The organism is Kitasatospora sp. NPDC006697, from assembly GCF_042869935.1.
Taxonomy (GTDB): domain Bacteria; phylum Actinomycetota; class Actinomycetes; order Streptomycetales; family Streptomycetaceae; genus Kitasatospora.
The window spans coordinates 1-54,662 of the sequence record NZ_JBIAGU010000033.1 but is presented as its reverse complement, the minus strand read 5'-3'; the positions used below and the strand labels follow the sequence as shown (position 1 = coordinate 54,662).

The window sequence follows — 54,662 nt, the reverse complement described above, 5'->3', positions numbered from 1 at the left end:
CCGTCCAGCCGGGGCATCCGGATGTCCATCAGCACCAGGTCGGGGCGGAGCTCGCGGGCCAGCCGCACCGCCCGCTCGCCGTCGGCCGCCTCGCCGACCACCTCGATGCCGGGCGCCGCGCCCAGGATCAGCACCAGGCCGGCGCGGACGGCCGCCTGGTCCTCGGCGACCAGGACGCGGATGGTCATGCCGGCTCCTCGGCGGTGGCGGTCGGCCGCTCCAGCGGCAGGACGGCGCTGACCAGCCAGCGGCGGCCGGCGCCGGTGCCGTCCGGCCCGGCCCGGAACTCGCCGTGCAGCAGCGCCGCCCGCTCGGCCATCCCGATCAGCCCGGCGCCCGAGCCGGGGGCCCGGTCCGGCGCCGGGCCGTCCGCCAGCGGGCTGCTGACCCGCACGGTCAGCGCGCCCTCCCGGTGGGCCAGCCGGACCGTGACCGGGCCCGGGGCGGCGTGCTTGAGCGCGTTGGTCAGCGACTCCTGGACGATCCGGTAGGCGGCCAGCTCGACCGGGGCGGGCAGCGGCGGGTCGGCGGCGGGCAGCTGGTCCAGGGTGGCCTCCAGGCCGTTCGCCCGGGCCCGGTCCAGCAGCGCCGGCAGGCCGTCCAGGCTCGGCACGGCGGCCGGGTCGGCGGCGGCGCCGCGCTCCCGGAGCAGGCCGATCATCCGGCGCATCTCGGTCAGGCCCTCCACGCTGTTCTCCCGGATCACCAGCAGCGACCGCCGGGCGCTGCCCGGGTCGTCCAGCGAGAGCGCGGCGGCGGAGTGGATGGCGATCGCGGTCAGCCGGTTGGCGACCATGTCGTGCAGCTCGCGGGCCATCCGGGCGCGCTCGGCGGCGACCGCCTGGGCCCGGTCCTGCTCGGCCAGCCGGGCGCTCTGCTCGGCCAGCCGCAGGTTCTGCGCGGCCTCCCGGCGGGCCGCCTCGGCCGCCTCCTGGTGGTTGCGGACCAGCGCGCCGGTGGCCGCCGGGCCGAACAGCACCACGCCAAGCAGCACGCCGATCAGCAGCGCCTCGGGCTTGCGGTACCAGGCGAGGAAGCCGAGCGTGGCCGCCACCGTGACCAGCCCCGCGCCGACCGGGAGCCGGCGGGCGGCGGCCGGGCCGCCGTAGCGGGCCGCGGCGTAGACCAGGTCGGTGTACATCAGCACGGTGGCGATGCTGCCGGTGGTGAACTGGTCGGCCACCAGGGCCGCGGTGCCGCAGGCCAGGGCGAGCCGGGGACGGGTGCGGCGCAGCAGCTCCAGGCCCGCGGTGGCGGTCAGCGGTAGCAGCACCCAGGCGCCGCCGAGCGGGCGGCCGCCCTGGGCGGTCACGCCGGTCAGCCAGAGCAGCACCCCGCCGAGCAGGCCGGCCGCGGCGATCGCGGCGTCGTGGCGGTGCGGGCGGCGGTCCTTGGCCGCCGTCGGCGGGCGCCGGGGATCGGGCACCTCGCCATCCAACCACGGGGGCCGCCGCTCGGCCCGAACCCGGGGCACCCGGTCTACATCGAAGGATGCAGGGCGGGGTCGTCCGATCTGGCGATGCCCGGTGAGCAGGGCGGATGCCAGGATCGTGGGCGGAGGAAGGTCCCGGAGGACGGTCCGGAGGAGGCCGCGGAGAGGGGTGGCGGAGATGCTGATCGGCCTGGTCGTCGCCTGCGAGGCCGCGTTCTGGGTGCTGCTCGCCGCCGGGCTCGCCGTTCGGTACCTGCTGGGCATGCGGCGGACCAGCGTGGCGCTGCTGCTCGGCGAGCCGGTGCTGGAGCTGGTGCTGCTGGCCGTCACGGCGGTGGACCTGCAGCGCGGGGCCCGGCCGAGCTGGGAGCACGGGCTGGCGGCGGTCTACCTCGGTTACACGGTGGCCTACGGCCGCAGCACCCTCCGCTGGCTGGACGGCCACGCCGCCCACCGCCTGGCCGGCGCACCGCCGCCGCCCAGGCCGCCGCGCTACGGCATGGCCCGGGCCCGCCACGAGGGCCGGCTCTGGCTGCGCAGCCTGCTCGGCGGCGCGGTCGCCTGCGGGCTGCTGCAGCTCGCCGCCTGGTACGTGGGCAGCGGCAGCCCGGCGGCGGAGCCGCTGCACGGCTGGCAGTTGACGGCGCTTCGGGCGGTCGGCATCCACGGGGTGATCGCGCTGACCTACCTGCTCTGGCCGAAGAAGGCGCCCGCCGGAGCGGGATCCGGGCCGGGGTCGGGATCGGCGGGCGGCCTGCCGAGGAGACCGTGAACGGCGAGGTCCCCGGAGCCGGGGGCTCCGGGGACCTCGGGGTCTGCCTCGGGGTCTGCCTCGGTGACCGGCTCAGCCGTTGCGGCGGGCCCGGCGCTTGACGCCGAACAGCACGGCGGCTCCGGCGGCGAGCAGGGCGGCGGCCGCGGCCGCCAGGGTGCCGGTGCCGCTGCCGCCGCCGGTGAAGGCGAGCGAGGCCTGCTGGGGGGCGGGGGTCGGCGGGGTGGCCGGGGCGGTCGGGGTGGCAGCGGTCGGAGCGGCGCCGGCCGGGGCGGCCGCGGGGGCGGAGCTCTGCGGTGCCTGGGCGGCCTGGGTGGGCGCCGGCGACTGGGCGGCTGCCTGGGCCGGGGCCTGCTTGGTGGTGGCCGGCTTGGTCGGGGTGGCCTGCGGGGCGGGCTTCACCGGCGGCAGCTCGAGGAAGCTGCCGCCCGAGACCTTCGCGCCGTCCGCGGCGCCCTGGGTGACGACCATGAGCGACTTGATCTTCTCGGCGACCGAGGCCGCGGTGGTGATCCGCAGGTCGAAGGAGGCCGACTGGCCGTCAGCCAGCGGCGCGTCCAGGGCGGTGGAGGCGATCCAGATGGACGGGTCGCAGCCCGGCGTGGTCGGCAGCTCGGTCGCGGCGCCGTTGCGGACCAGCGCGACCTTGGTGTTGCCCGGGTTCATCACCCCGAGCTGGGTGAAGAGGCTCGGGGCGAGCGACACGTGCCGGTAGGCGGCGCCGGTGTGGTTGGTCTCGGTGATCCGGACCTCGAAGACGGCCGAGTCGCCTTGGAGCCGGCCCTGGTGCACGGTGCTGATGGTCAGCGCGGGCAGACCGCGGTGCTCGGGCGCGCCCGGCACCCCGAACTCGCCGGGCAGCTGCGGCACCTGGCCCTGACCGCAGTTGGTGATGACCGACCCGGTCCAGGTCGAGCCGTCGTCGGCCTGGGCCGTTCCGGCGGCCGCGGCGGTGGCGGCGGCGAGCAGGACGGCGACGGCAGCGGTCTTCTTGATCATGGTGATTCCCCCCAGGGCATCGACGTGGATGGTGTCGCGCCTTCCTGCCGCCCTCCCAGGGCTCTCGTCCGCCGCGCAGGAACAAGTCTTCCGGGGGATCTTCCGCGAGACGTACGCCAACCGTCACGGTGCCGTCACAAGCCCCGTCCGCCTGCTTCACACCCGGGAACGCGAAACGGCCCCGGGAGCGAATCCGCTCCCCGGGGCCGTTCGTCTTTCGGTGGCCAGGGCCGGGGTCGAACCGGCGACCTTCCGCTTTCAGGCCACGCCAGGGCGCAGGAATGCCCCTTTTGAGCGGTTCTGTCGTCCGCGGAAGTGTGGCTGCGGACGTCGTCGTGCACGGCGGTTGGCGTCAGTGTTGGCGTCAACCGGAGTCCCGGGACCGGACTGTGCTCGTCAGTCGAGGGCGCGCAGTTGCCGGTTGATCTCGCGCGGGTCGAAGCGGGCCGGGTCGAAGTCGGCTGCTGTCTTGAGACCGAGCCGGCGAAGCAGGTCCTCGTGCTCCGGGTCGGCGGAGTCCTGGAGGGTCCGCTTGAGGTCCTCGTACCCGCCTGGGCCGCCGCAGTCCTCAGGCGGGCAGGCTCCGGCGCCGTCCACGCAGGCGGGATAGTGGTGGTCCGCCTCGGCCGTCATCCGGCGCTCGACCGTGATGCGGTGCTCCCATGAGTCGCCGAAATCGTAGTCGTAATCGAGGTTTCCGCCTTCCTTGACCAGGATGTCCAGGACAGCGGTGGTCTCGTCCGCGAAGTCCAGTTCGCTGGAGCGGGGTCCGTACTGGACGCCGTTCGCGTTGAACGCGTGCAGGTGGCAGTTCTGCCAGCCCATTGCCGCCTGGATGACCCGGTGCAGGTTGTCGAGGCGGATACCGGCCGGCACCTGGACGCGGCGCCACACCGCGGGCTGATCCACATCGGCGAGTTGGATATGGAGCTCGTAGAGCGGATCGCCAGGGCGTGGCTCCCCGCGTAGCCGGGCCATGGCTTGACGGCCGGCCGAGGTGAGAGCGACGGACTTGCCGGTCTGCTGGGCGGCTCCGAGGCCCTTGAGCGCGGCGAGGAGGCGGTCCACGTCGCGGTCGTTGCTCTGACGCAGGAGGCGAAGGCGGTCCTCGGGAAGGTCGTCGAGGACGAAGAACCCGGACAGTGCTTTCCACACCGCAGTCCGCAGCTTCTGTTCCGGCACCGGGAGGTCCGCGGCGTAGAGGCTCGTCAGCACCGCCCGCATTCCGGCGGGGTACTCCTCCGCGAGCATCGAGCCGAGCCACCCGGCGGGGAGTACCGTCTCGCCGATGCGCGGCAGGGCCTCGAACAGCGAGTCGAGGAGGCGCTCGGGGTCCTCCACTACGCGCGCGTTCTTCTTGACGGGCACCAGGCGGCCGGCGGTGACCCGCAGGAGCCGGGCCGCCTTGGCCCATTCGACCAGCAGGTTCAGGTGGTACAGCTCCTGGCTGGACTTGGTCTTGAAGGTCCTGTCATCGATGGCCGGGTCGATGGTGTCGCCGGTCTCCAGGAGTGTGACCAGGGTCCGCGCGTCCGCGAGGGTGACCTTGCCTGTCTGGGTGAGCTTGCGTCCCGCGCCGATCCAGCTGACGAGACCTCGGACCTGCTCGACGGTGCGTGGCTGCTCGGGTTCCATCGCCGCTTCCTGTCTGCTCAGGCGCTTGAGATTCCATCATCGAGGATCGGCATTCCCGTTAGGCTCGCGACGATGAGCGAGTACCAGTACTACGAGTTCCTGGCGATCGACCGACCGTGACGCCTGCGACCACGTCGGACGCGGCCTCCAGTTTCGGCAGCGGCTGGCCGCGCTCCGCGAGGAGCACCGGCACCTGCCCGGCCTGCTGCGCCGTCTCGACGACCGGGCCTTGCGCGGCTGACGCCTTCCTTCCGCTCACGGGGCTCGCCGAGGGACACCGGTGGCCCCTGGGCCGTGACCAAGCGGCTGGAATCGAGTGCATGCATTTCGCAAGCGTTGCAGCTAAAATGCCTGCATGACTGCGATCACGATTCGTGAAGTCCCGGACCCGATTCTCGAAACCCTCAAGCTCAAGGCGGCCAAGGCGGGGAAGAGCCTCCAGGCGTACCTGCTCGACCTTGTCACCCGCGAGGCGGCCACGCCGACGTTGGCCGAGATGATGGCCCGCCTCGACCGGGAGACCCGTACCGACGTCAGTACCTCTGACATCCTCGCCGCGATCGATGACGGGCGGGAGCGTCGGTGAATTCGAGCGTTGTCATTGACTGCTCTGCGCTGGTGCGGGTGCTCACCGACCACAGCCCCGCTGGCCACGCCGTCCGCGACCGACTCCGCGGGGTGGATGCGCTCGCCGCCCCTGGCCTGCTCGACTACGAACTCGTGTCGGCTCTCTTCGGCATGGTGCGGGGCGGCAAGCTCGCGGAGAAGGAAGCGGTGAAGGCCGTAGCCGACTACCAGGCACTCGCCATCACGCGACACGAGACGCTGATCCTCTGGCAGCGGGTGGGAGAACTGCACCACAACATCAGTGCATATGACGCCCAGTATGTGGCGCTCGCCGAGACCCTCGGCGTGCCGCTCGTCACCAGCGATGCCCGAATCCAGCGCAGCGGTGCGGCCAAGTGCACCATCGAGGTCTTTGCCTAGCCGCTGGTGAAGGCGGGCCGGAGCAGGGCAACGACCGTCCGCTGCGCCGTTGGCGTCAACCGGCACGAAAATGCCCCCGAAGCGAGCTGCTTCGAGGGCATTCATGCTGGTCAAACAAGGTGGCCAGGGCCGGGGTCGAACCGGCGACCTTCCGCTTTTCAGGCGGACGCTCGTACCAACTGAGCTACCTGGCCGCGTCCCCGAGGGGACGAGCGATCCTGACGGGACTTGAACCCGCGACCTCCACCTTGACAGGGTGGCGAGCTAACCAACTGCTCCACAGGACCTCAACAGAGCCTTGCGGCCCCGACTTTACTACGTTTACTGCCTGGTACTGCGTGCCCCCAACGGGATTCGAACCCGTGCTACCGCCTTGAAAGGGCGGCGTCCTGGGCCACTAGACGATGAGGGCTTTCGGCCCGCCAACTGTTCTCCAGCGGTCGGGGACGTTGAGAAGCATATGGGATGCGGGCGGGAACGCCAAAACGGATTCCGCCCGGCGCGCGCGCCGGTGCAGGTCAGGACCACCCCAGCTCGTCCAGTTCGTGGTCGTCGAAGCCGAAGTGGTGGGCGACCTCGTGGATCACCGTGGTGCGGACCTCCGCGACCGCCTGCTCCCGGGTCTCGCACTGCCGCAGGGTCGGGCCGCGGTAGACGATGATCCGGTCCGGCAGCACACCGGCGTACCACTCGCCGCGCTCGGTCAGCGGCGTGCCCTCGTAGAGCCCCAGCAGGTCGGGGTGGGCCGGGTCGGGCTCCTCCTCGACGAAGACCGCCACGTTGTCCATCATCGCCGCCAGCTGCGGCGGGATCTGGTCGAGGGCGTCGCTCACCAGTCCCTCGAAGTCTTCCCGGCTCATCTCCACCACCCCATTGTCGAGCGCCTGGTGAGGGCGTGCCAGATGACGGGGCGCGGAGCGGCCGCGCGCGCTCCGGGCCGGCCGTGTCCCCTGGGCCGTTCGGGCGTTGGGCATCGGAAGGGCCGCCGGTCGGGGCGGTCAGGGTGGGGCGGCCAGGAGAGGCGGCGGCGATGGTTCCGACGAAGCGTGTGACGAGGGTTCCCGGCGCGGCTCCGGTCCGGCCGGCGGTGCGGTCCGGTGGCCGGCGCCCGGTGGCCGTCGCGGCCCTGGTCCGGCGGGCCCGGACGGTGCGCGAGTCCCGCGCCGCGGTGAGCCGCCTGGTGGCGGCCGGCGGACCGCTGGCGGGCGGCCCGGCGACCGGGGCGGAGCGGGCGGCCGTCTTCCGCTCGATGGCGGTGCGCACGGCCGTGCTGGCGCTCGCCGGGCTGAGCGCCACCGGCTGCATGGCGGTCGGCGCCGGCAACGACCAGCAGCCGGTCGCCCACGCCTCGGGCACGGCCAGCCCGAGCGGCCGGGCCTCCGGCACCCCGGGGGCCGCCCGTCCGGCGGGTCGCGCCGAGCGGGCCGGCGCGGGGCGCAGCGAGGGCGCCTCCGCCGGTCCCACCGGCGGGGCGCCGGCGGTGGCCCCGGCCGCCTCGGTCGGCGAGGTGGCGCAGGTCGCCGACCCCAACCCACCGGTCACCGACCAGCCCCCGGTGACGGGTGCGGTGGTGGCCGTCCCGCCGCAGTCCGCGCCGGCCGGCGCCCCGGCCGCCGAGCCGACCGCCACCGGGCGCGCGGCCGGGCCGGGCGCGGGCGGCGCGCCGTCCACGCCCCCGCCGGCGCCCACCCCCGCGGCCCCGACCAGCGCGGCGGCCGGCGGCGGCTCGGCCGCGCCCACCCCGGTCCCCACGCCGACGACCGCCCACCCCGGTCCCTCGGCCACTCCGTCGGCCGCCCCGGTGCCCTCCGCCAGCGGCTCCGCCGGTGGCTCCGGAACCTCGGCCGGCGGGACGGGATCCGGATCACATTAGGGAGTCGTCCAGGAGGTTTGCCTTCGGACCTGGGGCTCCTCTATGGTGGTAGATCGTTAGTTTGATCCTGGCGCCCTGACCCCTAATCGGCGCCCTTGGCGCGTTCCGGCGATCCGTGGCTGACCGCATAGAGGCGGTTGTAACTCAGAACCCCGGACTTTGGCGCGTGCCACTTCCGGAAGGTTTTCTATGTCTCTCGTTGACGACGACCGCTTCGTCATGCCCGCTGACGCCCAGCCCGCCGATGAGGTGATTGCCGCCGACGCTGTCACCGACACCGTCGAGACCGACAGCCTCGAGGCCCACGCCGTCGAGGCCGACACCATCGAGGCCGTCGAGGCCGAGGTCGAGGCCGAGCCCACCCTCACCTTCGGCGACCTCGGTCTGCACGACGACGTGGTCCGGGCCCTCGCCAAGCGCGGTGTGACCACCCCGTTCCCGATCCAGGCCGCCACCATCCCGGACGCGCTGGCCGGCAAGGACGTGCTCGGCCGCGGCCGCACCGGCTCCGGCAAGACCCTGAGCTTCGGCCTGCCGCTGCTGACCCGCCTCGCCGACGGCGAGCGCACCCGCCCCAAGCACCCGCGCGGCCTGATCCTGGTGCCGACCCGCGAGCTGGCCATGCAGGTGGCCGACGCGCTGGAGCCGTTCGGCTCGGTGCTCGGCCTGCGCCTCAAGGTGGTCTGCGGCGGCACCTCGATGTCCAACCAGATCTACGCCCTGGAGCGCGGCGTCGACGTGCTGGTGGCCACCCCCGGCCGGCTGCGCGACCTGATCAACCGGGGCGCCGCCAAGCTGGCCGATGTCCAGGTCGCGGTGCTCGACGAGGCCGACCAGATGGCCGACATGGGCTTCCTGCCCGAGGTCACCGAGATCCTCGACCAGGTGCCGGCGGGCGGCCAGCGGCTGCTCTTCTCCGCCACCCTGGAGAACGAGATCGACAGCCTGGTCAAGCGCTACCTGAACGCGCCGGTCACCCACGAGGTCGACCCCTCGGCCGGTGCGGTCACCACCATGACCCACCACATCCTGGTGGTGAAGCCGAAGGACAAGGCCCCGATCACCAACGCGATCGCCGCGCGCAAGGGCCGGACCATCATCTTCGTCCGCACCCAGATGGGCGCGGACCGGGTCGCCGAGCAGCTGATCGAGGCCGGCGTGAAGGCCGACGCGCTGCACGGCGGAATGACCCAGGGCGCCCGCACCCGGGTGCTCGGCGACTTCAAGGACGGCCTGGTCAACGTCGTCGTCGCGACCGACGTCGCGGCCCGCGGCATCCACGTGGACGGCATCGACCTGGTGCTGAACGTGGACCCGGCCGGCGACCACAAGGACTACCTGCACCGCTCCGGCCGCACCGCCCGGGCCGGCCGCTCCGGCACCGTCGTCACCCTGGTGCTGCCGCACCAGCGCCGCGGCGTCTTCCGGCTGATGGAGGACGCGGGCGTGGACGCCTCGCGCCACATCCTGGACCGCGCCTTCGACGCCGAGGTGGCCCGGATCACCGGTGCCCGCTCGCTGGTCGAGGTGCAGGCGGAGAGCGCCTCCGGCATCGCCGGTGCCGCCGAGCGCGAGGTGGCCGACCTCACCCGCGAGCTGGAGCGCCTGACCCGTCGGGCCACCGAGCTGCGCGACGAGGCCGACCGGCTCGCCGCCCGGGCCGCCCGCGAGCGTGCGGAGCTGGGCATCGAGGAGGAGCCGGCCGAGGCCGCCGCGACCGGGGAGTCGGCCGAGCCGACTTCCGAGGCCGCTGTGGCGGAGCCGGCGGCCGAGGTCCGCGAGGAGCGGGCGCCGGCCTACCGCGAGCTGCGCTCCGAGCGTCCGGCCTTCGGCGGCGGCCGTGACCGCGATGACCGTGGTGGCCGTTCGTTCGGCGACCGTGGTGACCGCGGCGACCGCGGCGGCTTCCGGGACCGCGACGACCGTGGCGGCAACCGCGGTGGTTTCCGTGACCGTGATGACCGTGGTGGCCGTTCGTTCGGTGACCGTCCGGCCCGTCCGGCCTTCGGTGACCGCGACCGTGACCGTGACAACCGCGGTGGTTTCCGTGACCGTGATGACCGTGGTGGCCGTTCGTTCGGTGACCGTCCGGCCCGTCCGGCCTTCGGTGACCGCGACGACCGTGGCGGCAACCGCGGTGGTTTCCGTGACCGCGATGACCGTGGTGGCCGTTCGTTCGGTGACCGTCCGGCCCGTCCGGCCTTCGGTGACCGCGACCGCGGCGGCAGCAGCAGCCGTCCGTTCGCCCGCCGCGACGACCACCGCTCCGGCGGCCGCCCGCAGGGCGGTTCCTACGGCGAGCGCGGCGGCCGTGCCTACGGCGACCGCGACAACGGCGGCGACCGCAAGCCGCGTTGGAAGAGCTGACGCTCCGTCCGACCGTGTACTGATCGAGGGCCCGTTCCACTCCGGTGGGGCGGGCCCTCGCCCGTTTGTCCGCTCCCCCTCGGCGGCCAGCCGCACCCGGTCGGCTTCCCCACCGCCGCCGGCCCCGCCTTCGACCGGCTGGTCTTCGCGGTGCCGGACCGGGACACCGGCACGCCTACCGCTTCCCCGGCGCCGGCCGGACCGGCCGTCAGCGGCTCGGCAGGGTCGCGGCCAGGGTGACCGCCACCCCGCAGCAGAGCACCGCGGCGAGCAGTTCGACCGCCGTCGGCGGGCGCAGCGGTCCGCCCGGCCGCGGCCGCCGCTGCAGGCTGTCCACCCGGAACACCGCCGGATCCTGCGGCAGGTGCCGGACCGCCACCGGCAGCCCGTCCGCGGCCGGGTAACCGTGCCGGTTGTGGGTGCAGAGGTCGACGCCGGTCACCCGCTCGCCGCCGACCGAGGTGAAGGCCACCACCGGGTGGTAGCGGTGGGCGCCCTCGGCCCCGCCGTCCACCACGAAGGTGCCGATCAGCTCGCCGGGCACCAGCACGCCCTTCTCCCGCAGCCGGGCCCGCCGCTCGTGCCGGCCCGCCCGGTGGTTCAGCAGCCCGGCGGTGCCGAGCGCCAGGCCCGAGGCGGCCAGCACCGCGCTGGTGGCGATCGCGCCCGGGTCGGTCCACCGGGTGAGCACCAGCGCCACCGAGCCCAGGGTCATCACCAGCAGGCTGACCAGCGCGGCGTCGGCGGAGCTGGTCTGCGGGCCGATCTGGAACCGCTCAGGGGCGCCGGGCAGGTAGCGGACCGAGACCGGCTGGCCCGGCCAGCCCGCCAACGGCACCCGCCCGCAGGACGGGGTGCCGATCACCTCGCGCTCGGTCGCCGGATCGGTGAACCGGACCACCAGCCCGACCGAGTCCGCCCCGTGCCGCCGCGCCACCCGGACCTCGGCCACCGTGCCCCGCACCTCGGCGCCGCGCCGGGCGAACCTGGTCAGCCAGAGCGCTGTGGCCGGGATCCCGGCCACCACGACCACCAGACCCGTCCACCAGACGAACAACGGTAATCCGTGGCTGACTTGGTCCATCGCCGTCCCCCCGACCGCGTCCCCTCGGTGACTCCCCGTCACCCGTGCGGCCACCTCGGTAGCCGTCTCGGATCCTGCCCCGTTCCCCGGCTCCTGTCACCCCGCGGCCGCCGGTCACCGTCCGAACTGTCGCTCCGTCAGCTCGGAGGCCGCGGCCACCACACCCGTCACGGCCAGCACCGACGGCCAGGCCCCGATCTTCTTCGCCAGCGGGTGCGAGCCCCCGAAGGCCGCCAGGTACAGCCCGGTGAGCGCCGCGGCCGCCCCCGGCCCGGCCGCCCGCCGCCACTGGTACGCCGCCCCGGCCCCCGCCGCCGCCAGCACCGCCCCGCCGAGCGGCCGCCGCCCGGTGAACCGCGCCGCGCCGTAGCCGCCGACCAGCCCGGCGGCGGCGATCGCGGCCGTGGGGATCCTCGCCATGGTGCTCTCCTTCGCTCTCACTGCACGGGACCTGCTTCGTTCCCGACCCTAACCCCGTCCCCGGCGCCCGCCGCACCCCTTATCCATTGGCCAACCCCCGCGCCGCACCCGGTAGGATCGTCCCGGCCGACGCGTACCATCCCGGTGCCGCCCGGCCGCCGGGCCACTAGCTCAATCGGCAGAGCTGCGGACTTTTAATCCGTAGGTTCAGGGTTCGAGCCCCTGGTGGCCCACCGAACTGAGGCCAGGTCAGCCACGTGCTGACCTGGCCTCTTCTGTTGCGCCCCCGGGGCGGCGGTCAGTCGGCCAGTAGCTGCCGCTTCAGCTCGCGCAGGTCCTGGCGGTCCAGGCCGAGGCCGTCCTTCAGGTAGCCGTCGAAGCTGCCGAAGTCCTTGGCGACCTCGTCGAAGCCCGCGTTCAGGTACTCGGGCCGGACGTCCAGCAGCGGCTTGTAGACCGCCTGGTAGGCCGGCGGCAGCTGGGCCAGGGTGGCCGCGTTGAGCTGGGCGCGGTAGGTGTTGCTGGCCAGGTAGTCGGCCATCACGGTGTCCCGCGGCACGCCGAGGGCGGTGAGCAGGGTGGCGCTGGCCCAGCCGGTGCGGTCCTTGCCGGCGGTGCAGTGGTAGAGCGCGACGCCGTCGCCGTCGCGGTCGGCCAGGCCGGTGAGGACGGCGTGGTAGGCGGCCTTGGCGGAGGGGGCGGCGACCATGGTGCGCTCGCCGTCCACCATCGCCTGCACGGCGGCGGCCGGGGTGGTGACGTTGAAGGCGCCGGTGTCGGCGGCGCCGAGCACGTTCTCGCTGTACTCGGTGGCGCCGGCCGGCAGCCGGTCCGGGGCGGCCTGCCGCTCGGCGGGGGTGCGCAGGTCGTGGACCTGGTCGATGCCGAGGCGCTGCAGCTCGGCCAGGTCGGCGGCGGAGAGCTTGCTGAGGTCGCCGGAGCGGTAGACCGAGCCCATCCGCACCCAGTGGCCGTCACCGGTGCGGTAGCCGCCGGCGTCGCGGAAGTTGGGGGCGGAGGCCAGGTGCAGGTCGCGGTCGGCGATGGTCAGCGGGTCGCCGTGGTCGGGGACCAGCTCGAAGTACCAGCGGTCGGCGGCGGGCACCGTGACGGTGACGGTGGTCGAGCCGGCGGCCCGGGCGACCGGCTTACGCCGGGCGATCCGGTCGCGGTCCTGCCCGGCGTAGACGGTGACGTGCCGGACGCCGGGGGCGGTCCAGCTGAGCGTGAAGGAGCCGTCGGCCTGCTGGGTCGCGGTCGCGGCGGTGAACGGGATGGCGCCGTGGCGGTGGCCGTCGGCGAGCGCGGGGGCGGCGGTGCCGAGCGCGAGGGCGCCGGTCAGCAGGGCGGTGGCGAGCAGGCGGGGGGTCGTGGGCATGGCTCGAAGGCTAAGTGTGCCAAGGTGGCACGTTGTGGCATGAGAGTGTCCGGCCGACAACGGCTCGTTGAAGTCGGGGCGCCGTCAGCGGCCGTGCGGCATGGTGAAGTAGCTGACCACCGAGGCCAGCGCCAGCGCCGGGGCGGCCACGCAGAGCACGGTGTGCCAGAACCGCCCGGCGTGCGCCAGCACCCAGGCGCCGATCAGCAGCGGCACCGAGGTCAGCAGGCAGGCGAGGCCCACCGCGACGTGGCCGTGGCTCGGCGGGCAGGCGGTGTCGCAGGTGCTGTAGACGAGCCCGGCCTCGAGGGTGACGAGCAGGGCCAGCACGGCGGGCGGCAGGGTCAGCAGGGAGCTGATGGCGGGTCCGACCCACCAGCGGGAGCGCGGGGCTGTGGTCATGCCCCAAGCCTCCCGCCGGCGGGCCGGCCGGAGTCAGCGCCCGGCTACTCGACCGGAGTGAGTACGGCTACTCAGTCCGCCAGCACGGCCAGGCCCAGCTCCTGACCGGCCGGCACCGGGGCGAAGTGCCGTGCCACCTCGGCCTCGGAGACCCCGGCCAGGGTGTCGGGCGCCCAGCGCGGATTGCGGTCCTTGTCCACCACCTGGGCCCGGATGCCCTCGATGAAGTCGTGGTCGGCCAGCCCGGCCCAGGAGACCCGGAACTCCTGCTCCAGCGCGGCCGCCAGCGAGGGCAGCCGGCGGGCCCGGCGCAGTGCGGCCAGGGTGGTCTTCAGCGCGGTCGGCGACTTGGCCCGGATCTGCTCGGCGGCCTCCTTGGCGGCCGGCAGGCCGACGGCGTCCAGCCGCTCCAGCACCTCCTCCACGGTGTCCGGCGCGTAGCAGTGGTCGATCCACTCCCGCTCGGCGGCCAGCGGGGACGGTCCGGCCGGTACCGCGAAGCGGCGCACCGCCTCGGCCGGCTCCAGCTCGGCCAGCGCCGCCGTGAAGGCGGCCACCCGCTCGGTCGGCAGCAGGTGGTCGGCGAAGCCGCAGTGGATCGCGTCGGCCGCGGTCATCCGCCCGGCGGTCAGCGCCAGGTGGGTGCCGAGCTCGCCGGGGGCCAGCGCCAGCAGCCGGCTGCCGCCGACGTCCGGCACGAAGCCGATCGCGGTCTCCGGCATCCCGACCTGGGCCCGCTCGGTGACCAGCCGGACCGCGCCGTGCGCCGAGACGCCGACCCCGCCGCCCAGCACCAGGCCGTCCATCACCGCCACGAAGGGCTTGGGGTAGCGGGCGATCCGGTGGTTGAGCAGGTACTCGTCGCGGAAGAAGGCCCGGGCGGCGGTGCCGTCCTGCTTGGCGCTGTCGTGGAAGAAGCGGATGTCGCCGCCCGCGCACAGGCCCCGGTCGCCGGCGCCGGTGAGCACCACGGCGGCCACCGTCGGGTCCCCGGCCCAGTCGTCCAACGCCCGGTGCAGGGCGCGGACCATCGCGTGGTCCAGCGCGTTGATCGCCCGCGGCCGGTCCAGCAGCAGCCGGCCGACCCGGCCGTCCCGCTCGGCCCGGACGTGTTCGGCGGGGGTGGTGGGGGACGAGGTCATCGGAGTGCTCCTAGCTGGTGCGTGCCCCGGCCACCGTACGCGCCGCCGGGCCGCGGGCCGCTCCCAGGGCCGCCCGGCGCTCACCGCCGCCTTTTGCACTCCGGCGCACAACCGCGCGCGCTCTCGGCCCCCGCACGCTCTGCCCGTGCCACATCCGCACAACTAGGCTTTACCAGGAGCAGAGTTGACCATGCGTCAGGCGAGGCTAGACTCGTCAAGGAAATGGCGTCCCGTCACTTGTATTTCACCCGTTCGACGCAGTCCAAACCTGGTCGGGCCGCGCGACGACGCGCCGGACCGGAATGGCTGTGCCGAACCGATTCCTGGGACAGACTTCAATCATGCTGGGGCTACCCGACCACATCCGCGCCTGCCTCTTCGACCTCGACGGCGTGCTGACGCAGACCGCCAAGGTCCACGCCGCCGCGTGGAAGGCGATGTTCGACGACTTCCTGAAGGCCGAGGCCGGGCGCACCGGCACCGCGTTCGTCCCGTTCGACCAGGCCGCCGAGTACGACCGCTACGTGGACGGCCGCCCGCGGCTGGACGGCACCCGCACCTTCCTGCGCTCCCGCGGCATCGAACTGCCCGAGGGCTCGCCGGACGACGCGCCGGGCACCCGCAGCATCAACGGCCTGAGCACCGCCAAGAACGAGCTGGTGCTCCGCCTGATCCACGAGCAGGGCGTGCAGCCGTACCAGGGCTCGGTGGCCTACCTGGACCGGCTCGCCGCGGCCGGCGTGCCGCGCGCCGTGGTCTCCTCCAGCGCCAACTGCCGCGACGTGCTCAAGGCCGCCGGCATCGACGGCTACTTCGACACCGTGATCGACGGCGTGGTGGGCAAGCGCGAGGGTCTGCCCGGCAAGCCGGCCCCCGACACCTACCTGGCCGCCGCCCGGGAGCTCGGCATCGAGCCCGGCGCCGCGGCGGTCTTCGAGGACGCGCTGGCCGGGGTCGCCTCCGGCCGGGCCGGCGGCTTCGGCTTCGTGGTCGGGGTGAACCGGACCGGGCAGGCCGACGCGCTCCGGGAGAACGGCGCGGACCTCGTGGTGGACGACCTGTACGAACTGATCGAGGGGGCGGCGAAATGACCGCGCAGGAGGGCTTCGCGGTCGATCCGTGGGGCATCACAGAACACCGGCTCGACCTGGCGGGCCTGGCCCGCAGCGAATCCGTCTTCGCGCTCTCCAACGGCCACATCGGCCTGCGCGCCAACCTGGACGAGGGCGAGCCGCACGGCCTGCCCGGCACCTACCTGAACGGCGTCTTCGAGCTGCGCCCGCTGCCCTACCCGGAGGGCGGCTACGGCTACCCCGAGTCGGGCCAGAGCGTCATCAACGTCACCAACGGCAAGCTGGTCCGGCTGCTGGTCGACGACGAGCCGTTCGACCTGCGCTACGGCGAGCTGCGCGGCCACCGCCGCTCGCTGGACTTCCGCGAGGGCGTGCTGCGCCGGGAGGCCGAGTGGACCTCGCCGGCCGGCCGCACCGTGAAGATCCGCTCGGCCCGGCTGGTCTCGCTCACCCAGCGGGCGATCGCCGCGGTGGACTACGAGGTCGAGGCGGTGGACGGCCCGGTCCGGATCGTCATCCAGTCCGAGCTGGTCGCCAACGAGCAGCTGCCCGAGAGCTCCGAGGGCGATCCGCGGGCCGCCGCCGTGCTGGAGGCCCCGCTGGTGGCCGAGGCGCACCACGCGCACGGCACCAAGGCGACCCTGGTGCACCACACCCGGTACAGCAACCTGCGGCTGGCCGCCGGCATGGACCACGTGATCGAGGGCCCGGACGGGGTCAGCGTGACCAGCGAGGCCCGGCACGACCAGGCCCGGATCAGCGCCACCACCGTGCTGCAGCCGGGCGAGCGGGTCCGGCTGACCAAGTTCGTCGGCTACGGCTGGTCCGCTGCCCGCTCGCTGCCCGCGGTCCGGGACCAGGTGGAGGCGGCGATCACGGCCGCCCGCTACTCCGGCTGGGAGGGGCTGCTGGCCGAGCAGAAGCAGTACCTGGAGGAGTTCTGGGCGGCCAGCGACATCGAGATCGACGGTGACGTCGAGCTGCAGCAGGCCGTCCGGTTCGCGCTCTTCCACGTGGTGCAGGCGGCCGCGCGCAGCGAGGAGCGGGCGATCCCGGCCAAGGGCCTGACCGGTCCGGGCTACGACGGCCACAGCTTCTGGGACACCGAGACCTTCGTGCTGCCGGTGCTCACCTACACCCTGCCGGGCGCGGTGGCCCAGGCGCTGCGCTGGCGGCACTCCACGCTGCCGCTGGCCCGTGAGCGGGCCGCCCAGCTGGGCCTGGACGGCGCGGTCTTCCCGTGGCGGACCATCCGCGGCGAGGAGTGCTCCGGCTACTGGCCGGCCGGCACCGCCGCCTTCCACATCGGCGCCGACATCGCGGTGGCCGTCGCCCGCTACGTCCGGGCCACCGGCGACATCGAGTTCGAGCGCGGCTACGGCCTGGAGCTGCTGGTCGAGACCGCCCGGATGTGGCGCTCGCTGGGCCACCACGACTCGCACGGGCAGTTCCGGATCGAGGGCGTCACCGGTCCGGACGAGTACAGCTCGATCGCCGACAACAACGTCTTCACCAATCTGATGGCGCAGACCAACCTGCGCGCCGCGGCCGACGCGGTGGCCCGCCACCATCTGGAGGCCGACGCGCTGGGGGTGGACACCGAGGAGACCGCCGCCTGGCGGGACGCCGCCGCCGCGATGTACATCCCGTACGACGAGAAGCTCGGCGTGCACCCGCAGGCGGACAACTTCACCCACCACCAGGTCTGGGACTTCGAGGGCACCCCGGCGGAGAAGTACCCGCTGCTGCTGCACTTCCCGTACTTCGACCTGTACCGCAAGCAGGTGGTCAAGCAGGCCGACCTGGTGCTGGCGATGCAGATCCGCGGCGACGCCTTCACGCCCGAGCAGAAGGCCCGCAACTTCGCCTACTACGAGCGCCTGACGGTGCGCGACTCCTCGCTCTCCGCCTGCACCCAGGCGGTGATGGCGGCCGAGGTGGGCCAGCTGGACCTGGCCTACGACTACACCGCCGAGGCCGCCCTGATGGACCTGCACGACCTGGGCGGCAACACCAGGGACGGCCTGCACATGGCCTCGCTGGCCGGCGCCTGCATCGCCCTGGTGGCCGGCTTCGGCGGCATGCGGGACCACGGCGAGGCGATCGGCTTCCGCCCGCGACTGCCCGCGGGGCTGAGCAGGCTGGCCTTCTCGATGCGGATCCGGCAGCACCTGCTGGCGGTGGAGATCACCCACGAGGAGACCACCTACACGCTGCGCGAGGGCGACAAGATCCTGGTCGAGCACGAGACCGAGGAGCTCTGGGTGGAGGTCGGCACCCCGGTCTCCCGGCCCACCGTGATCCCGCCCGCCGGCGAGCGCCCGGCGCAGCCGGTCGGCCGCGAGCCGGCCCGCCGCTCGCCGCAGCCGGTCGCGATCGGCGGCTCGGGGGTGACGGGGGAGCACCTGGCGGCCGAGTAGCGCACCGCCGCCGCGCCAGTCAGGCTGACGGTACGGCAGACACGGCAGGAGGCACGGGCGTGGCGGCGAACAGCGTGGCCGAGCAGATGGTGCAGGTGCTCCGGCAGGCCGGGGTGGAGCGGGTCTACGGCGTGGTCGGGGACAGCCTCAACCCGGTGGTGGACGCGATCCGCCGCACCGAGGAGATCTCCTGGGTGCACGTCAGGAACGAGGAGGCGGGTGCCTTCGCGGCCGCCGCCGAGGCCGAGCTGACCGGCCGGCTGGCGGTCTGCGCGGGCTCCTGCGGCCCGGGCAACACCCACCTGATCCAGGGCCTGTACGACGCCCAGCGCAGCGGCCTGCCGGTGCTCGCGCTGGCCTCGCACATCCCGTCGGCGCAGATCGGCTCCGGGTTCTTCCAGGAGACCCACCCGGAGCGGGTCTTCACCGACTGCAGCGGGTTCTGCGAGATGGTCTCCACCCCCGCGCAACTGCCCCGGCTGCTGCGCACGGCGGTGCAGCACGCGCTGGGCGCCCGGGGCGTCTCGGTGCTGGTCTTCCCGGGCGACGTGGCGGCGCTGCCGGCGGCCCGGCCGACCGGCGGCGGCGACTTCCTGACCGAGCACGGCACCGTGCTGCCGCCGGCCGCGCAGCTGGAGGCGCTGGCCGAGAAGCTGAACACCGCCGAGAAGGTGGCGCTGTTCTGCGGTGCCGGGGTGCGCGGCGCGCACGCCGAGGTGATGGAGCTGGCCGGCCGGCTGTACACCCCGGTCGGCCACTCGCTGCGCGGCAAGGAGTGGATCCAGTACGACAACCCGTACGACGTCGGGATGAGCGGCCTGCTCGGCTACGGCGCCTGCCACGAGGCGCTGCACGAGGCCGACCTGGTGCTGCTGCTCGGCACCGACTTCCCGTACGACTCCTTCCTGCCGCAGGCCAGGACGGTGCAGATCGACCACGACCCCACCCGGCTGGGCCGGCGCACCCCGCTGGAGCTGGCGGTGCACGGGGACGTCCGGGCCACCCTGCGGGCGGTGCTGCCGGAGCTGGTGCAGCGCGCCGACCGGTCCTTCCTGGACGCGCTGCTGACCAAGCACTGCAAGGCGCTGGAGTCGGTGGTCGGCGCCTACACCAGGGACATCGAGCACCACCTGCCGATCCACCCCGAGTTCGTGGCCTCGGTGCTGGACGAGGTGGCGGCCGAGGACGCGGTCTTCACCGTGGACACCGGCATGAACAACGTCTGGGCGGCCCGCTACCTGACCCCGAACGGCCGCCGCCGGGTGATCGGCTCCTTCCTGCACGGCTCGATGGCGAACGCACTGCCGCACGCGATCGGCGCCCAGCTGGCCGAGCCGGGCCGGCAGGTGGTCTCGATGTCCGGCGACGGCGGGATCGGGATGCTGCTGGGCGAGCTGCTGACGGTGGCCAAGTACCGGCTGCCGGTGAAGACGGTGGTCTTCAACAACGGCGCGCTCGGCATGATCAAGCTGGAGATGCTGGTCAGCGGCTACCCGGAGTCGGAGATCGACAACGGCGCGGTGGACTACGCGGCGATCGCCGAGGCGGCCGGGGTGCCGGGGGTGCGGGTGACCGACCCCAAGCGGGTGCGCGAGGTGCTCGCCGAGGCGCTGGGCCGGCCGGGCCCGGTGCTGGTGGACGTGGTGACCGACCCGAACGCGCTCTCCATCCCGCCGCACATCACGGCGGCGCAGCTGAAGGGCTTCGCGCTGGCGGCGAGCCGCACGGTGCTCTCCGGCGGGGTCGGGCGGATGGTCGACCTGGCCCGCAGCAACCTGCGCAACATCCCCCGCCGCCCCTGAGGGTTTGCCTCTGGGGCACATTTCTTGCCTGGTGGGCACGGCAGGTGTGGACTGGTGGCATGACCACCGAAGAGGAGCTGCCGGGGCTCGGCGCCCGGCTGCGGGAGAACCGGCAGGCCGGCCGGCTCACCCTCGAGGCGGCCGCCGCCCGCGCGGGGCTGTCGCCAGCCTATCTCTCCCGGCTGGAGACCGGCCGCCGGCAGCCCTCGCTGCCGGTGCTGCTCTCGCTGGCCCGGCTCTACGGCGCGAGCGTGGCCGAGCTGCTGGGCGAGCAGCCCGGCGCCCCCGACCCGGTGGTCCGCGGCGGGGCGATCGAGCCCAGCCGCACCGGCGGCTGGGGCTACCGCCGGGCCGGCGCGTCCGGCATGGCGATGCAGGCGCTGCGGGTGCAGATCCCGCCGGGCCTGCAGGACGCGGTGGTCCGGGTGCACGCCGGCGAGGAGTGGCTGCACGTCACCAAGGGGCGGCTGCGGCTGACCCTGGGCGACCAGAACCACTACCTGGAGGCCGGGGACAGCGCCCAGTTCGACTCGCTGATCCCGCACCGGTTCGCCGCCGAATCGGGCGACGGGGTGGAACTGCTCTTCGTCCACACCCTGCTGCAGAGCCCGGCCAGCGACCTGTGCCTGCCGGTCCCGGCGGCGCACCGCAATCCGCTCTGACCCGCGACCGGTCAGACCGCGACACCTGAAGGAGCCCGTGATGGCCGTTCAGCACCCCCCGTACGTCCCGACCACCGACGGTGGCAAGCGGACCGACCACCGGGTCGCCTTCCGCCTGGCGATCTACCTGGCCGCCGCCCACCTCTTCGGCGCCTTCCTCTTCCTGCTCTTCTGGGTCGGCGGTCACCACTGACCCTCGCCCGACCCCGGTGGCAGGTCCGCAACAACGATCCGGTCACAAGCGTGCTGAAAGAGTGTCAAGAGTCCTCCTGATGTGATCGAGTGCCGCCCGGCACCACTGGTCACGGAGGACTGGGAGATTCCGTTGTCGGCACGACTGAGTACCGGGCGTTGGCTCACGATCTGCGCCATCGCCGCCACCATGGCCCTGACCGCCGGCTCACCCGCCGGTGCCGTTCCGCTCCCGCAGGGCGGCACCGGCGGCAGCACCGCCCGGCCGCTGGACAAGGGCGACGGGGGTGACGACGAGTCGGACTCCATCCAGGAGGGCGCCGACCAGCGCGCCGAGGCCCGCACCTCCCCGGGCGTGGTCGCCCCCGGCGCCTTCTCCGCCGCCTGGGACCAGCTGCGCAACCTGCCCGCCACCGGCGGTCAGTGGCAGCACACCACCGGGCTGGTCTACAACTCGGACGACCCCCGCTACCGCGACACCGCCTCCAACTCCTCGGCCGGCATGGGCAACGTGACCGGCCGGATGTCGGCGGTCGCCGCCGACGGCAGCGGCCACGTCTACGCCGGCAGCGCGGGCGGCGGCGTCTGGCGCTCCGCCACCGGCGGCGGCCACTGGCAGCCGATCAGCGACCAGCTGCCCACCCAGGCCACCGGCGCGCTGGCGCTGGACTCCCGCGGCCGGCTCTGGCTCGGCACCGGCGAGGCCAGCACCAACTCGGACGCCTACCTGGGCTCCGGCGTCTACCTGCTGGACCACCCGGAGAGCGGGAAGTTCTCCAGCCGCTCCCGGGTCGGCGGCGACGAGCTGGACAGCACCACCATCCACGAGCTGCGGTTCGGCGGGGACAAGGTCTGGGCGGCCACCTCCAAGGGCGTCTGGAGCCACTCCACCACCGACCTGAGCGGCCCGTGGACCCTGGAGTTCGCGCCCAACCCGGACTACCTGCCCGGCGGCAAGCTGGCCACCGACCCCAACGCGCCCTACAAGAACCTCACCAACGACATCGCGATCGACCCGCACGACCCGTCCAAGGTGGTGCTGGCGGTCGGCTGGCGCAGCGGCGACCCGACCAACGGCTTCTACGCCAAGGCGGCGGACGGCAGCTGGCAGCGGCTCAGCTCGCTCGGCGACCTGCCGGCTGACGCGGCCGATGTCGGCGAGGTCACCTTCGCCCGCTCCGCCGACGGCTCCCGCTACTACGCCATCGACCAGTCCCCGGCGCTGCAGGCGAGCAACCCGGCGAGCGCGCTGGCCGGCATATTCGTCTCCAAGTCCGGCTCGCCGACCGGCCCGTGGACGAAGATCGCGGACGCCCCGACGCTCGGCGCGGCCGGCTCGGCGCTGAACTCCGCCAGCCAGCTGCCCGGCCAGCAGTCCTGGTACGACCAGTCGCTGCAGGTGGACCCGAACGACCCGAACCACGTCTGGGCCGGCCTGGAGGAGGTCTTCGAGACCAAGGACGGCGGCGCCAGCTGGACCACCCCCGGCCCGTACTGGAACTTCAACTTCTCCTGCTGGAGCATCGACCCGACCAAGCAGAGCGGCAGCTGCCCGCAGACCACCCACCCCGACCAGCACGCGCTGGCGGTGGGCAGCCTGAACGGCAAGTCCTACGTGCTGGCGGGCAACGACGGCGGCCTCTACTCCCGCCCGGTCAACGGGCAGCTGGACGCGCTCGGCCACGCCACCGACTGGACCTCGCTGAACGACGGCACCATCGACACCCTCGAGTACTACTCGGTCGGCGTCGGCAAGGACCTGACCTACGGCGGCGTCGCGGTCACCGGCGGCCTGCAGGACAACGGGCAGTCCCAGCTGCGCGGCGGCCGCGACAAGGTGATGGGCTCCAACTTCGGCGGCGACGGCGGCGACACCCTGACCGACCCGCGCAACGGCTGCAACATCGCCCAGGAGTACGTCTACCTGGCCGTCAACGTGACCCAGAACTGCGCGGTCAACGACGGCAGCTACCTGACCGACCCGAGCAAGGCCACCACCTACTCGGTCGCCCCGCCGGACAACGCGGCGGGCGGAAACGGCGCCCGGTTCATCGCCCCGCTCGCCGCCGACCAGCGCAACGCCAACCTCTGGGTGGCCGGCGGCCGGCACGTCTGGGTGCAGAGCCAGGGCTACGCGATCCGCAGCTCCAGCGCCTGGACCAGTGCCTTCGACCTCGGCGCCGGCCACGTGGCCACCGCCGTCGCGGCCTCCGGCGGCAAGGTCTACGCGGCCTGGTGCGGCCCGTGCAACAACCAGGGCTTCACCCGCGGCATCGCGGTCGGCAACGCGGACGGCACCGGCTGGCAGCAGCTGGCCCTGCCGGCCGACGCCACCGTGCCCAACCGCTACCTGGCGGGCCTGGCGATCGACCCGAAGAACTCCGGCCACGTCTACCTGGCCGTCAACGGCTTCTCCCGGCACTGGACCTCGGGCCCGGGCGCCGGCACCGGCCACGTCTTCGAGTCCACCGACGCGGGCGCGCACTGGACCGACATCTCCACCGACCTGCCGGACGTGCCGGCCGACTCGCTGGTGGTCACCAAGGACGGCGCCCTGGCGCTGGCCACCGACCTCGGCGTGCTCTACCGGGGCGCGGGGCAGACCTGCTGGCAGCGGGTCGGCAACCTGCCGGCGGTGGCCGTGGACCAGCTGAAGATCGGCGTGGACGGCCGGCTCTACGCGGCCACCCACGGCCGCGGCATCTGGTCGGTCGCGCTGGCGGACCTGGGCGACCAGGGCGACCAGAACGGTCAGTGAGCCCGAGCGTCACCCAGCTGACAGCCGGCGGCGGCGCGGGAGCAACCTCCCGCGCCGCCGTCGGCGTTAGCGTGACGCCGTGGCACATCTGAGCACCCTGGACTTCCTGACCCGGCTCGCGGTCGGCGTCGGCTGCGGCGCGCTGATCGGCGTCGAGCGGCAGTGGCGCGCCCGGATGGCGGGCCTGCGGACCAACGCCCTGGTGGCCGCGGGCGCGACGCTCTTCGTGCTGTACAGCGAGGCGGTCATGGACACCGGCTCGGCCACCCGGGTCGCCTCCTACGTGGTCTCCGGGATCGGCTTCCTCGGCGGCGGGGTGATCCTGCGCGACGGGGCCAGCGTGCGCGGGCTGAACACCGCGGCCACGCTCTGGTGCTCGGCCGCGATCGGGGTGCTGGCCGCCTCGGGCAACCTGGAGTTCGCGCTGCTCGGCACGGTCGCGGTGCTGGCGGTGCACCTGGTGCTGCGGCCGGCCGGGCGGCTGATCGACCGGGTGCCGCAGGACGACCCGGACATCGAGGGCGTCCGCGCCTCGATCCACCTGCGCTGCGACCGCAAGGCCGAACCGCAGGTCAGGGCGGTGCTGCTGCAGGCCTTCGGGACCAGCGGGCTGACCCCGACCGGCCTGCGGGCGCGCCGCGAGGAGGACGGCACCACCCGGCTGCGCGCCACCATCGCCACCAGCGGGGATCCGGCCCGGGCGCTGGAGCAGGTGATCACCCGGCTCTCGCTGGAGCCCGGCATCCGCGACCTGTACTGGCACCTGATCGCGGAGCCGCAGGAGCCGGGCGACGAGGAGGACTGACTGCCCGTCAGTCCTCCGGGCCCACGGCCCGGTGGATCAGCAGCAGCGCGACGTCGTCCGGGCGGGAGTGGCGCTCCGTCACGTTCAGGGTGAGCAGGTCGGCCAGCCGGTCCAGGCCGTCGGCCGCCCCGGCCTTCCGGTACCAGAGGTCGATGCCGCCGATCATCCGCTGGACCGACTCGTCGTAGTCCTCGTCGCGGTCCTCCACCAGGCCGTCGGTGTAGGCGAGCAGGGTCTCGCCGGGCGCCAGCCGGGCCCGGGTGAGCGGGTACTCGGCCGCCGGGTCGACGCCCAGCGGCGGTCCGCCCGGCAGCGGCAGCTCGGCGGCGCCGGTGCGGCCGATCCGCACCGGCGGCGGGTGCCCGGCCCGGGCGGCGGCCAGCTCGCCGGTGTCCAGGTCCAGGGTGAGGTAGAGGCAGGTGGCGAACAGGTCGGTGTCCAGCTCGGCGAGCAGCCGGCTGGTCCGGGCCAGCGTGGCGGCCGGGTCGTGCCCGTCGGTGGCGTAGGCCCGCAGGCCGCTGCGGAGCTGGCCCATCACGGCGGTGGCCTCGGCGTTGTGGCCCTGCACGTCGCCGATCACCAGCCCGACCCGGCCGCTGGGCAGCGGGATCAGGTCGTACCAGTCGCCGCCGATCTGCATGCCCTCGGTGCTGGGCAGGTAGCGGGCGGCCGAGTGCAGTCCGGGCAGCGCCGGCAGGCTGCGCGGCAGTATCGCCCGCTGCAGCTCGCTGGCCCGGTGGTGCTGGGTGTCGTAGAGCCGGGCCCGTTCCAGCGACTGGGCCAGGATGCCGGCGAAGGCCGAGTAGAGGGTGCGGTCCTCGCGGGTGAACTCGCGCTCGGCGGCGAAGGTGACCAGGCAGGAGCCGACCTGCCGGCCGGAGGCGACCAGCGGCAGCACCGCCCAGGCGGCCGGCCCGCCCGTGCCGGCCGGGGCCGCCGTCCCGCCGGGCTCGCTGAACAGCGGCACCGCCCGGGCCGGCGACTGCTCCCGCACCTCGCTGGAGAGCTCGTGCAGCCGGTTCAGCTCGCCGCGGTGGGCGCCGCCGTAGACCGAGGGGGAGACCGGCAGCAGCCGCCCCTCGTCGACCAGGTCGAGCACCGCCGAGGCGGCGCCGAGCGCGGGCCGGGCCACGTCGGTCAGCACGGTGGTCACCTCATGGACCGTCACCGCCCGGGAGAGCGCCCGGGTCAGCGCCAGCAGCAGGGCGGACCGGGCGCCGACCTGGCTGTCGCGCCGCTCCGGCGCCCGGTCGGGCTCCGGCGGCCGGGCCAGCAGCAGCCCGGCGATCCCCACCGGCCGCCCGTGCACGTCCAGCAGCACCTCGCCCAGCTCGTCCACCCGCCGCGGCGGGCCGTCCGGGCCCGGCACCCGGAAGGAGAGCCGGTACGGGCCGCCGCGGGCCAGCGCCTCGGCCAGCGCGGCCTGGGCGTCCGGCAGGTCCTCGGGGTGCATCAGCTCGGCGGCCTCCGGCGCCGGGTGGGGGCCGGGGCCGGCCGGCGGGGTGCGGCCGACGGCCTGGTAGGCGCCCGTGTCCCAGGCGCTCTCGCCGGTGACCAGGTCGCGCTCGAAGGCGCCGGCCCCGGCGGCCCGCACGGCGCCGACCAGCGAGGGGCGGCCGCCCGGGTGCTCGCCGGCCGGCGGCCGGGGCGCGGGCCGGACGCCCGCGGCGGAGACGTGGTGCAGCAGGTGGGCCAGCCGGTGCGCGCAGACCTCGGCGATGGTCTCCAGCGCCTCCAGGTCGCGGCGCGGCACGGTGCCCCGGTGGGCCAGCGGGAGGGTGAGCACCCCGAGCTCCTGCTCGTCCACGATCAGCGGCAGGGTGACCACGGCGACCAGGCCGGTGCCCAGGCCGGCCAGCCTGTTGGGGTAGTCCGCGCCGGTCCGCTCGGGGCTGAGCAGGAACGGGGCGCGGTGGCGCAGCGCCTGGGCGGCGGGCAGGTCGGAGCCGGGGTCGATGGTGCCGAAGCGCTCGGCCGCCCACTCGGGCAGTCCGCTGGAGACGGTCAGCCGGAGCATCCCGCCGCCGTCCAGCAGGTAGAGCGCGGAGCCCTCGTTGGTGATCCACTGCGGGCCCTCGGCGAGCACGGCGGCCAGCAGCTCGGCGGCGCTGGTGGCGCGCAGCAGCCGGCGCACGCAGCCGAGCACGGAGCGGGACCGGGCGGAGGAGGCCGGCGTGCCGAGGTCCATCGGGGGCCCTTCCGGATCCGGGGCGGGCGCCCCACGTGCCACAGGTGACGCGGAATATCCTATTTCGTCCGGTCGGCCGGACCCGGCCGCCGCACCCGGTCGGGTGCGCTCGAACCGCCCGGGGGCGCTACTGGCCGTCCACCTCGCCGTAGCCGGGCTGCGGGCCGGCCGGCACGGTGCCGAGCGAGCGCAGGCCGCGCAGGGCGGCGAAGCCGCGGCGGAGGGCGGCCCAGCCGCTCTGCCGGGCGGGCTCCGCGGCGCGCACGGTGGCGGCGGGCGCGGCCGGGCGCGCCGCGGCGGTGCGCTGGGCCGGGATCACCGCGTCGGCGGTGCTGGGCTGCGTCATGGCCCCTCCAGTGGTCCACAGGGTGAATTGGGACCTTAGTCCCATCCGATTGCCGCACCATCAGACCAGGGGATGATTCGCGTCCGTCATCCGCCCCGCCCTGGTGCTACCCCGTGACCGGGCCTTCACTCCGCGTCGGGCCAGTCCCGCAGCCCGGTGGTCAGCAGCCCGATCATCCGCTCCTGGGTCACCGCCAGGTCCGCCGCGATCCGGAAGGCGCCGGCGATGCTCAGCGAGGCGAAGCCGTGCGCCATGCTGCGCACCGCGCGGGCGGCGTGCACCGCCTCGGCGTCGGTGATGCCGTAGCCGGCCAGCACCGCGAAGATCGCTCCGGCCAGCCGCTCGCCGTGGGCGGTCAGCTGCTCGTCCTCCGGCACCGGGACCTGCGGCATCGAGGCGTAGCGGCGGGGGTGGTCCAGCGCGTAGGAGTGGTAGGCGCGCAGCAGGGCCCGCACCGCCTCCTCGCCGCGCAGCTCGCCGACGGCCTCCTGCAGCGCGTCGGCCAGCTCGCCGGTGACCCGCAGCGCGACCAGCCGGCGCAGTCCGGCCAGGCCGCCGGGCACGTGCTTGTAGAGCGAGGGGGCGGCCACCCCGGCCCGGGCGGCCACCGCCGCCAGGGTCAGCTCCTCCGGGCCGTGCTCGTCGATCAGCGCGATCGCGTGGTCGACCACGGCGTCCGGGTTCAGTCCGGCGCGGGGCATCAGCCGACCTCGGCGAGGAACGGGAGCAGCGCGGCGGCGACGGCCTGCGGATCCTGGACCATCGGGTAGTGGCCGGCGCCCTCGATCATCACCTTGCGGCCGTTCAGCGCGGCGGCCTGACGGTCGGCCAGCTCCTCCGGCTTCGGGAAGTCGGGGTCCTTGCTGCCCATCAGCACCAGCGCCGGGCACCGCACGCCGGCCGACCAGCCGACCGGGCCGGAGTCGCCGCGGACGTAGCCGCGGCTGGCCTTCCGGCGGCCGGGGGTGCGCAGCGCGGCCTCCAGCACGGCGTTCTGGGCCACGATCTCGGGGGTGGGGCCGCCGGGGTAGGCCATCTTGTTCAGGTAGTAGCCCCAGACCTTGGGGAAGGCCAGCACCGCCGAGCCGAGGCCCCAGACCACCGCCTTCATGAAGGGGTTCGGCGGGACCTGCTCGACGAAGGCGTCGAGCAGGGCGATCCCGGCCACCCGCTCGGGCGCGTCGGCGGCGACCCGGACCACGGTGGCGCCGGTGTAGGAGCTGCCGACCAGCACGGCCCGCTCGATGCCCAGGTGGTCGAGCAGGGCCAGGGTGTCGACGGCCAGCGCGGCCGGGCTGTAGTCGTCCCAGTCGATCGAGGACTCGCCGAAGCCGCGCACGTCCATGGTGATCACCCGGTGGCCGGCCGCGATCAGCAGCGGGCGCAGGTGGCGGTAGGCCTGCCGGGAGTCGAGCATCCCGGGGAGCAGGACCACGGGGGTGCCGGTGCCGTCGCTCTCGTCGTAGGCGAGGGTGCCGCCGGCGAGCCGCAGGTACTGGGTCCGAGGGGTCAGGGTGCTGTTCACGGTGGGCCTCCTGGCGGGGCGCTTCGGTGGGTGCCGGCCGTTGCCGACACCCACAAAGCTATGGCTAATAGCCTTAGCCGTCAACCCCTCGCCGAGGCCCTTCGGTCGGGCGTCCTCAGCTCTCGACCCGGAACGGGTCGTGCTCGGCGAGCAGTTTCTCCAGCCGGGCCTGGTCGACCCGGGTGACCATCTCGTCGGCCTCCTGCCGGTCCCGGATCACCTTGGCCAGGGTGAACGCGGAGGTGACGGTGTAGAGCAGGCCGAGTGCCAGGAAGGCCCGCATCCAGGCGCTGACGGGCAGGTAGGCGATCCCGATCGCCAGGCCGCCGCCGGCCAGCGCGAAAGAGAGGATCGCCTGCACGTAGTAGGCGGAGGTGGTCCGTGGCTGCACCGAGGAAGTCATGCCTGAAGGATCGCCAACTCGGCCGCGCCCCACATGAGTACGGGTACTCAGTTCGCTACCCGGGGTGAGCCCAGAGTTGGGGGGAAAGAGTGGCTTGGAATCAGGGGCCCATGGGATTAACGTTTGATAACGCAGCGCGGTCGGCAACGCCGTCCCCGACGGCACCGTGCGCGTCGCCTAATCCTTCGGTCTGCGGAGCCGTGCAGACCGGGGAGCCGGGGAACCACGTTCCTTGGGGTGAATCGGGCCTTGGCCCGTAGGAGACCTTCCTGCTCCGAACCCGTCAGCTAACCCGGTAGGCGCGAGGGAAGGAAAGGAGCGCCCCCCGTGGCGTTGACGCACACCCCGGTCGCCCTGCTCGATCACGCCGACGCTCCCGGGGACCAGGCACCCCGCCGGCTGCCCCGGCAGTCCCGCGCCGCCGCCCCGGTGCTCGGCGTCACCGCGATGGCCGCCGCCCTCGGCGCCACCGCCGGGCTCACGAGCAGCGCCGCCGCGGCCGAGCCGGCCCCCGCCGCCGTGAGCGCGCCGGACGCCGACCCCGGGCTGGCGCTGGCCGCCCGGATCCAGCAGCAGGCCGACCCCGCCCGGGCCGCCGCCGACGAGGCCGCCGAGCAGGCGGCGCGGGCCGAGGCCGAGCAGGCCGCCCGCACCGAGGCCGCCCGGCTGGAGGCCGCCCAGGAGGCCGCCGCCAAGCGCGCCGCCGCCCAGCAGCCGGCCGCCCGGCAGCTGACGGAGCGGCAGGCCCCGGCCGAGGAGCAGTCCGCGGACACCGTGCTCCCGCTGCCCGGCCGCCCGGTCGACCTCCCCGCCGCCACCCCCTGGCCCGAGCTGCGCACCGGCGTGGACATCTCCGCCCCGGTCGGCACCCCGGTCCGCGCGGTCGCCGCCGGCACCGTCACCGCGGCCGGCTGGTCCGGCGGCTACGGCTACCGGGTGATCCAGACCCTGCCCGACGGCACCGAGGTCTGGTACTGCCACCTGTCCGCGATCACCGCCGCCGGCCCGCTCGCCCCCGGCGAGGCGCTCGGCCGTGTCGGCGCCACCGGCAGCCGCACCGGCACCGCCCGGCTGCACCTGGAGGTGCGCCCGGGCGGCGGCGCGCCGGTCGACGCGGCGGCCTGGTTCCAGGCCCGCGGGCTGGCCCTCTGACCCTCAGGCGTCCCGGTCCTGGCCGGGCGTCCAGCCGGCGATGTCCGGCAGCTCGACCAGGCCGCGCTTGACGATGTACTGGTCCACCTCGGCGGCCCCCGGCTCCGGCGCGATCTCCTGGTACTCCGTCAGCAGCAGCGCCGGCAGCCCGGGCACCGTCCACTCGCCGAGCAGCCGCAGCGCCTCGGCCTGCACGGCCGCCTCGAACTCCGGGAAGTCGCCGGACAGCTCGGCCGGCATCGGCAGGCCGAGCGCGGTCCGCCCGGCCAGGTTGTGGTAGCTGCGCTCCATCAGCCGGTTCTCCACCAGCAGCCGGGCGCCGTCGGTGGCCATCCCGATCGACAGCAGCACGCCCTCGGTCCAGCCCTCCTCGCCCTCCGGCTGGTCCAGGCCGGCCGCGCCCGCCAGCACCGCGATCCGGCCGGCCGGCTCCAGCTCCCGGAAGCCGTCCAGCCAGCTGCGCACCGCGGCCTCGTCGGCGGTGTCCACGCCGGCCTCGCGCAGCAGCAGCGCGTACAGCCGGGGCCAGGTCAGCAGGTGCGGCTGGCGCAGCAGCCCGGCCAGCAGCTCGCCCTGCCACCGCGCCTCGGCCAGCAGCCGCTCGCGCCGCTTGGCGTTCAGCCGCTTCGCGGCCTTCTGGTGCTCGATCAGCAGCTCCACCGCCGCGCCGTAGACCAGCGGATCCTCCCCGGGCGCGGGCTGCACGTAGAGGTGGATCCGCTCGTACAGCAGCTCCTGGAGCAGCGCGGAGGTCAGTTCGGGGTAGCCGTCGTGCAGCCGTGCGTCACCCAGTTCGAGCAGTGTGAGGACCGCGTTCAGCGGCCCCTCGGGCACCGGGCCGAAACCCTGCTCGGCAGCCCAACGCAGCAGCTCAGCGGTGTGCGGCCGGGGTGCCAGCCGCAGGTCCTCGTCGTCCATGACCGGTACCGTAGCCGCTCCGCGGCGCACTACCGTACGTGCCATGCACCCCGTCCTGCTGACCGGGCCCCGGCTGACCATCCGTGAGTTCCACCACGTGGAGCGCGACATCGACGCGCTGCACGCGATCTTCGGCGACCCGGAAGCCGCCCGCTACCTGCCCTTCGAGCCCCGGGACCGGGAGGACTGCGCCGACCAGGTGGCGCTCTACCTGGACGAGGCGCAGCGCTCCCCGCGCACCGTCTACCGGCTCGCCGTCACCCGCACCGCCGACGGCGAGGACGCCGTGCCGCTGGGCAACGCGGTGCTCGGCGTGGAGGGAACCGAGGAGCAGCGCCAGGCGTTCATCGGGTACGCGCTGCGGCGGGACGCCTGGGGCCTCGGGTACGCCACCGAGATCGCCCGGCTGCTCTGCGGCTTCGGCTTCGAGGAGCTGGGGCTGCACCGGCTGGCGGCCCGGCTGGACCCGGCCAACCTGGCCTCGGCCCGGGTGCTGCGCAAGGCCGGCTTCCAGCTGGAGGGGCGGATCCGGGACGACCTCTTCCTGCGCGGCCGCTGGCACGACGCGCTGCAGTACTCGCTGCTGGAGCAGGAGTGGTCCGGGCTGCCGGAGTGAGGGCGGGGGGATAACCCCACCCCGGCTCCGCCGGACAGCCGGATTACCCGGGGCGGCCCGCCCCGGCAGGCTTGAGGGCATGACGACGACCTCCCCGAGCACCTTCACCGCCGCCCCGTTCACCGTCCCGGCCGCCCGCCGCTCCCCTTCACTGGCCCGCCGGCTGGCCCGCGAGTACGGCTACGTCCTCGGCGGGCTGTTCACCGGCACCGTCGGCTTCGGCTGGGCCGTCAGCTGCTTCGCGCTGGGCGCCGGCACGCTGGTCACGGTGCTCGGGCTGCCGGTGCTGGCCCTGCTGCTGGCCGGCTGCCGCGGGCTCGGCGCCGTCGAGCGCGGCCGGATCGCCCGGCTGCTCGGCACCGAGCTGCCGGCCCCGGCCCCGGTGCGGGCCGCCCGGGAGGGCTTCTGGGGCCGGGCGACGGCCGGGCTGGCCGACGCCGCCGGCTGGAAGGCCTTCGCCCACGAGCTGCTGATGTTCCCCTGGCGGGTGTTCAGCTTCACGCTCAGCACCACGCTCTACTCGGTCGGCCTGGCGATGGCCGCGCTGCCCGCCTACAACTGGGTCTTCCACCGCTACGTGGGCTGGCCGGGCTACCGGGTGTTCGACTACACCAGCGGCCACGTGCACCACGCCTACTACCTGTCCTCGTTCTGGCAGGTGACCGGTGCCTCGCTGGCCGGCCTGCTGGTCCTGCTGCTGGCCGCCGCCGTGACCCGCGGACTGGCCAACGTCTCGCGCGGCGCGGCCCGGGCCCTGCTGTCCGCCTGACCGGGCGTCAGGCGGACTCCTCCCGCACCGTGACGTAGGCGTTGGCCACCGTGGCGCAGGTCTGCTTCAGGGTGGTCGGCAGTACGGCGGCCAGGTGCCGCATCACGGTGAGCCGGTTCTCGTCGTCTATCCCGTGCTGCTGCAGCAGGCCGAGCACCGACTGCACCTCGTCGGAGAGGTTGGCCTCGGACTCCAGGCAGCGGTCGGACAGGGTGCCGAAGGCCAGGTCGTAGTCGGCGGCCGAGCCGACCCCGGGCAGCCGGGACTGGAGGTCCTGCAGCCGCAGCCACTCGCCGCGCGGCACCGAGGTGATGGCGATCGCGGCGGGGCGCGGCGGCTCCGTGGTCACCACGATCGCCGTGGCGGCGGCGACCACGGCGCCGATCAGCACCACGCCGAGCGCTGTCCGTCGTGACATCCCGAGCTTCCCTCCAGCCGGCCGGGACCAGCCTGGCAGCCCCGGGCCCGCACGGCCAGCCCCCCGGCTAGGCCAGCGCCCGGACCACGCCGTGCAGCCAGTGGCGGTAGGCGGGGGTCGGCTCCAAGGCCTCCGGGACCAGGAAGGCGCGCGGGCCGGCCCGCCGGATCTCCCGGTCCGCGACGTCGAGGAAGCAGACCGACAGTTCGAACGGGTCGGCGCGGCGCCCGATCTCGGCCTCCACCTCGGCCACCACCTCGCCCACCGGCCCGCGCCCCGCCGAGCGCCGCACCGCCTCCCGCCGGCCGGAGCTGTGCCAGTCCCAGAAGGCCTGCCCCCAGAGCCGCCGGGCCGACTCGCGCAGCGGCGCCGGGACGGCGCCGAAGTCCGGGCCCAGCAGCTGCCCGTCGGCATCCGGGTCGAGCACGATCTCCTCGTCCGGCAGCTCGAAGTGCTGGCGGACCGCCGAGCACCACCAGGCCCGCCACGGCCCGGCCAGCGCCGGATCGGCCCGCCGCCCGCTCTCCGGCACCCCGTTCAGCGGACCCGGCACCAGCCCCCCGGCCGGCACCGCGATCCCCTCCACCTCCCGGACCCAGAGCGGGTAGCAGAGCAGCTGGCTCCGGTAGTCGGAGCCGAACCGCCACGATGGTTCCCCATGACTCCCCAGTAGCACCTGATTCCCCTCCCCAGGAGCGCTCCTGACGGAGCGTCGTGAGCCGGTGCGGCCCCCGCGGCATCACCATAAGGCCGCCCGGTACGTGTGGGGGAGGTGAAGGAGCCGCCCTCGCGGGGCGGCTGATGCGGCGTCGGCGGGCGGCCCCGCGAGTTCACCGGAAGCCCCCACTCGGGCGGCCCGGTCCGGATGCGGAGTTTCCGCACCCGTGTTCGGCTGGACGGCGTGTTGATCACCTCGCGGCCGCTGGACGAGTACTGCGCGTTCTTCGGGCTCAGCAGGGCGGCCCTGGCGGCGCTGCCCGGCCCGCTGCTGGACTGCCCCGGCGGGGCGTCCGGCCTGGTCGCCGAGGCCCGGGCGCTCGGCTGCCGGGCGGTGGCCGTCGACCCGGCGTACACCCGGCCGACGGCCGAGCTGCTGGCCGAGGCCGAGCGGGCCCGCCGGGTGATGGCGGCGGCGATGGCCGCCCGGCCCTGGCAGTACCTCTCGCCCCGGCACCAGCCGCACGACAAGTACCTGCGCAGCTGGGACCGGGCCCGGGCGCTGTTCGCCGCCGACCGGGCCGCCCACCCGGAGTGCTACCTGCCCGCCGCGCTGCCCGTGCTGCCCTTCGCCGACGGGGAGTTCGCCCTCACCCTCAGCTCCTACCTGCTCTTCGCCTACCCCGACCGGTTCCCGCCGGCCGCCCAGCTGGCCGGCCTGCTGGAGCTGGTCCGGGTCACCGCGCCCGAGGGCGAGGTCCGGGTGCACCCGCTGCACGACGCGGCCAGCCGCCGCTCCCCGCACCTGGCCGAACTGCGCTCGGCGCTCGGCCGCCACCGGGTCTGCAGTGAACTGCGCACCGTCCGGGCCCCCGGCGACGGCCGCCGGCGCTACGTGCTGGTGCTGAGCCGCCACCGGGTCCGGCCGGCGGCCGCGCGGCCCGCCGGCCCGCTGGCCGCCGCCGGGCGGGCCGGCTGACCCGGGATCAGACCCCGGACGGCCGGGGCGTCGGCACCTGGCCGATCGCGTCCAGCTTGGCCAGGATCCGCTCCGCCACCCAGCGCCGGTCGGAGGCGTCCGGGATGCCGTCGGGGGCGAGCAACTGGTTCACCACCGCGTTGCGCAGCCGGATCCGCTGGTCGCGGCCGAGCCGGCTGAGCATGCCGCGGGCCGCCAGCAGCGCGTGGTACTGCTCGAAGCCGCTGCGCGGGTGCTCGATGTACTCCAGCACGCTCTCGATGTCGCCCAGCGACGGGTTGCCCTGGGTGAGCGCCAGCGCCTGCAGCCGCAGGCCCGGGTCGTCGGAGGCGAAGAGCCCGCGGACCTCCTCCGGGGTGGCGGGGGAGTTCTTCGCCGCCGCCCGGACCTCCGCCATCTGGGCCACCACCGGCGCCGGCTGGGCGGTGCCGACCCCGGTCTGCGGGTGCGGCTGCGCCGGGTCGGCGACCTGCGCGGCGAACTTGCCCAGCCGGCCCATCGCCTGCACCCGCAGGTCCTCGGCGCCGACCTCGTTGCCCTCGCGCAGCTGCTCCTGGGCACTGGTGAAGAGCTTCAGCGCGGCGCCGTCGGCCCGGGTCAGCGCGCCGGCCAGCATCAGCCGGGTGACCAGCCAGCCGCCGAGGAAGCCCAGCACCAGGAAGTAGAGCACCATCGCCACCGCGAACGGGGTGGCGTCGGCCTGCCCGCCGAGCGCGGGGGAGAGCGCCCGGCCGAGCTCCCGGGCGCCCCGCCAGATGCTGCCGAGCTGGGTCAGGCCGACGCCGAGCAGCAGCTTGGTCAGCCAGTCGGAGACCTGCTCCAGGTTGGTGTTGGCGGTGTAGGTGCCCGGCGCCGGCGGACCGCCGGCCGCGTTGTTGGTGCTGAGCACGTGCGGGATGCCGAAGAGGAAGCCGAGCAGCGCGCCGACCACGGTGGTGGCGCAGGAGATCATCACCCCGGCACCGAGCGCGCTCACCGGGTGCGGTGCCGCGGTGGTGTAGAGCAGCAGGCCGAGGAAGCCCAGCCCGGTCAGGATCCCGATCACGCCCGCCTGCCGGCGCCGCGCCAGCACGTCCAGCCCCAGCTGCCCCGCCATCCGCCCGCTCCCCGTTCGCTCCGGTCCGCTCCAGACGGCACGAACTGTAGCGCCGCCCCACCCGTTCGCGCGTCCGTCCGGCGGGTGAACAGCTGCCGGTCACCCGGCCGGCGCCCGGCCCGGGGATGCCGAAGCCCCCGGCGCCTCGCCTTGAGGCACGCCGGGGGCTCGACTACTTCTGCGCGGTTCCATCCGCGGGGCGCCGGCTGATCAGGCCGACAGCTCCACGGAGGCGCGCCCGAGCGAGTCAGACGCGCGGAGCGCAGTCGTCTTAGTACTCAACTCAGGATCACCTCCTTTCACTGTTCGACGCCCACCATAGGCAGCCGCCCGAGCGGGAGGCAAAGGATTTATCGCCGGGATTTCCGCGCCGGCCCCGGGAAAGGCCGAAGGCCCGGTGGACGATGTCCATCGGGCCTTCGTGCTACTGAGTAGCGGGGACAGGATTTGAACCTGCGACCTCTGGGTTATGAGCCCAGCGAGCTACCGAGCTGCTCCACCCCGCGTCGGTGAACACAACAGTACGCGATGCCGTCACGTAAGGGAAATCGATTCACCCCTGCCCCGGAACGGCGGCCCCGGCGGCGTGCCGGGGCAGGCCGCCGGGGCGGCTGCGGGCCCAGAGCGCCAGGCCGGCCAGAGCGGTGAAGCAGGGCACCATCAGCAGGGTGTAGACCGCCAGGAAGCCGTGGGTGCCGAGGCCCGCCGCCGCGTTCCAGCCGCCGTGCAGGGCGACCGCCGCCAGCCAGCCCGCCGGCGCGGCCAGCCGGGCCGTCCAGCGCCGGGCGCAGCCGAGCGAGACGGCCAGCCCCAGGCCGGTCAGCGCGGTGAACAGCGGATGGGCGAACGGGGTCAGCAGCGCCCGCAGCAGGAAGGCGTGCACGGTGTCGTCGTAGTCGCGCAGCGAGGGGGTCAGGCCCAGGCCGATCGAGTCCAGCCGTTGCTGCTGGTCGTCGGTGAAGGCCCGGCCCAGGTAGAGCACGTTCTCGGTGAAGGCGAACCCGCAGGCGGTGGTGCCGCCCAGCACCAGGCCGGCGGCGACCCGCCGGTGCCGCAGCCGGACCCGGGCCCGCGGCGACGGCCCGGTGCCCCGGCGCGGCCGCCGGCGCATCGGCAGCATCACGGCCAGCAGCACCAGGCCCTTGGCGGTCTCCTCGATCAGCGGGGTGGCGAGCTCCGCGCCCAGCGCCTGCCCGCGCTCGCTGCCCTGCGCGGCCACCAGCCAGGAGCCGGCCCAGCCGTTGGCCAGCAGTGCGATCAGGGTGGCGGCGCAGGAGCCCCAGGCCAGGCAGAGCGCCAGCCGGCGCAGCGGCAACCGGGCGCCCTGGTTCAGCCAGGTCAGCGCGGCCAGCACGAAGGGCACCGGGAGCACCGCCAGGCCCAGCCCCACCAGCAGCCCGGTGGTGCCGGTCTGCCGCTGGACCAGCCGCAGCAGCAGCACCGCGCAGCCGCCGAGCGCCAGGACCAGGGCGGCCCCGCCGGCGGTGCGGAGGCGGTGCGGGCGGCTCACCCGGAAAGCGTAGGCGAGGATCCCGCTTCCCGTCAGGGGTTCCTCGACGGTCGGTCGACCGCCCGTGACGGAGCGTCAGATCACGTTCGGTCGGGCGCCGCGGGTCAGACCTTGCGGAAGAGCAGGTCGTGCACCACGTGGCCCTTGGCCAGGCCGGCCCGCTCGAACTTGGTCACCGGGCGCCACGCGGGGCGCGGGGCGTAGCCGGGCACCGTGCCGTCCTCCTCACGGCCGTCGGTCCAGCCGCTGCCGTCGCCCTCCGGGTGCAGGTTGACCAGCTCGGGGCGGGCGGCCAGCACCTCGGCCATCTGCTCGGCGTACGGCTCCCAGTCGGTGGCGCAGTGCAGCAGCGCACCGGGCGCCAGCCGGGGCAGCACCAGGTCGAGGAAGCCGTGCTGGACCAGCCGGCGCTTGTGGTGCTTCGGCTTCGGCCACGGGTCGGCGAAGAAGATCCGCAGCCCGGCCAGCGAGGCGTCCGGCAGCATGTCGCGGATCAGGATGATCGCGTCGCCGGCGGCCAGCCGGACGTTCTGCGCGCCGCTCAGCTCCAGCAGGTTCAGCAGCGCGCCGTGGCCCGGGGTGTGCACGTCGGCAGCCAGGATGCCCATCGCCGGGTCGGCGGCGGCCATCGCGGCGGTGGTCTCGCCCATGCCGAAGCCGATCTCCAGGGTGACCGGCAGGCCGCCGAAGAGCTCGCCCAGGTCCAGCGGGGTGCCGTCGATCGCGACGCCCCAGCGCTCCCAGAGCCGGTCCAGCGCGCCGGCCTGCACCTGGGTCATCCGGCCGCGCCGGGGCTGGAAGGTGCGGATCCGGTGCTCGCGGTGCTGGGCCTCGGTGGCCTTGTGCGGGTACATCGGCGCCGGGTAGCCGGCCGGTGCCGCGGAGAGCCGTTCGGACGGGCGCGGCGCGGGCAGCTCGCTGGGGGAGGTGGAGGCAGTCGCAGTCACAATGCCGTCGAGTGTACGGGGGCCGGGCGCACCGCCCGAAGGCGTCACCGGGAGCCCGCGTCCAGTGCGGCCAGCGCCCGGCGGGCCACCTCGGCGCCGATCGGCAGCGAGGCGGTGGCGGCCGGCGACGGGGCGTTCAGCACGTGCACGGTGCGGCGCGGGGAGCGCGGGTCGGCCGGGTCGAAGCCGGCGAAGGCGAAGTCGTCCAGCAGCCCGCCCCGGACGTCCACCGCCTGGGCCCGCACCCCGGCGCCGGCCCGGACCAGGTCGTCCGGCCCGACGGCGGGCAGCAGCCGGCGCACCGCCCGGACGAAGGCGGGCTTGGAGAGCGAGCGGTGCAGCTCGCCCAGCTCGTACCGCCAGTGCCGGCGGGCCAGCCGCCAGGTGCCGGGGAACCGGACCGTGCCGGCCAGGTCGGTCAGGCTGACGGTGCGCCAGTCGTAGCCCTCCCGGGCCAGCGCCGGCACCGCGTTCGGGCCGACGTGGACGTCGCCGTGCACGCCCCGGGTCAGGTGCACGCCGAGGAACGGGAAGGCCGGGTCCGGCACCGGGTAGACCAGCCCGCGCACCAGGTCGCGGCGGTGCGGCGCCAGCTCGTAGTACTCGCCGCGGAACGGCACGATCCGCACCCCGGGCTCGTCGCCGGCCAGCCGGGCGATCCGGTCGCTCTGCAGGCCCGCGCAGTTCACCAGCACCGCGCAGCGCAGCTCGCGGCCGCCCGCCGTGCGCACCGTCACCCCGTCCGGGCGGCGGGCGATGCCGGTCACCCGGTGGCCGGTCAGCAGCTCGGCGCCGCGCTCGCCGGCCAGCCGGGCGTAGCAGCGGGCCACCTCGGCGAAGTCGCAGATCCCGGTGCCGGCCACCCAGAGCGCCCGCAGGCCGGCCACCTCCGGCTCCCGCTCGCGCAGCTGGGCCGGGGTCAGCTCCTCGACCGGGATGCCGTTGGCCCGGCCGCGCTCGGCCAGCGCCGCCAGCCGGGGCAGCTCGGCCGGCCGGGTGGCCACGATCGCCTTGCCGGTCACCTCGTGCGCCAGCCCGTGCTCGCGGCAGAACCGGACCATCGCCGCCGCGCCCTCGACCGCGAACCGGGCCTTGAGCGAGCCGGGCCGGTAGTAGACGCCGCTGTGGATCACGCCGCTGTTGCGGCCGGTCTGGTGGCGCGCCGGAGCGGCCTCCCGCTCCAGCACCGCGACCCGCAGCCCGGGCCGCTCGCCGACCAGCGCCCGGGCCGTCGCCAGGCCCACGATGCCGGCGCCGACCACCAGTACGTCGTAGCTCTCGTCCGCCATGCTGCGGATCGTGCCACGGTGCGCGGCGCCGCGTCAGTACCGCCTAGACGGGTGCCGCGAGCACCGAGCGGGCCCGTTCGGCCAGTTCGCGCACCCGCTGCTCGCCCTGGAACTGCTCCAGCCGGCGCAGCATCTCCAGCACGTACTCGCGGCTGCGCTGCGAGGAGATCCGGCCGGCCACCTCGACCGCCCGCTCGCCGGCCTCCACCGCCGCGTCCAGGTTGCCCGCCTCCGCCTCCGCCATCGCCGAGACCACCAGCCGCAGGCCGTGCGAGCGCACGAACCCCTCGGTCGGGCGGGCCAGCGCCTCCTGGGTGAACTGGCGCACCTTGGCGGGCATCCCGAGGTCGCGGAAGCACTCGGCGGCGTCGGCCGCGAGCCGGTCGTAGGCGTAGAAGTCGATCCACGCCGGATCGGGATCGCCGGGCCGGGAGCGCTCCAACGCGCCCTCGGCCGCCGTGAGCGCCGCCCCGCAGGCCGCCGGGTTGCCGGCCTTGGCCTGCGCCCGGGCCTCCACCAGGTGGAAGAAGCTCATCGTGCGGTTGGTGGCCAGCCCGCGGTTGCGCTCCAGCGCGGCCTGGGCCAGGTCCACCGCCTCCTCGGCGAAGCCCCGGTAGCAGGCCTGCAGGCTCATCGAGGCCAGCACGTAGCCGCCCAGCGGCACGTCGGCCGCCGCCCGGGCCAGCCGCAGCGCCTGGATGTAGTAGCGCTGGGCCGCCTCGTGCTGCCCGGTGTCGAAGGCCATCCAGCCCGCCAGCCTGGTCAGTTCGGCGGTCGCGCCGAACAGCGCCCGGCCCACCGTGTCGCTGTAGGAGGCGAGCAGCAGCGGCGCCGCCTCCTGTCGCAGGCACTCCGGCACCATCGAGGAACGCCAGTCTCCGCCACCGTACTTGGAGTCCCAGCGGCGGGCCTCCTGGGCCGCCTCGCGGAGCTTGGCGGCGTCCGACTGGCCGACCCGGCCGCGGGTGCCGGGGCGTGCGCCGGCGGGCTCCTCGCGGGCCACCGCGCTGTCCGCCGGGCTGATCAGCCAGCGCGAGACGGGGGTGGTGTAGGCGGCGGCCGAGAAGGTGCCGGCCAGCGTTTCGCTCCACCGGCCGCCGCCCGCGCCCCGGCGCAGCTCCAGGTCCACCCGCCACAGGTCGGTGGCCGAGCGGACCGCCTCCGCCACCTCGCGCGGGAAGGCCAGCCCGAGCTCGGGGGCCGGGTCGGTGCCGCCCAGGCCGATCTCGTCCAGCGGCACCGGGCGGCCCAGCTTGCCGCCGATGGCGGTGGCGATCAGGTGTGGCACGGGGCCCTGCGGCACCATGCCCTTGCTCACCCAGCGGGCCACCGAGGTTTTGTCGTAGCGCAGCGTCAGACCGCGCTGGGCGCCCAGGTCGTTGACCCGCCGGGCCAGGCCGGCGTTGCTTATCTGAGCCTGGGTCAGCAGGGTGCCGAGCCGCTCGTTCGGTCCTCGTGGGGTGGTGCTCATGCGACGGCCCCCTTGTTGGGTGTGCGCGCGGCGGCCCGATCGGTGGCACCTAGCGTAGTCGGCCGCGTTCCCAGGGTTAAGGGGAGATATTCCGGTTGGCGCGATCGCGCGCCCGGGGCGGCGGGGGCGCGGGTGCGGTGCGGGGCGGGCCGGGGGCCGGCCGGGGGTCGCCCGGGTGGCGGCGGCGGGGCGGCGGCGGGGTGGCGCTTGCTGACGATTCGTCAGGGGGAGCGCCGTGCTCCGGTCCCGTGTCGATGTGCGCCCACCTGTGCCCCCTGGTTCCACGGGCGTCCCGGCAGTTCGCTAGGGGCAGTGGGTCGGCCCGCCGTCGAGGACCCGGCGGGCCGGGGGATGCCGCTGCCTCAGTTCCCCGCGGGTGGTGGCGGAGGTCCGGGAGGGCATGCGGATGCCCTCCCGGGCTTTGCGCTACTTTCGGCCATTCCACGATGGCCGGGACCCGGCCGGGCCGCTGTCCGCAGCGGCGGGCCGCGAGCCCCCGGTGCGGGGCGCCAGGCGTCGTGCCGGGCGCCCGGGGGCCACCGCCGCCCGGGCCGCGGGCGCCGCGAATCGGACGCGCGGTGCCCGCGGCCGCGGCGGCGCAGGTGCCGGGGTGGCTGATTGCCGGTGGTGGTGGGGGTGTGTGGTTGCGGTGCCCGGGTGGCCCGTGGTGGGGGCGCCCCGCGCGGTGCCCCGGTGGCCCGCGCCCCGGGTTCTCGGGCGGTCGCCGGGTGCGGTTCGCCCCGGTGTGCCGCCCGCGCCGTGCGGCCCAGGGCGGGGAGGGGGAGCCCTGGTCCGCGCGGCATCCGAGCTGCGCCGGGGAACCGCCGCCGCCAACCCCCTCTCCCATACGCCCGATTCGCCCGCCGCGAGGTGGAATCACCCGACCTCCGCCGACCCGCCTCCCCCCGTCTGCCGCAGTGGCACGATGGTGCCCGGGAACCACGGGCACCAGGTGGAGGCGCGATGCGGTGGCTGGCTGGCTGGAGCGGCAGCGTGTCCCAGGCGCGGCCGCCGAAACCCGCCCTGCTGCGGGCCTGGGCCGACCGCGGCGCCCTCCCCGCCGCCACCGTGCAGGACGCCCTCGCCGCGCTCGCCGACGTCCGGCCGATCGCCGCCACCCCGCTCTGGGCCGGCCCCGATCCGCTCTGGGCGGTGGGTGACTGGCGCCCGGAGGAGATCCGGCAGTTCGTCCAGCGCCCCGGCGGCGAGCCGCCCCGGCCCGTCATCGGCACCGCCGACCTCGGCGCCGACACCGAGTCCACCGCCCGCCTGCTGGTGCTCGGCCACTGCGGCGCCGACGACCGGGAGCTGGCCGCCGGCCTGGCCGCCGCCCGCGGCGGCGCGGTGCGCCATCTGACGGCCTGGCCCGGCAGTTACACCGTCGTGCTGCGCCTGGGCACCCGCAGCACCCTGCTCCTCACGGACCTGGCCGGCCTGCAGCCCGTCTTCCACACCCCCTGGTGCGGCGGCACCGCCTACGCCACCGCCGGCCTGCCGCTCGCCGACCTGGTGGGCGCCGGGGTGGACACCGGCCACCTCGCCGCGGCACTGGCCTGCCCGGAGTCCGCCGAGGCGATCGGCACCAGCACCCCGTACGCCGGCGTGCACCGGGTGCCGCCCGGCCACGCCCTGGCGATCCGCGGCGGACTGCCGCAGCTGCACTGCTACGACGACGAGGGCACTCCCGGCAGCGGCCCGCTCCCGGGCGGCGAGGCGGCGGCGGTACGGGAGTTGACCCGCACCCTGCTGGAGGCGGTGCGGCTCCGGGTCCGCCTCGCGCCCGGTGCCGCCCCCGGGGAGGACCGGCCGCGGATCGGCGCCGACCTCTCCTACGGGACCGCCTCCACGGCCGTCGCGCTGCTCGCCGCCGCCGTCCCGATCACCACCGCGGGCACTGCGCCGGCCCTGGCCCCGACTCCCGTCGTCCCGGCCCCGCGGCGCAGCGGCGCCACCAAGGGCTCCTGGACCCGCCCGGAGCCCGCCGCCGGCACGGCCCTGCCCGAACTGCTCGCCGCCGTCACCTCGCACGAGTCCCCGCGCCCGGCCCCCGAGCCCCCGCCGGACGGCGGCCGGCCCCGGCTGCGGCACACCGTGCTGCCCACCGAGGCACAGCACCTGCCGTACGCGGAACTGACCGACGACCCGCTGGGCGGCCCGCTCACCGACGCGCCGGGGCGGGCCCTGGTGACGGCGGCCGGCACCGCCGCCCGGCTCGGCGCGGGCGGCGCGGACCACCTGACGGGGCACGGCGCGCGCCAGGTGCTGGACGGCCACCCGGCCCGGCTCGCCGACCTGATCCGGGACGGGCGGCCGCGCGAACTGCTGCCCCCGGTGGCCGCGTTGGCGGGGGCTGACCGGGCGCTGACCGGCACCTTCAGCGATGCGCTGCGGACCCCGGTCACGGTGCTGCGGGCCGCGCGCCGGCTGGCCCGGGTGCGGTACGCGGAGGCGCTGGACGACGCGGCGGTGCGGCTGACGGCCCGTCACGGCGGCGCGCGCCGGGGCAACCGCCCGGGCGCGCGCTACACCATGGGCGCCCACTCGGCGGCCGACCTCGCTTGGGTGGTGCCGGGGCCGGCCGCCCGCTGGCTCTCCGACGACGCGCTCTCCGCCGTCGCCCAGCGGCTGCGGCTGGCGGCCCGGGGGCCGGAGCCGCTGCTCGCCCCGGGCGCGCACCGGGCCCGGCTGGCGCTGCACCACCACGCGGCGGGGTACCGCATCCTGCTGCAGGTGGCGGAGCAGCACGGGCAGCGGGTGCACGCGCCGTTCTTCGACAACCGGGTGATCCGGGCGGCCCGGCTGCTCCCGGCCGACCTGCGCCTGCAGCCGGGCGCCCGGCACGCGCTGCTCCGCTCGGTGCTCACCGGCGCGGGGCGCACCGACCTCCCGCCCGACTGGGGGCGCGCCGCCCGCCCGGACCGGGCCGGGGCCGCCCGCCTGGGCCTGCGCCGGGCGGCCGGCGCCCTCGCCGACCTGTTCCGCGCCCCGCTCCTCGCCGAGGCGGGGCTGATCGACCTCCCGGCCGTCCACCGCGCCCTCGGCACGGCCACCGACCCGTACGGCGACCTGCCCCCGGGCGCCCTCGACGGCCTCGCCGACCTGATCGCCACCGAACTCTGGCTCCGCCGCTTCACGGCCCGCCACACGGGCACCTGCTGGACCGGCCTGCCGGCGCCGCAGCGGCATGCGCTGGCGATGGCGGGGGGCGGGGGCGGGGCGTGAGCCGGGGCGGTGGCCGGCGCGGCATGCGGCAGGTCCGCCGGGCGGCGTCGCACCCTCCTGCCGTGAACCCTCGGCCATGCCCCGGGACCCCTCGCCGTCCGCTCCCCGCCACGGCGTGCCGTCGCCCCCCGGGCTTCCCGGCCGCCGATCATGGCGGGAGCGGCTACCCGACTCCCTAAGGCGGCTCCCGTGACCACGCTCGACCCGGTTCCGCCACCCACCCCCACCCCCACCCCCGCCACCGCCGAGCGCCCGGTGCGCCAGGGCCTCCCGACGCCGCCGCCCGGCGTCCTGGCCGCCTGCGACGGGTCGGACGGCTCGCTCTGGGCACTGGACCGGGCGATGACCGAGGCGGAGCACCACGGCCTCCCGCTCTACGTCCTCGGTGTGGTGAACCCGGCCCCCGGCGGCGCCTACCCGCCGGGGATGGCCGAGCTGGTCCGGGAGAGCATCGACCGCCTCACCGAGAGCATGGCCGACGGCCTCCGCCGCGCCGTCCACGCCGTGGAGCGCGCGAGGCAGCGGCCGTACACGGCCGCGTGCACCCTCTACGTCGCCCAGGGCCGCGCGATCGAGCAGCTGCTGCAGGGCGCGGTGGGCCAGCACACCCTGGTGCTGGGCGCCCGGGGCAACGGGGCGTTCAGCCGGCTGCTGCTGGGCTCGGTGAGCTCGGCGGCCGTCCACCACGCGCCCTGTCCGGTACTGGTGGTTCCGGCTCCTCCCGCGCGCTAGGAAGTCGGCTGGGCCGGCGTCCGAAAAAACTTCGCGCCTCCGGTCACGTTCCCGCGCTCCCCGGGGTCATCGCAGTGAGGCCGCATCGAGCGGCCCACCGCGAACCACAGAGGGAGCCCCCGTCATGTCCATCGCCTACACCGTCACCAGCGTTCTCGGCGCCGCCATGGTCGGCTTCTCCGCCTACGCCATCTTCAGCCGCGCCGAGTTCGTGGTGAAGCCGCTCGCCGACTACGGCGTCCCCCGCAGCTGGTGGACCGGGCTGGGGGTGCTCAAGGCGGCCGGCGCCCTGGGGCTGCTGATCGGGCTCTTCGTGCCGCTGATCGGCATCGCCGCCGCGATCGGCATCGTGCTCTACTTCACCGGCGCCGTGGTCACCATCATCCGGGCCCGCTCCTACGCCCACATCCCGTTCCCGCTGATCTACCTCGCGCCCGCCGCCGTTGCGCTGGCCCTGGCCGCCTGACCCGGCGTCAGCCGGATGGCCGTGCGACCTCAGCCGCCGCCCCGCACCGCCGGCCGGACCAGGTGCACCACCCGCAGGTACCGCCCCGCCTGCCGCCGGTCGATGCCGTACACCAGCGGCCTGGCGAGCCTGCCGAACAGCGCGTCGGCCACCTCGCGGCGTGGTCGCCGCCGGCGCCGCCGGGGCCGCGAAGCGGGCATCCGCCCAGGCGGCGGCCGGCGCCCCTCGCGCGATCGATCCCGCCGGCTCCCGGACCTCGCAGCCCTCCACGCCCGGGGGAACGCCGGGGGCCGGTCCCCGCGTTCCCCCGACGTCGTCCAAGATCCACGAGCGCCCAGGGGGACCGCCATGGAACGCCACCACTCCTTCGACCGCCTGCACAACTTCCGCGACCTCGGCGGCTACCGGGCCGCCGACGGCCGCACCGTCCGCTGGGCCGCGCTCTACCGCTCGGACTCGCTCGGCAAGCTGCGCGGCTCGGCGGCGGACTGGGAGAAGTTCCTCGCCCTCGGCATCCGCACCGTGATCGACCTGCGCTACCCGTGGGAGATCGCCCGCAGCGGCCGGGTGCCCGAGCACCCGTCGCTCGCCTTCCACAACCTGAGCATCGAGCACCGCCCGTACGACCAGGCGGCGCAGGGGCCCGAGGTCGCGATCGGCCCGTTCCTGGCGGGAAAGTACGCGGAGGTCGCGGAGGACGGCACGGCGGAGATCCGCGCGGCACTGGACGTGATCGCGCAGAGCGACGGGCCGGTGGTCTTCCACTGCCAGTCGGGCAAGGACCGCACGGGACTGATCGCGCTGCTGGTGCTGACCCTGCTGGGGGTGGGGGAGGAGGACATCGTGGCCGACTACGCATTGACGGAATCGGCCACGGACCGCCTGGTGGCCGAATGGCAGGCCAACTATCCGCACCTGACGATGAACTGGCCCGGATACGGGCGGGCACCGGCGGAGGTGCTGCAATTGGCGATCGCCGGAATGCGGGAGCGGTACGGCTCGGTGGCGGGATATGCGGGGGAGCGGTTGGGAGTGGACACGGCGATGGTCGAGCGTCTGCGGGGGCGCCTTCTGGAGGGGTAGGCGGAATTCCGCACCGGGAATTCGGCTTCGGCCATTCCCGGCACCGTCTCCCCTTCGCGGGGGAAGTCGTCCCCGCCGACTTCCCCCGTCGAGGGGACCCGCTCCCTCCCCCAGACGGACGGCCGGCGCCCGCCCGATCGGAAGGGTGGAACCACCGGAGGCGCCCAGCCCCCGACCACCGCCAGGAGCACCGATGACCCTCCGCACCGCCCTGACCGCCGCCGCCCTCTCCGCCTTCGCGCTCGCCGCGGCGGTCGGCACCCCGGGCTCCGCCACCGCCGCGCCCGCACCCACCGCCTACCACCAGCACCCACTGAGCGTGCGCGGCTTCGCCCGGCTCGACGTCCAGGGGCCGGTGCCGATCCCGACCCAGCTGCTCACCCTGGGCGTGGACGCGCACACGCCGGGGCAGCCCGAGGCGGCGCGCGGCCACGCGACCATGCAGCACGTCTTCTACTCCCCGGACGGGAGCTGGCAGGGGACCATCCGGGTGGAGCTGGCCGTCGACTGCCTGACCGAGGCCGACGGCACCACCGTGCTCACCGGCACCGCCGAATCCGTCTCGGTCACCGGGGCCGGCCAGACCATCCCGCCCGCGCGAGCCGACTGGCACCCGGAGATCGCCCTGAGCTTCCACCAGGACGCCGACGGCCACCCCCGGGTCGGCTACTCGGGCGTCCCGCGGTACGGCGACCCCACGGCCCCGCCGGTCGCCACCCGCTGCGGGACCCCGGTCGGCGGCCCGTCGGACCTCTTCCTGGTGTCGGGCGGCTTCCGGGGATGAGGGAATAGCCGCGCGGACGAATTGGTTGAATCTTCACGTTCACCCCGCGCCCCATCACGACAGGAAGCCAGTCCCATGAAGGTCGAGATCTACTCGGACATCGCCTGCCCCTGGTGCTACATCGGCAAGCGCCGCTTCGACGAGGCGCTGGGCCGGTTCGACGGGGAGGTCGAGGTGGTCTACCGGCCGTACCAGCTGGTCCCCGACGCGCCCGCCACCGCCAGCCCGCACCGGGCCTGGCTCGCGGAGCGCTACGGTCCGCAGTCGCGGGCGATGGACGACCGGGTGACGGAGCTGGGCCGCACGGTCGGCATCTCGTACGACTTCGACGCCGCGCTGCACGCCAACACCTTCCTCGGCCACCGGCTGCTGCACCTGGCCGAGACGGAGTACGGGTCCGCGGTGCAGGGGCAGCTGAAGGAGGCGCTGCTCAAGGCGCACTTCTCCGACGGGGTGGACGTGGGCGACCGCGCCGCGCTGACCGAGGTCGCGGTGGCGGCCGGGCTGGACCGGCAGCGGGTCGCCGGCTACCTGGCGGGCGAGGAGGGCGCCGAGGAGGTCCGCGCGCAGCTGGCCGAGGCCCGCGAGCTGGGCATCTCCGCCGTGCCGACCTTCGTCTTCGAGGGCCGCTGGGCGGTGCAGGGCGGCCAGGAGACCGAGACCTTCCTCAAGGTGCTGGAGCAGGTCGCCGCCGAGACCGCGCAGGAAGTCGGCCCGGCCGGCGCCGAGGGCGGCGAGGCCTGCGCCGACGGGGCCTGCGCGATCTGAGGGTGACGACCGGGCGAGGGCGTCGGGTGCCGAAGCGCTCCGGCGCCCTCGCCCTTTCCCGTCAGCAGCTGAACCGCGCGTCCGCCCAGTCCGCCAGGTTCCCCGCCGACCAGACGCCGTCCAGCGGGGTGACCGCCAGCTCGATCCGCTGCTGCCCGGCCAGCGACAGGTGCACCGGCACCCCCGCCTGCCCCGAGCGCAGCGGGGCGGAGCTCCACAGGGTGGTGCCCGATCCGTCCCGGACGCTGAACCGGAACCGCCCCGGCGCGAACGAGAAGTCGTCCAGGCCGACCGTGGCGTCATAGCTGCTGCAACTGCGGTTGAGGTCGACGGTGACCACCGCCGGCGCGTGCACCGAGATGCCGCGCTTGTAGGCGGAGCCGCCGATCAGCAGGCCGTCGCGCTGCAGCAGCCAGTCGCTGTTGCGGCGGTCGATGGTCGGGCCGGGCGGCGGGACCCGGTCCGACTTCTTGGAGAACGGCAGCGAGTCCACCCAGAAGCTGGAGAGGGGCGGGGGCGGCGCGCCCTGGGTCGGCACTTCGGTCGGGACCGGCGGCGTCGGGATCTCGGTCGGCACGCTCGGCGGCGAGAAGCTGGGCACCGGCGGCGTGGGCACCACGATCTCCGGCACCGTCGGCACGGGAGCCGGCGGGGCCGGCGACGGCGTGGGCGAGGGCCGCGGGGTGCTCGCACGAGGAGTCGGCGGCTTCGGCTTCGGCGGCGGAGGCGCCGCCGGGGCATGGGTGTGCGCGGGCGTGGGGGAGGGCGTCGGCGAGGGCGGCGGCGGGGTGGGCGAGGGCGCCGGGGGCGGCGGCACCGGCGCGGGCGCGGCCGAGGAGGCCGGCGGCGCCGACGGCGGCGCGGAGCTGGGCACGGGCGCGGCCACCGGCGGCTTCGGCTCGGGGCTCCCGGTCAGCGCATAGGCGACGGCGGCCACGGCGGCCACCGCGACGGCCGCCGCCACGGCGGCCTTGCCCACCGTGCCGAGCCCCTCACCGGCAACCCCGGCCGCCCCGCCCGACGCACCGCCACCGGCGGCGCCGCTCCCGGCAGCGCCGGCACCCGCGGCACCCGCCGCGCCACCGGCGGCACCCGCCGCACCCCCCGTCGTGGTCGCCGCGGCCGCCGCCCCGCCGGCCGCCGCACCCCCCGCCACCGCACCGGCCCCGACCGCCGCCGCGAACGCCGAGAACGCCCCCGCCCCGATCCACACCAGCACCCCGCCCGGCAGCAGCAGCCGCAGCGCGTGGTTGATGTCCACCAGCTCCAGCAGCGCCGCCGTGCACTTGTCGCACTCCCGCAGGTGGTCCCCCACCTCGGTGGCCGCCCGCTTGCGCAGCGACCCCCGGGCGTACTGCCCGAGACGGTTGGCGTACTCCTCGCACCCCTGCTCCTGGGTGCCCGAGACGTGCGCCTGGAGGAAGGCGGCCGCCAGCCGGGAGCGTGCCCGGTGCGCCTGCACCGCCGTGGCGTTGGCGGTCTTGCCGAGCATCACCGCCACGGTCTTCGGCGACTCCTGCTCCACCTCGGTGTGCCAGAGCAGCACCCGGTCGTCCTCGGGCAGCTCGACGAAGGCCTGCATCACCATCCGGCGGTCGGCCATCGCCATCGCCCAGGCGTCGGCGCCCGGGTCGGCCAGCTCGAAGTCGATCGCGGCGGCCGCGGCCGACTGCTCGAACGCGCCGAAGTCGTCGATCAGCTGTTCCCGGCGCTCGCTGCGGGTCCAGGCGGCGGCCACGTTGCGCACGGCCGTCAGCAGGTAGGCGCGGACCGCGAACTCCGGCCCCTTGCCGGCCTTCAGCGCCTGCAGGGTGCGGGCGAACACCTCGCCGGCCAGGTCCTCGGCGGTGAAGCTGTCCCGGCAGCAGGTCCGGGCGTAGCGGCGCACCGCCTCGACGTGCCGGCGGTAGATCTCCTCGTAGGCGGTGTCGTCGCCGGCCCGCACCAGGGCCGTCAACTCGGCGTCGGAGGGCGGCCGGTCGCCGTCCACCGGATCGGCCGGCGGCGGCACCTTGCCGAGCGGCACCGGCACCTCGACCTCGGCCGAGTGCGGCTCGCCGCCGGCGCTGCGCTGGGCCACGAACGCCTCGGGGGTCACCCCGCCCTGCCCGGCCACGGCCTGGCCCGGCACCCGGGGCGGGCTTTCGGGCACCTGGCCGAGCGACTCCCGCACCGGCGCGCCGCCCTGGCCGGGCACCTGCCCGGTCGCGGCCTCGGCGCCCGGTTCGGCGCTGCGCTCGTTCTGCTCCTCGGCACTCATGCGTCCGCCTCGCCCGATCCGCCAGTCCACCCGTCGCGTGGCACCGGACGGCGCTGCGCGCACGCGGAGCGCACAACCTGCCCCGGCCCATGCCTCGATGCGCCGCCGGGAACGGCACGCACCGGGACAATGGCTCCAACCACGGGCAAAGGATGGCATAGCGGCGCGGAGCCCGGAAGCCGTCGGCGGCCCGACCCACTCTTTGGGGGAAGCGTCCGAGCATCCTTTCGCCCGCTCCGGCGCAGCGAGTTGACGCGGGTTGACGTCCGGAGCGCCGTCAGCACGCCCCGGCGCCCACCAGCATCCCGCGGCGTCGGCCCGGCCGACGCCGCGGGTCCCCACTCCAGCCGTTCCCGCCGGTCAGCGTCCCGTCAGGCGGCGCGCAGCCCGTCCAGCAGGATCTGCAGCAGCCGCTCACCCGGGTCGGCGCCCTCCCGCCCGGCCGTCCGGCCGATCGAGGGCGGCACCGCCGCGGTCAGCACCAGCACGATCTCCGACACCGTGACCCCGGCCCGCAGTTCGCCCGCCGCCGCGGCCCGGGCGACCAGCGCCGCCAGCAGCTGCAGCAGCAGCCGCGGGTCCGCGTGCGGGGTGCCCGAAGCGCCGGCCGTGCCGTCGAACCGGCCCGCCTCGGCCGTCGGGGCGCCCGGCCCGTACCCGTAGCCGAACCCCTCGGCGGCGGGCCGCTGCTCCGGTACCCGGGCCAGCTCCTCGGCGTAGCCGAAGGCCTCCGGCGGCAGCAGCCGGCCCGCGCCGGTGCCCACCGCGTTGGCCAGGTAGCCGGCCAGCGCCTCCCAGGGCCCGGCCGGTCCGTACAGCGCCTCCCGGGCCCTGGCCGTCAGCCAGGCCACCTCCTCGGCGGCGATCCGCTGGACCAGCACCTCCTTGCTCGGGAAGCGCCGGTAGACCGTGCCCACGCCGACCCCGGCGCGCCGGGCCACCTCTTCCATCGGTGCGTCGTAGCCGAGTTCGCCGAAGACCTCGCGAGCTGCCCGCAGCACGCTCTCCAGGTTCCGCCTGGCGTCCACCCGCAGGCGGGTGGACCGGCGCTCCTCGGCCTGGCCCGGCCCGGGTTCGCTCCCCGGTCCGGGAGCGGTCGGCGGTTCCGCCAGGCGCTGCTCGGGCAGCCGCTGCTCCGGCACCGTACAGGCACCCGGACCGGCCTGCGGCGTCGCCGGGTCCAGCAAGTGATCCTGTGTCATCATCCCCAACCCTCCCCCGGAGGAGCGTGTTCCGGGCTCCTGGTGCGTAGTCGTCGCGGCCGCCCGTGACCAGCACACGGGTGTCCGGCCCCAGCGCCCGGCCCCCGTGCCGGGCCCGCACGGCCCGCGCCGCATCCGAGCAGGGATCATCCGCGGACTACCCTTCCCCGTTTGAGCGTGGGACAGTCGGGCTGGTCGGCCAACGGTAAATCAGGCCGTAATGGATTCACCACCCGGGGTGACGGTTCAGCGGTGCGCGGTGGGGTGAATCCGGTCCGATGTGTGGACAAGACCCCTCTCCACAGGGCGTCATGGTTGCGTGAACCAGGTCACGTCGACAGGGGGTGGCACCATCCGGATCCTGATCGTGGGCGGTGGCTGCGCCGGGCTGACCGCGGCCCGGCGGCTCCAGCGGGAACTGCGGGACGAGCTGCGGTCCGGTCGGGCCGAGATCACCCTGGTCGAGGCCGCACCTTACCTGACGTACCGTCCGCTGCTGCCCGAGGTGGCCGCCGGCTCGATCGACCCGCGACACGTGGTGGTGCCGCTGCGCCGGGAGCTGCCCGGCTGCCGGGTGCTGACCGGGCGGATCGCCCGGGTGGACCACGGCCGCCGACTCGCCTGGCTCGCCCCGCAGGACGGCGTGACCGTCGAACTCCCGTACGACGAAGTCATCTTGACCGTCGGCTCGATCTCCCGCACCGCCCCGGTGCCCGGCCTCGCCGAGCACGGCCGGGGCTTCGAGACGGTCGCCGAGGCGGTCGCCCTGCGCAACCACGTGCTGGACCAGCTCGACCTCGCCTCCTCCACCCGTGATCCGGAGCTGCAGCAGGCCGCCCTCACCTTCGTCTTCGTCGGCGGCGGCTACGCGGGCGTCGGCGCGCTCGCCGAGCTCGCCGACATGGCCCGCGACGCGCTCCGCGGCTACCCCACCATCCAGCCGGAGGACCTGCGCTGGGTGCTGGTCGAGGCCGGCCCCGGCATCCTCGCCGAGGCCGAGCCCGAGCTCGCCGCGCACGCCCTGGGCCTGCTGCGGGACCGGAACATCGACGTCCGGCTGAAGACCACTCTGGAGTCGGCCCAGGACGGCTTGATGCTGCTCTCCGACGGCAGCAAGTTCGCCGCCCGCACCCTGGTCTGGACGGCCGGCGTGCGCCCGGCCCCGGTGCTGGCCGCCACCGACCTGCCGCTGGACCGCGACGGCCGGGTGCGCTGCCTGCCCACCCTGCAGGCCGTCCAGCCGGACGGCACCCCGCTGCCCGGCGCCTGGGCGGCCGGTGACTGCGCCGCCGTCCCCGAGGGCCCGGCCGGCCAGTGCCGGCCCAATGCGCAGCACGCCTTCGCCCAGGCCGAGCTGCTGGCCGGCAACCTGCTCGCGGTGCGGGCCGGCGGCCCGCCGCAGCCGTACCGGGCCCCGCAGACCGAGGCCTCCGCCTCGCTCGGCCCGTACCGCGCGGTGGCGCGCAGCCGCGGCCGCAGCCTCACCGGCCGGCGCGCCTGGCTGCTGCACCGGGCCCGCACCCTGCGCCGGCTGCCCAGCGCCGACCGGCGGGTGCGGGTGCTGGCGGACTGGCTGCTCGGCGGCCTCTTCGCCCGGGAGCCCGTCTCGCTCGGCTCGCTGGAGCACCCGCGCGCCGAGTTCCGGGCCGCCGCCCGCGACCCGGAGGATTAGTGCGGCAGCGCGCACTCGACGTGCCGTACAACACGACCAACACACGTACGACTTCCGGAACCACCGGTTCACCTGACAGGATCTGCGTGACACCCCCTCACGGCCTGTGTGCACACCAGTACGAGCCGTGACGGAACCTCCCGAGGAAAGCGACGGACGGTTGAACCTTCAGCGCTGGAGTGCGCGGCTCACCGGAACGCCGTGGCGTGTCGCACCGCCCAAGGACGACCAGGTCGCCCTGCCCGGGCCGCGCGACCCGCTCGGCCATGCCGGCCTGCCCGGGCCCGACCAGCTGCTGGAACTGCACGAGCTCTACGACCTGCGCGACGTGCTCGGCCGGCTGCCCGCCCCCGTGGTGATCACCTACGGCACCCGGCACCGTCTCGGCTACGCCAACGACGCCTACCGCGAGCTGTTCGGCACCCCCGCCAACGGCCGGCCGGCGGAGGAGGCGCTGCCGGAGCTGGACGGCCTCGGCCTGCTGCCCCTGCTCGACCAGGTGCTGCGCTCCGGGCGCGGCCGCAGCGTCAAGGCCCGGAGCGTCACCGACCCCGCCGACCCCGCCCGCACCCGCTGCTTCAACGTCTCCTGCGTCCCCCTGCACTCCACCGGACGGGTGATCACCCGGGACGGCCAGCCGCCCGCGGTCGGTGTGCTGGTCTTCGCCGTCGAGGTGACCGACCAGATGGCCGTCGCCTCCCGGCTGCGCGAGGCCGAGCGCCGCCAGCGCGAGGCCGCCGTCACCCTGCAGCGCAGCCTGCTCCCGCAGAAGCTCGAACAGCCGGCCGACCTCCGGGTCGCCGCCACCTACCAGCCCGGCGGCGCCGACGCGGCGGTCGGCGGCGACTGGTACGACGTGATCGGCCTGCGCGGCGGCCGCACCGCCCTGGTGATCGGCGACGTGATGGGCCGCGGCCTGCGGGCCGCCGCCGTCATGGGCCAGCTGCGCACCGCCGTGCGCGCCTACGCCCGGCTCGACCTGCCGCCGCACCAGGTGATGAGCCTGCTCGACGGCATCGCCATGGAGATCGACGCCAACCAGATCGCCACCTGCGTCTACGCCGTCTACGAGGCACCTCCCGGCCCACCGGACGGCGGCCGCCCCGGCACCCTCACCTACGCCTCGGCCGGCCACCTGCCGCTGATGCTCCGCACTCCCGACGGCACCGTGCTCCAGGGCGAGCAGCAGAACGGCCCGCCGCTCGGCACCGGCGGCGGCACCCACACCTCCCACACCCTGCGCCTGCTCCCCGGCACCGCCGGTGTCCTCTACACCGACGGACTGGTGGAGCGCCGCGACCAGGACATCGACGAGGGCCTCGGGCTGCTCTCCCGCACCCTGGCCGGCGCGGTCGGCTCGCCCGAGGTGGTCTGCGCCCGGCTGCTCCGGGCGATGGGCGTGACGGCCGAGCACGACGACGACGTGGCCGTGCTCGCCTTCCAGCTGCCCGCCGCCGAGCCCACCGTGCCGGCCCAGGGGCGCCTCACCTCGGCGGTTGACTCGGAGCTCGGAGAGGTCTAGTGTTCTTCGAGCTGCCCGTCAGGGAGCACCGGACGCGCGCTCTGTGCGGACGGTCCCGGGTGCAGCCACTCTCCTGAAAGAACCCTCACGGCAAGATCGTCGGCTCCGTGTGTGCTGCTTTTCGCACATATTAGGGGCGGGCTTGTTTTGCTGTGCCGGAATTCGGGCGAGGAGCACGGATTCGCTTTTCGGAGCGGAGCTGAGCTAGAGTTCAACTCGTCGGACGGGCCGTCAGGTCCGGTACGGCGAAGGCCTCCTGAGGAGGCCGAAGTGGTGCGGAAGGCCTGGTAAGGTTGGAAACACCGAGAGCGAGTCGGAAAAAGCCGCGAGGCGGATCTGATAAGCTCGAAGAGAAGAAAGAACGAAGCGCCCGGAGGGTCCGCTGGAAAGCGGCTCGAAGGAAGTGTCCGTTCCTTGAGAACTCAACAGCGTGCCAAAAGTCAACGCCAGATATGTTGACATCC

The 54,662-nt window shown here is 75.1% G+C and carries 50 protein-coding genes, 5 tRNA genes, 1 pseudogene and 1 riboswitch (1 of these 57 running past the window's edge); of the genes and pseudogenes, 25 read left to right on the top strand and 31 right to left on the bottom strand.

Annotation, left to right across the window (positions count from 1 at the left end; all coding sequences use genetic code 11):
- Both ACFYNO_RS33530 and ACFYNO_RS33525 read right to left on the bottom strand, forming a co-directional pair.
- Nucleotides 1-188 carry the 5' portion of a response regulator gene (locus ACFYNO_RS33530; protein WP_388021294.1) on the bottom strand. It extends 460 nt beyond the left edge of the window, so only the first 188 of its 648 coding nucleotides appear in the window; the start codon lies at nt 186-188; its stop codon lies beyond the left edge, outside the window.
- Nucleotides 185-1,426, bottom strand: coding sequence for a sensor histidine kinase (locus tag ACFYNO_RS33525; RefSeq protein WP_388021293.1), 1,242 nt, complete (start codon nt 1,424-1,426; stop codon nt 185-187). The genes ACFYNO_RS33530 and ACFYNO_RS33525 overlap by 4 nt, the downstream gene beginning before the upstream one ends.
- 184 nt (nt 1,427-1,610) lie before the next feature.
- Here ACFYNO_RS33525 and ACFYNO_RS33520 point away from each other — a divergent pair, with 184 nt between their 5' ends.
- Complete coding sequence (locus tag ACFYNO_RS33520; RefSeq protein ID WP_388021344.1) at nt 1,611-2,204, top strand: hypothetical protein; 594 nt, start codon at nt 1,611-1,613, stop codon at nt 2,202-2,204.
- A gap of 72 nt (nt 2,205-2,276) precedes the next feature.
- On the opposite strand, the gene ACFYNO_RS33515 is transcribed toward ACFYNO_RS33520, so the two are convergent.
- A complete protein-coding gene (locus ACFYNO_RS33515) occupies nt 2,277-3,203 on the bottom strand; it encodes a hypothetical protein (RefSeq protein ID WP_388021292.1) in 927 nt (308 codons plus the stop codon).
- A gap of 396 nt (nt 3,204-3,599) precedes the next feature.
- The gene (locus ACFYNO_RS33510) at nt 3,600-4,838 is read right to left on the bottom strand and encodes a plasmid pRiA4b ORF-3 family protein (RefSeq protein ID WP_388021291.1); all 1,239 of its coding nucleotides are present in this window, start codon (nt 4,836-4,838) and stop codon (nt 3,600-3,602) included.
- A gap of 355 nt (nt 4,839-5,193) precedes the next feature.
- Here ACFYNO_RS33510 and ACFYNO_RS33505 point away from each other — a divergent pair, with 355 nt between their 5' ends.
- A complete protein-coding gene (locus ACFYNO_RS33505) occupies nt 5,194-5,424 on the top strand; it encodes an antitoxin (protein ID WP_218203968.1) in 231 nt (76 codons plus the stop codon).
- Complete coding sequence (locus ACFYNO_RS33500) at nt 5,421-5,825, top strand: type II toxin-antitoxin system VapC family toxin (protein ID WP_388021290.1); 405 nt, start codon at nt 5,421-5,423, stop codon at nt 5,823-5,825. The genes ACFYNO_RS33505 and ACFYNO_RS33500 overlap by 4 nt, the downstream gene beginning before the upstream one ends.
- A gap of 120 nt (nt 5,826-5,945) precedes the next feature.
- On the opposite strand, the gene ACFYNO_RS33495 is transcribed toward ACFYNO_RS33500, so the two are convergent.
- The 4 genes from ACFYNO_RS33495 to ACFYNO_RS33480 all read right to left on the bottom strand — a co-directional run bounded on the left by ACFYNO_RS33495 (nt 5,946) and on the right by ACFYNO_RS33480 (nt 6,694).
- Nucleotides 5,946-6,019: transfer RNA gene (locus ACFYNO_RS33495), tRNA-Phe, on the bottom strand.
- A 19-nt stretch (nt 6,020-6,038) separates the two neighbouring features.
- Nucleotides 6,039-6,112 (bottom strand) — tRNA-Asp (locus ACFYNO_RS33490).
- 52 nt (nt 6,113-6,164) lie between these two features.
- A tRNA-Glu gene (locus ACFYNO_RS33485) sits at nt 6,165-6,237 on the bottom strand.
- A gap of 106 nt (nt 6,238-6,343) precedes the next feature.
- A complete protein-coding gene (locus tag ACFYNO_RS33480; protein ID WP_388021289.1) occupies nt 6,344-6,694 on the bottom strand; it encodes a metallopeptidase family protein in 351 nt (116 codons plus the stop codon).
- 242 nt (nt 6,695-6,936) lie between these two features.
- Here ACFYNO_RS33480 and ACFYNO_RS33475 point away from each other — a divergent pair, with 242 nt between their 5' ends.
- Complete coding sequence (locus ACFYNO_RS33475) at nt 6,937-7,698, top strand: hypothetical protein (protein ID WP_388021288.1); 762 nt, start codon at nt 6,937-6,939, stop codon at nt 7,696-7,698.
- 189 nt (nt 7,699-7,887) lie between these two features.
- The gene (locus tag ACFYNO_RS33470) at nt 7,888-10,065 is read left to right on the top strand and encodes a DEAD/DEAH box helicase (protein WP_388021287.1); all 2,178 of its coding nucleotides are present in this window, start codon (nt 7,888-7,890) and stop codon (nt 10,063-10,065) included.
- Nucleotides 10,066-10,273: 208 nt separating this feature from the next.
- Here the strand turns inward: ACFYNO_RS33470 and ACFYNO_RS33465 are convergent, their stop codons facing one another.
- Together ACFYNO_RS33465 and ACFYNO_RS33460 are read right to left on the bottom strand one after the other, a co-directional pair.
- Nucleotides 10,274-11,149, bottom strand: coding sequence for a DUF3592 domain-containing protein (locus ACFYNO_RS33465; protein ID WP_388021286.1), 876 nt, complete (start codon nt 11,147-11,149; stop codon nt 10,274-10,276).
- Between the two features lie 114 nt (nt 11,150-11,263).
- Complete coding sequence (locus ACFYNO_RS33460) at nt 11,264-11,569, bottom strand: hypothetical protein (RefSeq protein WP_388021285.1); 306 nt, start codon at nt 11,567-11,569, stop codon at nt 11,264-11,266.
- A 160-nt stretch (nt 11,570-11,729) separates the two neighbouring features.
- On the opposite strand from ACFYNO_RS33460, the gene ACFYNO_RS33455 reads away from it, so the two are divergent.
- Nucleotides 11,730-11,802: transfer RNA gene (locus ACFYNO_RS33455), tRNA-Lys, on the top strand.
- Nucleotides 11,803-11,867: 65 nt separating this feature from the next.
- Here ACFYNO_RS33455 and ACFYNO_RS33450 read toward each other — a convergent pair.
- From ACFYNO_RS33450 to ACFYNO_RS33440, 3 genes are all read right to left on the bottom strand, one after another.
- The gene (locus ACFYNO_RS33450; RefSeq protein WP_388021284.1) at nt 11,868-12,947 is read right to left on the bottom strand and encodes a tyrosine-protein phosphatase; all 1,080 of its coding nucleotides are present in this window, start codon (nt 12,945-12,947) and stop codon (nt 11,868-11,870) included.
- 84 nt (nt 12,948-13,031) lie between these two features.
- Nucleotides 13,032-13,349, bottom strand: coding sequence for a hypothetical protein (locus tag ACFYNO_RS33445; RefSeq protein WP_388021283.1), 318 nt, complete (start codon nt 13,347-13,349; stop codon nt 13,032-13,034).
- A gap of 71 nt (nt 13,350-13,420) precedes the next feature.
- Complete coding sequence (locus ACFYNO_RS33440) at nt 13,421-14,491, bottom strand: enoyl-CoA hydratase/isomerase family protein (protein ID WP_388021282.1); 1,071 nt, start codon at nt 14,489-14,491, stop codon at nt 13,421-13,423.
- Between the two features lie 341 nt (nt 14,492-14,832).
- Between ACFYNO_RS33440 and ACFYNO_RS33435 the strand changes: the two genes are divergently transcribed.
- The 7 genes from ACFYNO_RS33435 (at nt 14,833) to ACFYNO_RS33405 (ending at nt 24,203) form a co-directional block, all read left to right on the top strand.
- On the top strand, nt 14,833-15,582 hold the full coding sequence (locus ACFYNO_RS33435; RefSeq protein ID WP_388021281.1) for an HAD family hydrolase: 750 nt from the start codon (nt 14,833-14,835) through the stop codon (nt 15,580-15,582).
- Entirely contained in the window at nt 15,579-17,984 is a 2,406-nt protein-coding gene (locus ACFYNO_RS33430; RefSeq protein WP_388021280.1) for a glycoside hydrolase family 65 protein, read from the top strand. Before ACFYNO_RS33435 ends, ACFYNO_RS33430 begins: the two co-directional genes overlap by 4 nt.
- A gap of 59 nt (nt 17,985-18,043) precedes the next feature.
- The gene (locus ACFYNO_RS33425; protein ID WP_388021279.1) at nt 18,044-19,786 is read left to right on the top strand and encodes a pyruvate dehydrogenase; all 1,743 of its coding nucleotides are present in this window, start codon (nt 18,044-18,046) and stop codon (nt 19,784-19,786) included.
- 59 nt (nt 19,787-19,845) lie between these two features.
- Nucleotides 19,846-20,448: a helix-turn-helix domain-containing protein gene (locus tag ACFYNO_RS33420; RefSeq protein WP_388021278.1), complete on the top strand. Its 603-nt coding sequence runs from the start codon at nt 19,846-19,848 to the stop codon at nt 20,446-20,448.
- A gap of 40 nt (nt 20,449-20,488) precedes the next feature.
- On the top strand, nt 20,489-20,641 hold the full coding sequence (locus ACFYNO_RS33415; protein WP_388021277.1) for a DUF6126 family protein: 153 nt from the start codon (nt 20,489-20,491) through the stop codon (nt 20,639-20,641).
- Between the two features lie 189 nt (nt 20,642-20,830).
- A complete protein-coding gene (locus ACFYNO_RS33410; protein ID WP_388021276.1) occupies nt 20,831-23,398 on the top strand; it encodes a glycosyl hydrolase in 2,568 nt (855 codons plus the stop codon).
- Nucleotides 23,399-23,477: 79 nt separating this feature from the next.
- A complete protein-coding gene (locus ACFYNO_RS33405; protein ID WP_388021275.1) occupies nt 23,478-24,203 on the top strand; it encodes an MgtC/SapB family protein in 726 nt (241 codons plus the stop codon).
- Nucleotides 24,204-24,210: 7 nt separating this feature from the next.
- On the opposite strand, the gene ACFYNO_RS33400 is transcribed toward ACFYNO_RS33405, so the two are convergent.
- The 5 genes from ACFYNO_RS33400 to ACFYNO_RS33380 all read right to left on the bottom strand — a co-directional run bounded on the left by ACFYNO_RS33400 (nt 24,211) and on the right by ACFYNO_RS33380 (nt 28,665).
- Nucleotides 24,211-26,391 carry a SpoIIE family protein phosphatase gene (locus tag ACFYNO_RS33400; protein ID WP_388021274.1) on the bottom strand — a complete coding sequence of 727 codons (2,181 nt, stop codon included), beginning with the start codon at nt 26,389-26,391 and terminating at the stop codon, nt 24,211-24,213.
- Nucleotides 26,392-26,518: 127 nt separating this feature from the next.
- Nucleotides 26,519-26,737: a hypothetical protein gene (locus ACFYNO_RS33395; protein WP_388021273.1), complete on the bottom strand. Its 219-nt coding sequence runs from the start codon at nt 26,735-26,737 to the stop codon at nt 26,519-26,521.
- 125 nt (nt 26,738-26,862) lie between these two features.
- The gene (locus ACFYNO_RS33390; RefSeq protein ID WP_388021272.1) at nt 26,863-27,438 is read right to left on the bottom strand and encodes a TetR/AcrR family transcriptional regulator; all 576 of its coding nucleotides are present in this window, start codon (nt 27,436-27,438) and stop codon (nt 26,863-26,865) included.
- Nucleotides 27,438-28,262, bottom strand: coding sequence for an alpha/beta fold hydrolase (locus tag ACFYNO_RS33385; protein WP_388021271.1), 825 nt, complete (start codon nt 28,260-28,262; stop codon nt 27,438-27,440). Before ACFYNO_RS33385 ends, ACFYNO_RS33390 begins: the two co-directional genes overlap by 1 nt.
- Before the next feature lie 115 nt (nt 28,263-28,377).
- A complete protein-coding gene (locus ACFYNO_RS33380; RefSeq protein ID WP_388021270.1) occupies nt 28,378-28,665 on the bottom strand; it encodes a YiaA/YiaB family inner membrane protein in 288 nt (95 codons plus the stop codon).
- Nucleotides 28,666-28,829: 164 nt separating this feature from the next.
- Nucleotides 28,830-28,982: riboswitch (cyclic di-AMP (ydaO/yuaA leader) on the top strand.
- 10 nt (nt 28,983-28,992) lie between these two features.
- Here ACFYNO_RS33380 and ACFYNO_RS33375 point away from each other — a divergent pair.
- Nucleotides 28,993-29,817, top strand: coding sequence for a M23 family metallopeptidase (locus ACFYNO_RS33375; protein ID WP_388021269.1), 825 nt, complete (start codon nt 28,993-28,995; stop codon nt 29,815-29,817).
- Nucleotides 29,818-29,820: 3 nt separating this feature from the next.
- Here ACFYNO_RS33375 and ACFYNO_RS33370 read toward each other — a convergent pair whose 3' ends face one another.
- Nucleotides 29,821-30,735, bottom strand: a complete 915-nt coding sequence (locus ACFYNO_RS33370; RefSeq protein WP_388021268.1) for a hypothetical protein — start codon at nt 30,733-30,735, stop codon at nt 29,821-29,823.
- Between the two features lie 43 nt (nt 30,736-30,778).
- On the opposite strand from ACFYNO_RS33370, the gene ACFYNO_RS33365 reads away from it, so the two are divergent.
- Nucleotides 30,779-31,351, top strand: a complete 573-nt coding sequence (locus ACFYNO_RS33365) for a GNAT family N-acetyltransferase (protein ID WP_388021267.1) — start codon at nt 30,779-30,781, stop codon at nt 31,349-31,351.
- Nucleotides 31,352-31,430: 79 nt separating this feature from the next.
- A complete protein-coding gene (locus ACFYNO_RS33360) occupies nt 31,431-32,120 on the top strand; it encodes a sensor domain-containing protein (protein WP_388021266.1) in 690 nt (229 codons plus the stop codon).
- A 7-nt stretch (nt 32,121-32,127) separates the two neighbouring features.
- On the opposite strand, the gene ACFYNO_RS33355 is transcribed toward ACFYNO_RS33360, so the two are convergent.
- Nucleotides 32,128-32,538 (bottom strand): hypothetical protein, encoded by a 411-nt coding sequence (locus ACFYNO_RS33355; protein WP_388021265.1) that lies wholly within the window; start codon nt 32,536-32,538, stop codon nt 32,128-32,130.
- A gap of 67 nt (nt 32,539-32,605) precedes the next feature.
- Nucleotides 32,606-33,214, bottom strand: coding sequence for a hypothetical protein (locus tag ACFYNO_RS33350; protein WP_388021264.1), 609 nt, complete (start codon nt 33,212-33,214; stop codon nt 32,606-32,608).
- A gap of 225 nt (nt 33,215-33,439) precedes the next feature.
- Between ACFYNO_RS33350 and ACFYNO_RS33345 the strand changes: the two genes are divergently transcribed.
- Entirely contained in the window at nt 33,440-34,174 is a 735-nt protein-coding gene (locus ACFYNO_RS33345; protein WP_388021263.1) for a hypothetical protein, read from the top strand.
- A 7-nt stretch (nt 34,175-34,181) separates the two neighbouring features.
- Here ACFYNO_RS33345 and ACFYNO_RS33340 read toward each other — a convergent pair whose 3' ends face one another.
- The 6 genes from ACFYNO_RS33340 to ACFYNO_RS33315 all read right to left on the bottom strand — a co-directional run bounded on the left by ACFYNO_RS33340 (nt 34,182) and on the right by ACFYNO_RS33315 (nt 40,487).
- Nucleotides 34,182-35,270 (bottom strand): hypothetical protein, encoded by a 1,089-nt coding sequence (locus tag ACFYNO_RS33340; protein ID WP_388021262.1) that lies wholly within the window; start codon nt 35,268-35,270, stop codon nt 34,182-34,184.
- A 432-nt stretch (nt 35,271-35,702) separates the two neighbouring features.
- Nucleotides 35,703-35,776: transfer RNA gene (locus tag ACFYNO_RS33335), tRNA-Met, on the bottom strand.
- A gap of 47 nt (nt 35,777-35,823) precedes the next feature.
- Entirely contained in the window at nt 35,824-36,780 is a 957-nt protein-coding gene (locus ACFYNO_RS33330; RefSeq protein ID WP_388021260.1) for a PrsW family intramembrane metalloprotease, read from the bottom strand.
- A gap of 104 nt (nt 36,781-36,884) precedes the next feature.
- Nucleotides 36,885-37,727, bottom strand: a complete 843-nt coding sequence (trmB, locus tag ACFYNO_RS33325; protein WP_388021258.1) for a tRNA (guanosine(46)-N7)-methyltransferase TrmB — start codon at nt 37,725-37,727, stop codon at nt 36,885-36,887.
- Between the two features lie 44 nt (nt 37,728-37,771).
- The gene (gene lhgO, locus ACFYNO_RS33320; protein ID WP_388021256.1) at nt 37,772-39,016 is read right to left on the bottom strand and encodes an L-2-hydroxyglutarate oxidase; all 1,245 of its coding nucleotides are present in this window, start codon (nt 39,014-39,016) and stop codon (nt 37,772-37,774) included.
- A 43-nt stretch (nt 39,017-39,059) separates the two neighbouring features.
- The gene (locus ACFYNO_RS33315; protein WP_388021254.1) at nt 39,060-40,487 is read right to left on the bottom strand and encodes an MFS transporter; all 1,428 of its coding nucleotides are present in this window, start codon (nt 40,485-40,487) and stop codon (nt 39,060-39,062) included.
- Between the two features lie 963 nt (nt 40,488-41,450).
- On the opposite strand from ACFYNO_RS33315, the gene ACFYNO_RS33310 reads away from it, so the two are divergent.
- The 3 genes from ACFYNO_RS33310 to ACFYNO_RS33300 all read left to right on the top strand — a co-directional run bounded on the left by ACFYNO_RS33310 (nt 41,451) and on the right by ACFYNO_RS33300 (nt 44,907).
- Nucleotides 41,451-43,709, top strand: a complete 2,259-nt coding sequence (locus ACFYNO_RS33310; protein ID WP_388021252.1) for an asparagine synthase-related protein — start codon at nt 41,451-41,453, stop codon at nt 43,707-43,709.
- A gap of 189 nt (nt 43,710-43,898) precedes the next feature.
- Nucleotides 43,899-44,441: a universal stress protein gene (locus tag ACFYNO_RS33305; protein WP_388021250.1), complete on the top strand. Its 543-nt coding sequence runs from the start codon at nt 43,899-43,901 to the stop codon at nt 44,439-44,441.
- A 124-nt stretch (nt 44,442-44,565) separates the two neighbouring features.
- Nucleotides 44,566-44,907: a DoxX family protein gene (locus ACFYNO_RS33300; protein WP_388021248.1), complete on the top strand. Its 342-nt coding sequence runs from the start codon at nt 44,566-44,568 to the stop codon at nt 44,905-44,907.
- A 29-nt stretch (nt 44,908-44,936) separates the two neighbouring features.
- Here the strand turns inward: ACFYNO_RS33300 and ACFYNO_RS33295 are convergent, their stop codons facing one another.
- Entirely contained in the window at nt 44,937-45,107 is a 171-nt protein-coding gene (locus ACFYNO_RS33295; RefSeq protein WP_388021246.1) for a hypothetical protein, read from the bottom strand.
- 148 nt (nt 45,108-45,255) lie between these two features.
- On the opposite strand from ACFYNO_RS33295, the gene ACFYNO_RS33290 reads away from it, so the two are divergent.
- The 3 genes from ACFYNO_RS33290 (at nt 45,256) to ACFYNO_RS33280 (ending at nt 47,542) form a co-directional block, all read left to right on the top strand.
- Nucleotides 45,256-45,990 carry a tyrosine-protein phosphatase gene (locus ACFYNO_RS33290; protein ID WP_388021245.1) on the top strand — a complete coding sequence of 245 codons (735 nt, stop codon included), beginning with the start codon at nt 45,256-45,258 and terminating at the stop codon, nt 45,988-45,990.
- A gap of 193 nt (nt 45,991-46,183) precedes the next feature.
- The gene (locus tag ACFYNO_RS33285) at nt 46,184-46,774 is read left to right on the top strand and encodes a hypothetical protein (protein ID WP_388021243.1); all 591 of its coding nucleotides are present in this window, start codon (nt 46,184-46,186) and stop codon (nt 46,772-46,774) included.
- Nucleotides 46,775-46,849: 75 nt separating this feature from the next.
- Nucleotides 46,850-47,542: a DsbA family protein gene (locus ACFYNO_RS33280; protein ID WP_388021241.1), complete on the top strand. Its 693-nt coding sequence runs from the start codon at nt 46,850-46,852 to the stop codon at nt 47,540-47,542.
- 61 nt (nt 47,543-47,603) lie between these two features.
- On the opposite strand, the gene ACFYNO_RS33275 is transcribed toward ACFYNO_RS33280, so the two are convergent.
- Both ACFYNO_RS33275 and ACFYNO_RS33270 read right to left on the bottom strand, forming a co-directional pair.
- The gene (locus ACFYNO_RS33275; RefSeq protein ID WP_388021239.1) at nt 47,604-49,802 is read right to left on the bottom strand and encodes a sigma-70 family RNA polymerase sigma factor; all 2,199 of its coding nucleotides are present in this window, start codon (nt 49,800-49,802) and stop codon (nt 47,604-47,606) included.
- Nucleotides 49,803-50,173: 371 nt separating this feature from the next.
- On the bottom strand, nt 50,174-51,004 hold the full coding sequence (locus tag ACFYNO_RS33270) for a TetR/AcrR family transcriptional regulator (protein WP_388021343.1): 831 nt from the start codon (nt 51,002-51,004) through the stop codon (nt 50,174-50,176).
- 319 nt (nt 51,005-51,323) lie between these two features.
- On the opposite strand from ACFYNO_RS33270, the gene ACFYNO_RS33265 reads away from it, so the two are divergent.
- Together ACFYNO_RS33265 and ACFYNO_RS33260 are read left to right on the top strand one after the other, a co-directional pair.
- A complete protein-coding gene (locus ACFYNO_RS33265) occupies nt 51,324-52,676 on the top strand; it encodes an NAD(P)/FAD-dependent oxidoreductase (protein ID WP_388021237.1) in 1,353 nt (450 codons plus the stop codon).
- Between the two features lie 160 nt (nt 52,677-52,836).
- Nucleotides 52,837-54,129 (top strand): annotated as a pseudogene (locus ACFYNO_RS33260) (PP2C family protein-serine/threonine phosphatase); the annotation flags it as partial.
- A 300-nt stretch (nt 54,130-54,429) separates the two neighbouring features.
- Here ACFYNO_RS33260 and ACFYNO_RS33255 read toward each other — a convergent pair.
- Nucleotides 54,430-54,662: hypothetical protein (locus ACFYNO_RS33255; RefSeq protein WP_388021235.1), on the bottom strand; the 233-nt coding region annotated here is incomplete at its 5' end.

Bases quoted from the DNA above. Each gene is read 5' to 3' on its own strand.
- ACFYNO_RS33290 (WP_388021245.1), top strand. From the start codon at position 45,256: ATGGAACGCCACCACTCCTTCGACCGCCTGCACAACTTCCGCGACCTC.
- ACFYNO_RS33470 (WP_388021287.1), top strand. From the start codon at position 7,888: ATGTCTCTCGTTGACGACGACCGCTTCGTCATGCCCGCTGACGCCCAG.
- ACFYNO_RS33400 (WP_388021274.1), bottom strand. From the start codon at position 26,391: ATGGACCTCGGCACGCCGGCCTCCTCCGCCCGGTCCCGCTCCGTGCTC.
- ACFYNO_RS33440 (WP_388021282.1), bottom strand. From the start codon at position 14,491: ATGACCTCGTCCCCCACCACCCCCGCCGAACACGTCCGGGCCGAGCGG.
- ACFYNO_RS33360 (WP_388021266.1), top strand. From the start codon at position 31,431: ATGACGACGACCTCCCCGAGCACCTTCACCGCCGCCCCGTTCACCGTC.
- ACFYNO_RS33285 (WP_388021243.1), top strand. From the start codon at position 46,184: ATGACCCTCCGCACCGCCCTGACCGCCGCCGCCCTCTCCGCCTTCGCG.
- ACFYNO_RS33445 (WP_388021283.1), bottom strand. From the start codon at position 13,349: ATGACCACAGCCCCGCGCTCCCGCTGGTGGGTCGGACCCGCCATCAGC.
- ACFYNO_RS33280 (WP_388021241.1), top strand. From the start codon at position 46,850: ATGAAGGTCGAGATCTACTCGGACATCGCCTGCCCCTGGTGCTACATC.
- ACFYNO_RS33340 (WP_388021262.1), bottom strand. From the start codon at position 35,270: ATGGCGGGGCAGCTGGGGCTGGACGTGCTGGCGCGGCGCCGGCAGGCG.
- ACFYNO_RS33420 (WP_388021278.1), top strand. From the start codon at position 19,846: ATGACCACCGAAGAGGAGCTGCCGGGGCTCGGCGCCCGGCTGCGGGAG.
- ACFYNO_RS33380 (WP_388021270.1), bottom strand. From the start codon at position 28,665: ATGACTTCCTCGGTGCAGCCACGGACCACCTCCGCCTACTACGTGCAG.
- ACFYNO_RS33315 (WP_388021254.1), bottom strand. From the start codon at position 40,487: ATGAGCACCACCCCACGAGGACCGAACGAGCGGCTCGGCACCCTGCTG.
- ACFYNO_RS33270 (WP_388021343.1), bottom strand. From the start codon at position 51,004: ATGACACAGGATCACTTGCTGGACCCGGCGACGCCGCAGGCCGGTCCG.
- ACFYNO_RS33435 (WP_388021281.1), top strand. From the start codon at position 14,833: ATGCTGGGGCTACCCGACCACATCCGCGCCTGCCTCTTCGACCTCGAC.
- ACFYNO_RS33520 (WP_388021344.1), top strand. From the start codon at position 1,611: ATGCTGATCGGCCTGGTCGTCGCCTGCGAGGCCGCGTTCTGGGTGCTG.
- ACFYNO_RS33460 (WP_388021285.1), bottom strand. From the start codon at position 11,569: ATGGCGAGGATCCCCACGGCCGCGATCGCCGCCGCCGGGCTGGTCGGC.
- ACFYNO_RS33450 (WP_388021284.1), bottom strand. From the start codon at position 12,947: ATGCCCACGACCCCCCGCCTGCTCGCCACCGCCCTGCTGACCGGCGCC.
- ACFYNO_RS33505 (WP_218203968.1), top strand. From the start codon at position 5,194: ATGACTGCGATCACGATTCGTGAAGTCCCGGACCCGATTCTCGAAACC.
- ACFYNO_RS33310 (WP_388021252.1), top strand. From the start codon at position 41,451: ATGCGGTGGCTGGCTGGCTGGAGCGGCAGCGTGTCCCAGGCGCGGCCG.
- ACFYNO_RS33395 (WP_388021273.1), bottom strand. From the start codon at position 26,737: ATGACGCAGCCCAGCACCGCCGACGCGGTGATCCCGGCCCAGCGCACC.
- ACFYNO_RS33370 (WP_388021268.1), bottom strand. From the start codon at position 30,735: ATGGACGACGAGGACCTGCGGCTGGCACCCCGGCCGCACACCGCTGAG.
- ACFYNO_RS33275 (WP_388021239.1), bottom strand. From the start codon at position 49,802: ATGAGTGCCGAGGAGCAGAACGAGCGCAGCGCCGAACCGGGCGCCGAG.
- ACFYNO_RS33300 (WP_388021248.1), top strand. From the start codon at position 44,566: ATGTCCATCGCCTACACCGTCACCAGCGTTCTCGGCGCCGCCATGGTC.
- ACFYNO_RS33410 (WP_388021276.1), top strand. From the start codon at position 20,831: ATGGCCCTGACCGCCGGCTCACCCGCCGGTGCCGTTCCGCTCCCGCAG.
- ACFYNO_RS33355 (WP_388021265.1), bottom strand. From the start codon at position 32,538: ATGTCACGACGGACAGCGCTCGGCGTGGTGCTGATCGGCGCCGTGGTC.
- ACFYNO_RS33295 (WP_388021246.1), bottom strand. From the start codon at position 45,107: ATGCCCGCTTCGCGGCCCCGGCGGCGCCGGCGGCGACCACGCCGCGAG.
- ACFYNO_RS33390 (WP_388021272.1), bottom strand. From the start codon at position 27,438: ATGCCCCGCGCCGGACTGAACCCGGACGCCGTGGTCGACCACGCGATC.
- ACFYNO_RS33510 (WP_388021291.1), bottom strand. From the start codon at position 4,838: ATGGAACCCGAGCAGCCACGCACCGTCGAGCAGGTCCGAGGTCTCGTC.
- lhgO (WP_388021256.1), bottom strand. From the start codon at position 39,016: ATGGCGGACGAGAGCTACGACGTACTGGTGGTCGGCGCCGGCATCGTG.
- ACFYNO_RS33515 (WP_388021292.1), bottom strand. From the start codon at position 3,203: ATGATCAAGAAGACCGCTGCCGTCGCCGTCCTGCTCGCCGCCGCCACC.
- ACFYNO_RS33365 (WP_388021267.1), top strand. From the start codon at position 30,779: ATGCACCCCGTCCTGCTGACCGGGCCCCGGCTGACCATCCGTGAGTTC.
- ACFYNO_RS33415 (WP_388021277.1), top strand. From the start codon at position 20,489: ATGGCCGTTCAGCACCCCCCGTACGTCCCGACCACCGACGGTGGCAAG.
- ACFYNO_RS33465 (WP_388021286.1), bottom strand. From the start codon at position 11,149: ATGGACCAAGTCAGCCACGGATTACCGTTGTTCGTCTGGTGGACGGGT.
- ACFYNO_RS33430 (WP_388021280.1), top strand. From the start codon at position 15,579: ATGACCGCGCAGGAGGGCTTCGCGGTCGATCCGTGGGGCATCACAGAA.